Annotated in this window: 59 protein-coding genes (2 of these 59 running past the window's edge); 35 read left to right on the top strand and 24 right to left on the bottom strand. The window is 30.9% G+C overall.

Features of this window, described 5'->3' with window-relative positions:
• A protein-coding gene (locus ABNT61_RS05440) for an ABC transporter permease (RefSeq protein ID WP_348745154.1) crosses the window boundary here: on the bottom strand, positions 1-801 show its 5' portion. Its footprint begins 432 nt before the window's first position; 801 of the gene's 1,233 nt are visible here — the first part of the coding sequence; the start codon lies at positions 799-801; its stop codon lies beyond the left edge, outside the window.
• A 6-nt stretch (positions 802-807) separates the two neighbouring features.
• On the opposite strand from ABNT61_RS05440, the gene ABNT61_RS05445 reads away from it, so the two are divergent.
• Positions 808-2,067, top strand: a complete 1,260-nt coding sequence (locus ABNT61_RS05445) for a DUF1343 domain-containing protein (protein WP_348745155.1) — start codon at positions 808-810, stop codon at positions 2,065-2,067.
• 176 nt (positions 2,068-2,243) lie between these two features.
• Here ABNT61_RS05445 and ABNT61_RS05450 read toward each other — a convergent pair whose 3' ends face one another.
• A complete protein-coding gene (locus tag ABNT61_RS05450; RefSeq protein WP_348745156.1) occupies positions 2,244-3,242 on the bottom strand; it encodes a cysteine synthase family protein in 999 nt (332 codons plus the stop codon).
• 68 nt (positions 3,243-3,310) lie between these two features.
• Positions 3,311-5,473 carry a S9 family peptidase gene (locus tag ABNT61_RS05455; protein ID WP_348745157.1) on the bottom strand — a complete coding sequence of 721 codons (2,163 nt, stop codon included), beginning with the start codon at positions 5,471-5,473 and terminating at the stop codon, positions 3,311-3,313.
• Positions 5,474-5,539: 66 nt separating this feature from the next.
• Here ABNT61_RS05455 and ABNT61_RS05460 point away from each other — a divergent pair, with 66 nt between their 5' ends.
• From ABNT61_RS05460 to ABNT61_RS05480, 5 genes are all read left to right on the top strand, one after another.
• A complete protein-coding gene (locus ABNT61_RS05460) occupies positions 5,540-5,863 on the top strand; it encodes a YbaB/EbfC family nucleoid-associated protein (protein ID WP_348713318.1) in 324 nt (107 codons plus the stop codon).
• 8 nt (positions 5,864-5,871) lie between these two features.
• Positions 5,872-6,246 carry a VOC family protein gene (locus tag ABNT61_RS05465; protein WP_348745158.1) on the top strand — a complete coding sequence of 125 codons (375 nt, stop codon included), beginning with the start codon at positions 5,872-5,874 and terminating at the stop codon, positions 6,244-6,246.
• Positions 6,247-6,254: 8 nt separating this feature from the next.
• The gene (locus ABNT61_RS05470) at positions 6,255-6,563 is read left to right on the top strand and encodes a DUF2752 domain-containing protein (protein WP_348713316.1); all 309 of its coding nucleotides are present in this window, start codon (positions 6,255-6,257) and stop codon (positions 6,561-6,563) included.
• 15 nt (positions 6,564-6,578) lie between these two features.
• The gene (locus ABNT61_RS05475) at positions 6,579-6,914 is read left to right on the top strand and encodes a CCC motif membrane protein (protein ID WP_348724494.1); all 336 of its coding nucleotides are present in this window, start codon (positions 6,579-6,581) and stop codon (positions 6,912-6,914) included.
• A 195-nt stretch (positions 6,915-7,109) separates the two neighbouring features.
• Positions 7,110-10,085: a DEAD/DEAH box helicase gene (locus tag ABNT61_RS05480; RefSeq protein WP_348745159.1), complete on the top strand. Its 2,976-nt coding sequence runs from the start codon at positions 7,110-7,112 to the stop codon at positions 10,083-10,085.
• A 53-nt stretch (positions 10,086-10,138) separates the two neighbouring features.
• Here ABNT61_RS05480 and rocD read toward each other — a convergent pair whose 3' ends face one another.
• The 3 genes from rocD to ABNT61_RS05495 all read right to left on the bottom strand — a co-directional run bounded on the left by rocD (position 10,139) and on the right by ABNT61_RS05495 (position 12,496).
• Positions 10,139-11,419, bottom strand: a complete 1,281-nt coding sequence (rocD, locus tag ABNT61_RS05485) for an ornithine--oxo-acid transaminase (RefSeq protein ID WP_348745160.1) — start codon at positions 11,417-11,419, stop codon at positions 10,139-10,141.
• 143 nt (positions 11,420-11,562) lie between these two features.
• The gene (locus ABNT61_RS05490; protein WP_348713312.1) at positions 11,563-11,946 is read right to left on the bottom strand and encodes a DUF6768 family protein; all 384 of its coding nucleotides are present in this window, start codon (positions 11,944-11,946) and stop codon (positions 11,563-11,565) included.
• Positions 11,933-12,496, bottom strand: a complete 564-nt coding sequence (locus tag ABNT61_RS05495) for an RNA polymerase sigma factor (protein ID WP_348745161.1) — start codon at positions 12,494-12,496, stop codon at positions 11,933-11,935. The genes ABNT61_RS05490 and ABNT61_RS05495 overlap by 14 nt, the downstream gene beginning before the upstream one ends.
• A 134-nt stretch (positions 12,497-12,630) precedes the next feature.
• Between ABNT61_RS05495 and rlmD the strand changes: the two genes are divergently transcribed.
• The 10 genes from rlmD to ABNT61_RS05545 all read left to right on the top strand — a co-directional run bounded on the left by rlmD (position 12,631) and on the right by ABNT61_RS05545 (position 20,430).
• Positions 12,631-14,082, top strand: a complete 1,452-nt coding sequence (gene rlmD, locus ABNT61_RS05500; protein WP_348745162.1) for a 23S rRNA (uracil(1939)-C(5))-methyltransferase RlmD — start codon at positions 12,631-12,633, stop codon at positions 14,080-14,082.
• Between the two features lie 6 nt (positions 14,083-14,088).
• Positions 14,089-14,574 (top strand): DUF6452 family protein, encoded by a 486-nt coding sequence (locus ABNT61_RS05505; RefSeq protein WP_348745163.1) that lies wholly within the window; start codon positions 14,089-14,091, stop codon positions 14,572-14,574.
• Positions 14,549-15,274, top strand: coding sequence for a DUF6048 family protein (locus ABNT61_RS05510; RefSeq protein ID WP_348745164.1), 726 nt, complete (start codon positions 14,549-14,551; stop codon positions 15,272-15,274). Before ABNT61_RS05505 ends, ABNT61_RS05510 begins: the two co-directional genes overlap by 26 nt.
• 61 nt (positions 15,275-15,335) lie before the next feature.
• Positions 15,336-16,283 (top strand): isopenicillin N synthase family dioxygenase, encoded by a 948-nt coding sequence (locus ABNT61_RS05515; RefSeq protein WP_348724483.1) that lies wholly within the window; start codon positions 15,336-15,338, stop codon positions 16,281-16,283.
• Positions 16,284-16,285: 2 nt separating this feature from the next.
• Positions 16,286-16,609, top strand: a complete 324-nt coding sequence (locus ABNT61_RS05520; RefSeq protein WP_348745165.1) for a translation initiation factor — start codon at positions 16,286-16,288, stop codon at positions 16,607-16,609.
• Between the two features lie 173 nt (positions 16,610-16,782).
• Entirely contained in the window at positions 16,783-17,721 is a 939-nt protein-coding gene (locus ABNT61_RS05525) for a DUF1835 domain-containing protein (RefSeq protein ID WP_348724481.1), read from the top strand.
• The gene (locus ABNT61_RS05530) at positions 17,721-18,590 is read left to right on the top strand and encodes a nucleoside phosphorylase (RefSeq protein ID WP_348745166.1); all 870 of its coding nucleotides are present in this window, start codon (positions 17,721-17,723) and stop codon (positions 18,588-18,590) included. Before ABNT61_RS05525 ends, ABNT61_RS05530 begins: the two co-directional genes overlap by 1 nt.
• Complete coding sequence (locus ABNT61_RS05535) at positions 18,591-19,445, top strand: substrate-binding domain-containing protein (RefSeq protein WP_348745167.1); 855 nt, start codon at positions 18,591-18,593, stop codon at positions 19,443-19,445.
• Between the two features lie 24 nt (positions 19,446-19,469).
• Positions 19,470-19,631, top strand: coding sequence for a hypothetical protein (locus ABNT61_RS05540; RefSeq protein WP_348745168.1), 162 nt, complete (start codon positions 19,470-19,472; stop codon positions 19,629-19,631).
• 70 nt (positions 19,632-19,701) lie between these two features.
• Positions 19,702-20,430, top strand: a complete 729-nt coding sequence (locus ABNT61_RS05545; RefSeq protein ID WP_348745169.1) for a hypothetical protein — start codon at positions 19,702-19,704, stop codon at positions 20,428-20,430.
• Here ABNT61_RS05545 and ABNT61_RS05550 read toward each other — a convergent pair.
• Positions 20,427-21,068: a protein-L-isoaspartate(D-aspartate) O-methyltransferase gene (locus ABNT61_RS05550; protein WP_348724476.1), complete on the bottom strand. Its 642-nt coding sequence runs from the start codon at positions 21,066-21,068 to the stop codon at positions 20,427-20,429. The two genes, ABNT61_RS05545 and ABNT61_RS05550, sit on opposite strands and share 4 nt — an antisense overlap.
• A gap of 119 nt (positions 21,069-21,187) precedes the next feature.
• Here ABNT61_RS05550 and ABNT61_RS05555 point away from each other — a divergent pair, with 119 nt between their 5' ends.
• Both ABNT61_RS05555 and ABNT61_RS05560 read left to right on the top strand, forming a co-directional pair.
• Complete coding sequence (locus tag ABNT61_RS05555; RefSeq protein ID WP_348713299.1) at positions 21,188-22,153, top strand: Gfo/Idh/MocA family oxidoreductase; 966 nt, start codon at positions 21,188-21,190, stop codon at positions 22,151-22,153.
• Positions 22,154-22,176: 23 nt separating this feature from the next.
• On the top strand, positions 22,177-23,064 hold the full coding sequence (locus tag ABNT61_RS05560; RefSeq protein WP_348713298.1) for a 3-hydroxybutyryl-CoA dehydrogenase: 888 nt from the start codon (positions 22,177-22,179) through the stop codon (positions 23,062-23,064).
• Positions 23,065-23,204: 140 nt separating this feature from the next.
• Here the strand turns inward: ABNT61_RS05560 and ABNT61_RS05565 are convergent, their stop codons facing one another.
• From ABNT61_RS05565 to ABNT61_RS05590, 6 genes are all read right to left on the bottom strand, one after another.
• Entirely contained in the window at positions 23,205-23,327 is a 123-nt protein-coding gene (locus ABNT61_RS05565) for a hypothetical protein (RefSeq protein ID WP_348713297.1), read from the bottom strand.
• 182 nt (positions 23,328-23,509) lie between these two features.
• Positions 23,510-26,101 carry a DUF6923 family protein gene (locus tag ABNT61_RS05570; protein WP_348745170.1) on the bottom strand — a complete coding sequence of 864 codons (2,592 nt, stop codon included), beginning with the start codon at positions 26,099-26,101 and terminating at the stop codon, positions 23,510-23,512.
• A 190-nt stretch (positions 26,102-26,291) separates the two neighbouring features.
• The gene (locus ABNT61_RS05575; RefSeq protein ID WP_348745171.1) at positions 26,292-27,410 is read right to left on the bottom strand and encodes an efflux RND transporter periplasmic adaptor subunit; all 1,119 of its coding nucleotides are present in this window, start codon (positions 27,408-27,410) and stop codon (positions 26,292-26,294) included.
• 32 nt (positions 27,411-27,442) lie between these two features.
• Positions 27,443-28,684 carry an ABC transporter permease gene (locus ABNT61_RS05580; RefSeq protein WP_348745172.1) on the bottom strand — a complete coding sequence of 414 codons (1,242 nt, stop codon included), beginning with the start codon at positions 28,682-28,684 and terminating at the stop codon, positions 27,443-27,445.
• Position 28,685: 1 nt separating this feature from the next.
• Complete coding sequence (locus tag ABNT61_RS05585; RefSeq protein ID WP_348745173.1) at positions 28,686-29,915, bottom strand: ABC transporter permease; 1,230 nt, start codon at positions 29,913-29,915, stop codon at positions 28,686-28,688.
• A gap of 10 nt (positions 29,916-29,925) precedes the next feature.
• Positions 29,926-30,627, bottom strand: coding sequence for an ABC transporter ATP-binding protein (locus tag ABNT61_RS05590; protein ID WP_348724470.1), 702 nt, complete (start codon positions 30,625-30,627; stop codon positions 29,926-29,928).
• A 130-nt stretch (positions 30,628-30,757) separates the two neighbouring features.
• On the opposite strand from ABNT61_RS05590, the gene ABNT61_RS05595 reads away from it, so the two are divergent.
• From ABNT61_RS05595 to ABNT61_RS05605, 3 genes are read left to right on the top strand one after another with little or no spacing between them, the layout of a single operon-like run.
• Positions 30,758-31,174 carry a thiol-disulfide oxidoreductase DCC family protein gene (locus ABNT61_RS05595; RefSeq protein WP_348713291.1) on the top strand — a complete coding sequence of 139 codons (417 nt, stop codon included), beginning with the start codon at positions 30,758-30,760 and terminating at the stop codon, positions 31,172-31,174.
• Entirely contained in the window at positions 31,175-31,825 is a 651-nt protein-coding gene (locus tag ABNT61_RS05600; RefSeq protein ID WP_348745174.1) for an HAD family phosphatase, read from the top strand. It abuts the gene before it with no gap.
• Complete coding sequence (locus tag ABNT61_RS05605) at positions 31,825-32,532, top strand: SMI1/KNR4 family protein (RefSeq protein WP_348745175.1); 708 nt, start codon at positions 31,825-31,827, stop codon at positions 32,530-32,532. The genes ABNT61_RS05600 and ABNT61_RS05605 overlap by 1 nt, the downstream gene beginning before the upstream one ends.
• On the opposite strand, the gene ABNT61_RS05610 is transcribed toward ABNT61_RS05605, so the two are convergent.
• From ABNT61_RS05610 to ABNT61_RS05635, 6 genes are all read right to left on the bottom strand, one after another.
• Positions 32,524-33,684 carry a flavohemoglobin expression-modulating QEGLA motif protein gene (locus ABNT61_RS05610; RefSeq protein WP_348745176.1) on the bottom strand — a complete coding sequence of 387 codons (1,161 nt, stop codon included), beginning with the start codon at positions 33,682-33,684 and terminating at the stop codon, positions 32,524-32,526. The genes ABNT61_RS05605 and ABNT61_RS05610 overlap by 9 nt on opposite strands.
• 24 nt (positions 33,685-33,708) lie before the next feature.
• Positions 33,709-34,539, bottom strand: a complete 831-nt coding sequence (locus ABNT61_RS05615) for an N-formylglutamate amidohydrolase (protein ID WP_348745177.1) — start codon at positions 34,537-34,539, stop codon at positions 33,709-33,711.
• On the bottom strand, positions 34,540-34,866 hold the full coding sequence (locus ABNT61_RS05620; protein WP_348713286.1) for a hypothetical protein: 327 nt from the start codon (positions 34,864-34,866) through the stop codon (positions 34,540-34,542).
• 2 nt (positions 34,867-34,868) lie between these two features.
• Positions 34,869-35,708: a sulfurtransferase gene (locus ABNT61_RS05625; RefSeq protein WP_348745178.1), complete on the bottom strand. Its 840-nt coding sequence runs from the start codon at positions 35,706-35,708 to the stop codon at positions 34,869-34,871.
• The gene (gene gshB / locus ABNT61_RS05630) at positions 35,698-36,729 is read right to left on the bottom strand and encodes a glutathione synthase (protein WP_348713284.1); all 1,032 of its coding nucleotides are present in this window, start codon (positions 36,727-36,729) and stop codon (positions 35,698-35,700) included. The genes ABNT61_RS05625 and gshB overlap by 11 nt, the downstream gene beginning before the upstream one ends.
• Positions 36,730-36,851: 122 nt before the next feature.
• Positions 36,852-38,177: a dicarboxylate/amino acid:cation symporter gene (locus ABNT61_RS05635; RefSeq protein WP_348745179.1), complete on the bottom strand. Its 1,326-nt coding sequence runs from the start codon at positions 38,175-38,177 to the stop codon at positions 36,852-36,854.
• A gap of 164 nt (positions 38,178-38,341) precedes the next feature.
• Here ABNT61_RS05635 and ABNT61_RS05640 point away from each other — a divergent pair, with 164 nt between their 5' ends.
• Positions 38,342-38,983 carry a DUF937 domain-containing protein gene (locus tag ABNT61_RS05640; protein ID WP_348745180.1) on the top strand — a complete coding sequence of 214 codons (642 nt, stop codon included), beginning with the start codon at positions 38,342-38,344 and terminating at the stop codon, positions 38,981-38,983.
• Between the two features lie 95 nt (positions 38,984-39,078).
• Entirely contained in the window at positions 39,079-39,390 is a 312-nt protein-coding gene (locus ABNT61_RS05645; protein WP_348713281.1) for a DUF6787 family protein, read from the top strand.
• On the opposite strand, the gene ABNT61_RS05650 is transcribed toward ABNT61_RS05645, so the two are convergent.
• Positions 39,387-39,686 (bottom strand): hypothetical protein, encoded by a 300-nt coding sequence (locus ABNT61_RS05650; RefSeq protein WP_348745181.1) that lies wholly within the window; start codon positions 39,684-39,686, stop codon positions 39,387-39,389. The genes ABNT61_RS05645 and ABNT61_RS05650 overlap by 4 nt on opposite strands.
• A gap of 82 nt (positions 39,687-39,768) precedes the next feature.
• Between ABNT61_RS05650 and ABNT61_RS05655 the strand changes: the two genes are divergently transcribed.
• The 9 genes from ABNT61_RS05655 (at position 39,769) to ABNT61_RS05695 (ending at position 48,228) form a co-directional block, all read left to right on the top strand.
• Positions 39,769-40,404, top strand: coding sequence for a CoA pyrophosphatase (locus ABNT61_RS05655; protein WP_348724456.1), 636 nt, complete (start codon positions 39,769-39,771; stop codon positions 40,402-40,404).
• A 38-nt stretch (positions 40,405-40,442) separates the two neighbouring features.
• A complete protein-coding gene (locus ABNT61_RS05660) occupies positions 40,443-41,288 on the top strand; it encodes a lysophospholipid acyltransferase family protein (RefSeq protein ID WP_348724454.1) in 846 nt (281 codons plus the stop codon).
• Positions 41,289-41,297: 9 nt separating this feature from the next.
• A complete protein-coding gene (locus tag ABNT61_RS05665) occupies positions 41,298-42,389 on the top strand; it encodes a M42 family metallopeptidase (protein ID WP_348745182.1) in 1,092 nt (363 codons plus the stop codon).
• 73 nt (positions 42,390-42,462) lie between these two features.
• Entirely contained in the window at positions 42,463-43,659 is a 1,197-nt protein-coding gene (locus ABNT61_RS05670; protein ID WP_348745183.1) for an aminotransferase class V-fold PLP-dependent enzyme, read from the top strand.
• 2 nt (positions 43,660-43,661) lie between these two features.
• A complete protein-coding gene (locus tag ABNT61_RS05675; RefSeq protein WP_348745184.1) occupies positions 43,662-44,207 on the top strand; it encodes an NUDIX hydrolase in 546 nt (181 codons plus the stop codon).
• Positions 44,208-44,253: 46 nt separating this feature from the next.
• The gene (locus ABNT61_RS05680) at positions 44,254-45,015 is read left to right on the top strand and encodes a hypothetical protein (protein WP_348713272.1); all 762 of its coding nucleotides are present in this window, start codon (positions 44,254-44,256) and stop codon (positions 45,013-45,015) included.
• Positions 45,016-45,246: 231 nt separating this feature from the next.
• Positions 45,247-45,732, top strand: coding sequence for a hypothetical protein (locus ABNT61_RS05685; protein WP_348745185.1), 486 nt, complete (start codon positions 45,247-45,249; stop codon positions 45,730-45,732).
• A complete protein-coding gene (locus tag ABNT61_RS05690; RefSeq protein WP_348745186.1) occupies positions 45,719-46,474 on the top strand; it encodes a hypothetical protein in 756 nt (251 codons plus the stop codon). Before ABNT61_RS05685 ends, ABNT61_RS05690 begins: the two co-directional genes overlap by 14 nt.
• A 134-nt stretch (positions 46,475-46,608) precedes the next feature.
• Positions 46,609-48,228: a class I SAM-dependent methyltransferase gene (locus ABNT61_RS05695; RefSeq protein ID WP_348745187.1), complete on the top strand. Its 1,620-nt coding sequence runs from the start codon at positions 46,609-46,611 to the stop codon at positions 48,226-48,228.
• A gap of 73 nt (positions 48,229-48,301) precedes the next feature.
• On the opposite strand, the gene ABNT61_RS05700 is transcribed toward ABNT61_RS05695, so the two are convergent.
• Entirely contained in the window at positions 48,302-50,020 is a 1,719-nt protein-coding gene (locus ABNT61_RS05700) for a T9SS type A sorting domain-containing protein (protein ID WP_348745188.1), read from the bottom strand.
• A gap of 100 nt (positions 50,021-50,120) precedes the next feature.
• Complete coding sequence (locus ABNT61_RS05705; protein WP_348745189.1) at positions 50,121-51,104, bottom strand: alpha/beta hydrolase; 984 nt, start codon at positions 51,102-51,104, stop codon at positions 50,121-50,123.
• A gap of 211 nt (positions 51,105-51,315) precedes the next feature.
• Between ABNT61_RS05705 and ABNT61_RS05710 the strand changes: the two genes are divergently transcribed.
• Both ABNT61_RS05710 and ABNT61_RS05715 read left to right on the top strand, forming a co-directional pair.
• Positions 51,316-52,440: a sensor histidine kinase gene (locus ABNT61_RS05710; RefSeq protein ID WP_348745190.1), complete on the top strand. Its 1,125-nt coding sequence runs from the start codon at positions 51,316-51,318 to the stop codon at positions 52,438-52,440.
• Positions 52,437-53,144, top strand: a complete 708-nt coding sequence (locus ABNT61_RS05715; protein WP_348745191.1) for a response regulator transcription factor — start codon at positions 52,437-52,439, stop codon at positions 53,142-53,144. Before ABNT61_RS05710 ends, ABNT61_RS05715 begins: the two co-directional genes overlap by 4 nt.
• Positions 53,145-53,197: 53 nt before the next feature.
• Here ABNT61_RS05715 and ABNT61_RS05720 read toward each other — a convergent pair whose 3' ends face one another.
• Complete coding sequence (locus ABNT61_RS05720) at positions 53,198-55,696, bottom strand: PIG-L family deacetylase (RefSeq protein ID WP_348745192.1); 2,499 nt, start codon at positions 55,694-55,696, stop codon at positions 53,198-53,200.
• A 77-nt stretch (positions 55,697-55,773) separates the two neighbouring features.
• Positions 55,774-57,201: an ATP-dependent DNA helicase gene (locus ABNT61_RS05725; protein WP_348745193.1), complete on the bottom strand. Its 1,428-nt coding sequence runs from the start codon at positions 57,199-57,201 to the stop codon at positions 55,774-55,776.
• A gap of 105 nt (positions 57,202-57,306) precedes the next feature.
• Here ABNT61_RS05725 and ABNT61_RS05730 point away from each other — a divergent pair, with 105 nt between their 5' ends.
• A protein-coding gene (locus ABNT61_RS05730; protein WP_348724440.1) for a hypothetical protein crosses the window boundary here: on the top strand, positions 57,307-57,671 show its beginning. Its footprint extends 373 nt past the window's final position; 365 of the gene's 738 nt are visible here — the first part of the coding sequence; its start codon is at positions 57,307-57,309; the stop codon falls past the right edge of the window.

Consider the following 57,671-nt stretch of genomic DNA (forward strand, 5'->3'; position numbering starts at 1 on the left):
TTCAAAAATTGCTGGATAATTATCAATGATGGTATTAGAATTTAAGGTTGCTCCAATATTACTATATACTTGATCTCCTTTTTCTTTTAAGGTGTCGAAATCATCAAGCAAAACCTCAAACCCTCCTACTTCATTTTCTTTCCACTTATTAATTCGTTGTACTTCTTTTAAATCTCCAACAATAATAGCATTATCAAACTCTTCAAATCCTGTGTCATAAATTCCTGCTATTACAGGTTTTCTCATTTTAAATCCAGTTGATGTAGCACTTTCAAACCAAGCTTGTAAAGTATCATTTAATTTCAACTGTAACCTATCTACAATTGTTTTTGAAATCAACACTTCTCGATTTCTAGGTTGATCATAATTCGGCAACTTCCCTTCTACTAAAAACTCTTTGAAAAATGAAAAATCGTAATCTGAGTTTACTCCTTTAAATACAATTCCTTGAAAATCATTGGGAGTTCTTAAAATCCCTCCTTTATTAATATAAGGTTGAACTTTTTGTATTCCTTCTATACCTTTAAAAGTTGGATAAAAATCTTGATTTAAAAGAATTGGTACCGTTGAAACATCAGAATTATTATTGTCGTAATTCGTAATTTGAATATGACCTTTGAAACCGGCAATTTTAGCACGTATCTTTTGTTGAAATCCAGAACTTACTGCAACAGCTATTAACATAATGGCAATTCCCAAAGTAATAGCTACAATAGCTATTTTTATAATTGGAGATGATATACTATTTTTATGCTCTTTACCTGCAATAATTCGCTTGGCAATAAATAATTCGTAATTCAAAAATTCATGATTTATAACACCATCAAAAGTACATATTTATTCTTGTTTATTCTGAGTATTTTTTGTGATGTATCTTGTAAACAACCAACAGTTAAAACTTCAGAAGAAAAAGAAGCTGAAACGAGTAACCAAGAAGTAAAGTCAGAAAAAACATTACGAACAGCCGCAGACAGAACCGCTGAATATATTCCGCTTTTAAAAGGAAAAAAAATAGCAATTGTTGCCAACCAAACTTCTGTCATTCAAAAAAAATCAAAATACAACCCAGATGTTTCTTCTTTTCATTTGGTAGATTACATACATAATTCAAAAGATATAGATGTTGTAAAAGTATTGGCTCCTGAACACGGTTTTAGAGGAAAAGCCGATGCAGGAGAAGTTATTAAAGATGGAATTGACACCAAAACAGGGTTACCAATTATTTCATTATATGGTAGAAATAAAAAGCCTTCTGGTGAACAACTAAAAGATATAGACGCTGTTGTTTTTGATATTCAAGATGTTGGCGTTCGTTTTTACACCTATATTTCTACACTGCATTATGTTATGGAAGCTTGCGCAGAAAATAACATTCCTGTTATTTTATTAGATAGACCAAATCCAAACGCTCATTATATTGATGGACCATTGCTAGAACTAGAACATCAAAGTTTTGTTGGAATGCATCCTGTTCCTGTAGTTTATGGAATGACGATTGGAGAATACGGTAAAATGATAAACGGAGAAAAATGGTTAAAGAATGGTATTCAATGTGATTTAACAGTAATTACAAATGAAAATTACACACATAATACAACATATGAATTACCAATAAAACCTTCTCCAAACTTACCTAATGCAACTTCAATAAACCTCTACCCTAGCCTTTGTTTTTTTGAAGGAACTAATGTTTCAGCTGGAAGAGGAACTAATTCACAATTTCAGATTTATGGATCTCCTTTTCTTAAAGGATTGGATTACAGCTTTACGCCAGAACCAAATGAAGGCGCTAAGTATCCTAAACATAAAAATAAATTATGTTATGGTGAAGATCTAAGAAAGACGAATTACTTATCTAAAATGGATTTAAGTTGGTTATTAAAAGCTTATTCAAACACCACGAACAAAAGTAAATTCTTTAATGATTTCTTTGTAAAACTTGCTGGAACGCAAAAATTACAACAACAAATAGAAGCAGGTGCAACTGTAAGTAAAATTGAACAATCGTGGAAGGCAGACTTGGAAAACTTTAAAAAGACGAGAAGTAAGTATCTACTTTATAAATAAACTATAGATTTTCTAAAAACATAACATCGATTTGTCAATACGAGGAGATCACGACGAAGTAATCTCACTGTAGGTTAAATATTATGTTTTATTTTGAATAAAACTTAAGATATATAGATTACTTCATTTCATTCGTAATGACGGTTGCAAGAATATAAAACACTTATCAAAAAACTTTACATAAATCCTTGTTGCTTCATCCAATCGTCAGAATATACTTTATCCATATATCTGATTCCATGATCTGGTAAAACCATTACCACAACACTATTTTCGTCAAACATATCTTTATCAGCATATTGTTTAGTTGCTTGAACAACAGCTCCAGATGTATAACCGCAAAACATACCTTCTTGCTTCACTAAATCTCTACATGCAAATGCAGCATCTTTATCAGTGATCTTTTCGTAAACATCAACAATGTCAAAATCCGTTGCTGTTGGTATTAGGTTTTTCCCTAAACCTTCAATTTTATAAGGTGAAATTTCTTTTGGATCAAACTCTTTAGTTTCATGAAACTTTTTAATTACAGATCCAACCGCATCAACTCCCAAGATTTTAATATCTGGATTTTGTTCTTTTAAATATCTACCTGTTCCTGAAATTGTTCCTCCAGTACCACTTGCAGCAATAAAATGTGTGATTTTACCTTTCGTTTGTTCCCAAATCTCAGGTCCAGTTGTAGTATAATGAGCTTCTATATTTAACTCATTAAAATACTGATTGATATAAATAGATTTTGGTGTTTCTTTATGCAGCCTTTTTGCTGTTTCGTAATATGATCTAGGATCATCAGCAGGTACATTTGCAGGACAAACATGAACTTCTGCTCCCATTGTCTTTAAAACTTCTATTTTGTCCTTTGAAGATTTATCAGAAACGGCTAGAATACATCTGTATCCTTTAATTAAGCTAATCATCGCTAAACTAAATCCTGTATTACCAGAAGTAGTTTCAACAATTGTGCTAATTCCAGGTTTTAAAATTCCCTTTTTTTCAGCACTTTCTACAATATGTAAAGCAATTCTATCTTTAGCAGAATGACCAGGATTAAAGGCTTCTACCTTGGCATAATATGTCCCCGGCAAATCTTTTGTAATGCGCTGAAGTTTCACAACGGGGGTTTGACCTATTAAGTCTAGTACAGAATCTACAATCGCTTTATTTCTTTCCATCAAAAATTGCTTCATAAAAAAACCTGATAGTGATTACCATCAGGTTTAAAATCGGTGCAAAAATATAATTATTTTTCTAACTTATCCTCCAAAGCTAAAAAGAAGCTATATTCTCTAGCAGTTTCTTTAAGAGAATTAAATCTTCCAGAAGCTCCTCCGTGCCCTGCTTCCATATTTGTATGCAGGAATAATAAATTTTTATCCGTTTTCAATTCACGTAATTTAGCAACCCACTTTGCAGGTTCCCAATATTGTACTTGACTATCGTGTAAACCAGTAGTAACTAACATGTTTGGATATTCTTTAGCTTCCACTTGATCATATGGTGAATACGATTTGATGTAATCGTAATATTCTTTATCGTTAGGATTTCCCCATTCGTCATATTCTCCAGTAGTTAAAGGAATACTATCATCTAACATTGTAGAAATAACGTCTACAAAAGGAACAGCTGCAATAACTCCGTTATATAATTCTGGATTCATATTAACTATAGCTCCCATTAATAATCCTCCCGCAGAACCTCCCATTGCATATAAATGCTCTGGAGAAGTGTATCCGTTATCAATTAAATATTTAGAACAATCGATAAAATCAGTAAATGTGTTTTTCTTATTTAACATTTTACCGTCTTCGTACCATTCTCTTCCTAAGTATTGACTTCCACGAATATGTGCAAGAGCGAAAATAAATCCACGATCTAATAAGCTTAAACGCGTTGTTGAGAATCCATCAGGAATAGTATATCCGTAAGAACCATATGCGTATTGTAATACAGGAGTATTTTTATCAATCTTAGTATCTTTTCTATACACAATTGATAAAGCTACTTTTTTACCATCTCTAGCAGTAACCCAAATTCTCTTACTTACATAATTTTCTTTCTTAAACTTTCCTCCTAAAACTTCTTGCTCTTTTTTAATTTCTTTAGACTGATCTTTCATATTGAAATCAATCACAGAGCTTGGAGTTGTCATAGAGTTGTATGAATATCTAATCACATCCGTATCGAAATCAGGATTAGAATATACTCCTGCAGAATATGTTTCCTCGTCAAACGGTAAATAATAATCTTCTTTACCGTCCCAACGCTTGATTCTAATTTTGAATAAACCGTTATCTCTTTCTTCTAAAACTAAGTAATCTTTAAATATTGAAAAGTCTTCAAAGAACACATTTTCTCTATGAGGAATAACGTCAACCCAGTTCTCTTTGGTTGTTTTGTCCTCAGGAGTTTTCATTAACTTAAAGTTAGTCGCTCCGTCTTTATTCGTTTTAATATAGAAATGATCTCCATAATGAGCAATATCATATTCTAAATCACGCTCACGAGGTTGAATCACTCTAAATGTTCCAGTAGGATTATCTGCTTCTAATACTTGGTATTCACTTGAAACAGTACTGTAAGATCCCATTACTAAGTACTTTTTAGATTTTGTTTTCGTAACAAAAACCCCAAAAGTTTCATCTTTTTCTTCAAATACTAACACATCTTCAGATTCATCTGTTCCTAAAATATGTCTGTAAATTTGAGAACTACGTAATGTTACAGGATCTTTTTTCGTGTAGAATAACGTTTTATTATCGTTAGCCCAAACACTTCCCCCTGTTGTATTGTTGATTCTATCTTTATAGATTTCACCAGTTTCTAAATTCTTTATTTGAATAAAATACTGACGACGACTCACAGTATCTGTTGCAAAGGCTAGTAATTTATTATCAGGAGAAACATTTAATCCTCCTAATTGAAAATAATCATGTCCTTCAGCTTCTTTATTCACATCGAACATAATTTCTTCAGCAGCTTCTAAATTCTCTTTCTTTCTAGAGTAAATAGGATACTGTTGTCCTTTCTCATATCGAGTAATATAGAAGTAACCATTTCTTTTATAAGGTACAGATTCATCATCCTCCTTAATTCGACCTTTCATTTCTTGAAATAAGTTTTCTTGGAAGTCTTTGGTATACCCCATAACATCCTCAAAATATTTATTTTCAGAATTTAAATAATCGTAAACTTTTTGAGTTTGTTCGTCCTTCTTTTCTGCGTTTTTTTGATCGTCTGTTAAACGCATCCAGAAATAGTTATCCGTACGAACATCTCCGTGTTTTTCTAGTTGTTTTGGTTGTTTCTCAGCTACTGGCGGAGTGGTATTGTTTGTCATCTTCTCTTTTTTGCAGGAAGCAAAAATAACACTTATACCAATACTGAATAAAAGAATTTTTTTCATTTGATTAATTTTGGTTTAGTAATGTAGTAATTTTGTAACGCAATTTTTTATTAAATCATATAATTTATGTTTGGAGATTTATCAGGAATGATGGATAAGCTGAAGCAAGCGCAGCAAAAAGTTGAAGAAACAAAACAACGTTTAAATACAGTACTAATTGATGAAGCTAGTGCTGACGGAAATATTAAAGTAACTGTAACTGCAAATAGAGAAATTAAAGCGATTTCTGTAAATGAAAATTTACTTTCTGATGCAGAAGAGTTAGAAGATTATTTGATCTTAACTTTAAATAAAGCTTTAAAAAGAGCTGGAGAAATAAATGAACAGGAAATGGCTGTTGCTGCAAAAAGCGGAATGCCAAATATTCCAGGAATGGATATGTTTAAATAGGTTTAAAAATGAATTTAAATCAAATTACAGTTCCATCATTAGATTTAACCAAATCTATACCTTTTTATGAAAAATTAGGCTTACAACTCATTGTTAAAGCCTTACCACATTATGCTCGTTTTGTTTGTCCAGATGGCAATTCAACATTTTCTATTCATTTAGTTGAAAAACTTCCTACAGGAAATGGCGTTAATGTATATTTCGAATGTGATAATTTAGATGAGCATGTAAATAATTTAAAGAAGAAAGGAATTGAATTTGACCACGAGCCTAAAGATCAAACTTGGCTTTGGAGAGAAGCCAGATTAAAAGATGTAGACGGAAATCAATTGATACTTTTCTTTGGAGGCGAAAACAGATTAAATCCACCTTGGAAAATATAGAGATCTAAATGAGTACGCCTACGACCAAAAAGACAGAAGATTACATGTTACCATGTCTAAACAAAAAAATGTTTGGATTTGACTGTCCGGGTTGTGGTTTACAAAGATCAACTGTAATGGTTACCAAAGGAGAGTTTAAAGCAGCTTTTCATATGTTTCCAGCCATTTACACTACAATTCTATTTGTAATTGCAGTTGTCTTTCATTTTGTCTTAAAGAAAAAAATCACCTCTAGAATTTTGATTATTTTGGCTATTATAAATGTGGTTGTCATTTTAACTGCATATATTATAAAAATGAATAAATTATTAAGTTAAATAAAACCTTAATTTATGTTTGAATTTGAACAAAGAAAATTACCCAATGCAACTCCTGTTTTAGTTTTAGGAATATTATCAATACTAACGTGTTGTTGTTATGGTGTTTTAGGAATTATAATCGGAGTTATTGCTTTAGTTTTGTTTAAACAAGACAAACAGTTATATGATAAAAACCCGAGTGTTTACGAAAATTACAATAACTTAAATACTGGAAGAATTTTAGCAATTATCGGAATTGTTTTAAGCGTACTATTTTTAGTCTATGTTCTTTGGATCATATCACTTTTCGGATTAGATGCTTTACAAGATCCAGAATTAATGCAAGAAAGAATAAACGAATTACAATAAAATAGGTCGTGAGTAAAATGTTATTCACTACTTCTTTGAAAAATTCAAAGAGTAAATTACTCTTTTTCAATACTACTCAAAAAGCAGACTTTTTATAGTCTGCTTTTTCGTTAATAAAAAGTAACAAAAAAATAAATTCTTCTTTATCAAATATCCTATTTTCGTCACCTTGTATTAAAGTTGGGGGATTTTATAATGGGAGAAAAAAACTGGTTACATTACTATAAAAATAGCTTAGTAGATAGCGAAAATCTTGCTGTAGATATTGCCAAGATTAAAAACTTATATTATCAAAACAATTCAGATTTAAGCAATGCTTTTATTAATCCAAAGCAAGCTGTTCAATTAATTGACGCAGAAGAAAGGAGAATAAACAGATTACGTGGAGTTTTAAAAAAAGACAGTAATCAATGGCATGATATTGATGAAACCAGAATTTTAATTGCTCCTTTTCACTTAGAGTACCAAACAGACAATACTAAATTTAAACAACGTACAATCCATCCTTTTTGGATTAATGCCAAAGTAAACAGACTAGGGCAATTGTCAGCTCCAAAAGATTTATTTCCACTGATCGTTAGAAATTACATGACGCCAATGGCAGATGTAAAAAACGATTTCATTTTCACTTCTTTTGATACAGTTTTAGATGCTAGAGAAATTGAACCTCCTATGACAGAAGAGGAAGATGAAATTGTTCCTTGGGATGAATATTGGGATTATATCAATCAAGTTTTTTACGCCATAACGTTTAAAAACATGCCCTATTACAGAGCGGAAAGATATACTACCAAATTTCAATTGACCTATTTCGCAGTAAGTTCAAAAATATCAACTGCGAAAAGTATTTTATTCCTCTATGAAAATATTCTTCAGCATGAGGATGAGTTACCTTTATTATCTAAAATTATAAATCCATCTCAAATTGAAAAAAGAGATGCGATAACCGATATTGATTATTTAAAGTTTAACCATTTACATTTGGGGCAAATGTCAGATCATTTTCCTCTATCTGTAACACAACGTAAAACTTTACTATCCTATTTATCCGCAGAAGAAAGTTCTGTTACTGCCGTTAATGGACCTCCAGGAACTGGAAAAACAACATTACTCCAAAGTTTAGTAGCTACAGAAGTTGTAAGAAGTGCAATAATTGGAGATGAAGCTCCTATTGTGTTGGCTTGTTCTAATAATAACCAAGCAGTTACCAATATTATAGATAGTTTCATTAATTCAAAAAGTAGTTTAGAAGATTTATCAGAAAGATGGATTCCTGATTTTAAAGGTTATGCCACTTATTTACCTTCTAATGGTAAAAATGAAAAGTATTTAACGGATATAAATTACTTAAAGGGTAATTTATTTAAGCATGAAGGTACTTTATGTAATCTTGAAAATGAAGAATATTTAAACGAAGCAGAATATTACTTTCTAACGAAGTTCAATGAATACTTCAACTCACCGGCACATTCTATAGAAGATGCTATTGAGCATATTCAGGATGAAATTGTAGTTATAGAAGAACTTTTAATAGATAGTGTTTCATTCCCAGACAACTATATAAGATCTATTGATTTTATAAATAAAAGACTGGTAAACAAGGAAAATTATATTGATCGTAATGATTTCAACATCGTTAAACTTAACGAATGGAGAACAATTTTAAGTACGCTAAAAGCTGCTGTTAAGAAACCAGATTTCCTTTCATTAGTTCAAAAACATTTTATTGCTATTGAAAATCAATCAGTAGATAATGAAAATTATATTTTTAAAACTAATGAATCCATTCTTAACGATAAGACTAAAGCGAATCATCTAATTAAAGAGCTTATCAAAAATTTAAATACAGCTTTACAGGCGAATTTAAAACTAAAAGATTGGCGCAAAAAAGTAAACATCAATAGTTTCCCAATTCTTAAAGAAGAAGAATTATGGAGTTCTGAGTTTGAAAAATTAGAAACTAAAAATCTTACTCCTCGCTTTTATTATGATGAAATAGATGTCACTCTACGTCATAAAGCATTTTTATTAGCCACACATTATTGGGAAGGAAGATGGTTAATTGCTACAAGAGAGGCTTTAGAAGAAAATACAGAAAGAGGAACTGGCGAGCAAGCTATAATGTTAAAATGGAAACGCAGAGCTATGTTAACTCCATGTTTTGTAGCTACATTTTATACTGCTCCAAGTCATTTTTTATATAGTCAGTTTCAAGGTGAAAATGAAAACGGTAAACCTATTTTCGAATATTTCCCATTATATAACTTTTTGGATTTACTTATAATTGATGAGGCCGGTCAGGTTACTCCTGAAGTAAGTATCCCTGTTTTTGCTATTGCCAAAAAAGCTTTTGTTATTGGCGATCTAAAACAAATTGAACCTATTTGGTCTATTCCTTCAAGAATAGATAGAGGGAATTTATCCAGTTTAAATATTATCCAGCAAGATCAAGATATTCGTTACTTAGAAGAATCAGGATTTTTAGCTTCAAATGGATGTATCATGAAAATGGCGCAAAACTCCTGTGAGTTTGAAACTCCAATTGATGATAAAAGAGAACAAGGTTTAATATTATTGGAACACAGAAGATGTAATGACGAAATTATTAACTTTTGTAATGAACTGGCATACGGAGGAATTTTAAAGCCAATGAAAGGTAAAGCTCGAGAAGGACAAGCTTTTCCTTCTATGATGGCATATCATATTGAAGGTTATAGTGAACGAAAGTACAATAGCCGCCAAAACATGCAAGAAGTAAAAGCAATTATTACTTGGTTGCAACAGAACAAAGAAAAAATACAAGACGCATACAATGTTGATCGTATTGAAGAAGTTCTTGGAATTATTACTCCATTTGCTAGTCAAAAAGGTGAACTTTCAAAAGCGCTTATGGAAGCTGGTTTTAAAGTAAATGATATTAAACTAGGAACAGTACACGCGTTACAAGGTGCAGAACGAAATATAATTTTATTTAGCTCTGTTTATACGAATGATGACGAAGGAACAATGTTTTTTGAAAAAGATAATAAACCGAATATGTTGAATGTATCAGTTTCTAGAGCTAAGGACAGTTTTATTTTATTTGGTGATACTCGAATTTTCGACGAAACTAAAAATACTCCTTCTGGCGTTTTAAAGAAGCACCTAAACATTTATGAAATGGCTAGGTAATAGCATAAAAAAGCCTCACAAATTGTGAGGCTTTTATTTTATATGTGATTCTTTTATTTATCGAATTCCATAATTGTTTTCTTGATAATAGAAATACAATCTCTTAACTCCTCTTCATTCATTACTAATGGTGGAGCAAATCTGATGATATTACCATGAGTAGGTTTAGCTAATAAACCATTATCGCGTAACTTCATACAAATGTTCCATGCTGTATCACTATCTTCAGAATCGTTAATTACAATTGCATTTAACAATCCTTTTCCTCTAACTAAAGTTACTAACTCAGTCTCGTCAACTAATTTCCCTATTTCTTCACGGAAGATTTTCCCTAAACGATCTGCATTCTCAGCTAAATTCTCATCTCTTACAACTTCTAAAGCAGCAATTGCAACTGCAGCTGCAATAGGATTTCCTCCAAAAGTTGAACCATGATTTCCAGGACGAATTACATTCATAATTTCATCATTTGCTAATACAGCAGATACTGGATAAGCTCCTCCACTTAATGCTTTACCTAAAATTAAAATATCTGGTTTTACATCTGGCGTTCCAGAACAGTTTTTGTTATCACAAGAACAATTTCCACAAGTAGCTAATAAACGACCAGTTCTAGCAATTCCTGTTTGAACCTCATCCGCAATAAATAATACATTATACTTTTCACATAATGCTTTTGCTGCCGCTAAATATCCTTCAGATGGAACATAAACTCCAGCTTCACCTTGAATTGGCTCTGCCATGAAACCAGCTACATTCTTATTATTCGCTAATGCTTCTTCTAATGCTTGTAGATTATCATATTCAATTTTGATAAACCCATTAGTAAAAGGTCCGAAATTTTTACGTGCTACAGGATCATTTGAAAACGAAATAATTGTTGTTGTTCTTCCGTGGAAGTTATTCTTACACACAATAATTTCTGCTTCATTCTCATCAATTCCTTTCACTTCGTAAGCCCACTTTCTACAAATTTTCAAAGCAGTTTCAACAGCTTCTGCACCTGTATTCATTGGTAATAACTTATCAAAACCAAAATACTCAGTTGCAAACTTTTCGTACTGACCTAACATATCATTATAAAATGCACGAGATGTTAAGGTTAAAGTTTTTGCTTGATTTACCATTGCATCCACAATTTTTGGGTGACAATGTCCTTGATTTACTGCAGAGTATGCCGATAGGAAATCATAATACTTTTTTCCTTCTACATCCCAAACATAAACTCCTTCACCTTTGCTTAATACCACTGGTAACGGATGGTAGTTATGGGCACCATACTTGTTTTCTAAATCGATTGCTTGCTGTGACGTTAATTTTTCTAAAACAGCCATTTCCTTAATTTTTTTAAAAATTCATAAAATAACCATTCCTACTGTACCTTTATTCTTTCGAAAAGCTTCGAAAAAGCAGCGTGGGAGAGAAATCATCCCTAAGAGATGCGCAATTTATTAAATATTAACTCCGCTGTAAAATGTTACTTCGATAATTTTCCTGATAAAGAAGAAACTTGTAGTTCTAAACGTTTTATCTCTCTTAATAATGCCTTTTTATCCATTTGCATCCACGTATAAAACTTCAGCATTGAAGAAGCCATTATACTTAAAGAACCAAATACTCCCCAACGAATTAAATCATTGGTCTCTGTCGCGTTAAAAAACTGAATTGCACAGTATACAAATACTCCAAACCAAAGTAGCTGAACAATTGCTATTAATATAGTAACCCAACTATTTTTTCCTTTAAATATACCAAACATCATTTGCCACATATTTTGCTCATCAAGTTCATCATAAAACTTTGCTTCTTCTTTAGTTAATGTTTCTTTTATTAACTCATCTAAATCTTTAAATTCTTCCATTTTTTCTATATTTTAATATTACTTTTTTCAACTGTTCTCTTGCATGAAATAATCTTGACTTTGTTGTTCCAACAGATATTCCTATTGTATTTCCTATTTCTTTCAAAGAATAACTTTCAACATAAAACAACTGCAATACTTGCTGATGATCGCTACTTAACTTTTGTATTTCTTGAAGAAGAACTCGTTTTATTTCTTCTCTATCATCTTCTGTTTCATCTTGATTATTCGATACAATTGCTTTGTACTCAGTTTTTCTTTGTTGCTCACGTTGTTGAGCTCTTAAAAAATCTATTGCTCTTCTGTTTACAATACTAATTGCCCAACTTTTAAACTTCATTGGATCTTTCAAACCGTTAAGTTTACTGTAAATAATCGTCCAACTTTCCTGAGCAATATCTTTAGCTATATCTCTATCCTTCACATAAAAATAAGCCAGTTTACAAAACCGAACATGCCAACGTTTTACTAATACAATAAATGCTGAAGACTTACCGGACTGATAGTCTAAAATCAATTTTGCATCTATTTCTTTATCCTTGTTTTTCATTAATTAGAATTCATAGTATGGACGATGAAAAAATAAAAAGGTTCAAATCTTTTTAAAATTACTTTTTAAATTTCAAAATAAACGATTCAAACTGCTAAGTTTTACTAATTTTGCAGTCCTTAAAATTATTATAGATGCCAAGAAGAGAACGCAATAAATTTGTAAAACGAGGAGAAGTAATTGAGTTACTAATTGAAGATTATGCTTTTGGTGGAAAAGGTATCGGGAAAATAAGATCAGAACTAGGAGAGTTTGTAGTTTTTGTTCCTAATACGTTACCAGGTCAATTAGTAAAAGCCAGAGTTGCAAAATCTCAAAAGAAATATGCAGAATGCAAATTAATTGAAGTTCTTAAACCTTCTGAAGATGAAGTTGCCATGGATTATCAAGAAATTCCTGGGGCACCGTATATAAAACTTCCAGTAGAAAAACAGCATAACTACAAATACACAAGCACTTTAGACTTATTTAAAAGAATTGGTAAAGTTGCTAATATTGAAGATTTATTTGATGAGTTTGTAAGTTCTCCAAACCTATTTCATTATAGAAATAAAATGGAGTATAGTTTCTCAGCAATTGGCTTTGATCATGAAAAAAACACCGATGTAGATGAATTTACACTTGGTTTTAAAAAACGTGGTGTTTGGTGGATGGGCGTGAATCTTGAAAAAGATTCTGGTTTATTTGATAAAGCTGTTGAAGACAATATCAAAAATATAAAAACCTACTGTGAGGAAACAGGATTAGCTCCTTGGCATGGACCTAGAAAAGAAGGTTTTTTCAGATACTTTGTAGTTAGAAAATCATACAAAACAAATGAATTACTATTCAATTTAGTTACCACCTCAGGAGATTTAGACAAATTTAACTTAGATAAGTTCGCCAATTATTTAGTTGAACTATTTGGTGATCGTGTGGCTGGATTATTACATACTATAAATGATGAAACTGGAGATAGAACTATTGCTACTTCTGGAAGTATTCAATTAGTATATGGTAAAGATAAAATCGTTGAAGAATTATTGGGATTGAATTTTGAAATCAGCATGAAAAGCTTCTTTCAAACTAATCCTAAATCTGCAGAAAAACTATACTCTAAAGTAATTGATTATGCTTTAGAAAATAAAGACGCAATTGATAATACTGTTGTCATGGATTTATTCTGTGGAACAGGAACTATTGGTCAAATATTAGCTTCAAAAGGAAGTAACACAAAAATTATTGGAGTTGATATTGTAGCTTCTGCTATTGCTGACGCAAAGAAAAACGCAAAAAGAAACAACATAGAAGGTGTTGAGTTTTATGCTGCTGATGTTGGTAAATTCTTATTCGAACATCCTGAATTTAAGAATAAAATTAGAACCATAATTTTAGATCCAGCCAGAGCTGGAATTGCTCCAAAAACACTTAAAAAAATCATAAATCTAAATGCAGATAGAATGGTTTATGTATCTTGTAACCCAGCAACTCAAGCAAGAGATACAGAGCAATTGATTGAAGCGGGATATAACTTGAAAAAGATTAGTTTGGTAGATCAATTCCCACACACTTCTCATATTGAAACTGTTGTATTGTTTGAAAAATAAGTATACATGAAAATCTTAAAAAAGTTAATTGTTTGTGCAGTCCTTATTTCTATGGCTATATCTTGTGAAAAGGATGATTTTTGTGAGTTTAGTTCTCCTACTCCAAATTTAGTGCTAAGATTTTACGATAAAGATGTGAATGACGATCTGAAATCAGTTCAACGATTATCAATTATTGCTCAAGGAAAAACTGATAGTTTATATATGAACAGAACGGTTGATAGTATTGCTATTCCATTAAATACAAATGCTACGGAAACGATTTACACCATAAAGAGAAACGAAGCTACTGGTAATATTGCAGATAATGAAACAGCAACATTAACAATAAGATATACACCAGAAGAACAGTACCTGTCAAGATCGTGTGGTTTTAGATTTATATTTAATAACATTACTTTAGAAAAAACAGGTTGGATCGACAGCTTATCAATAACTACTTTAGAAACTATAAACTCACAAGAGAATGCGCACGTTAACATTTTTCATTAATCTTAGCTTATTTCTTTCTATACTTTCTGTTAGTGCTCAAAATATTGGAATTAACAAAGAGCAACCAAAAGATACTGTTATATATAAAACAGGTTATGGTTTACGCGTAGGTGTTGACTTAAGTAAAGCAGGATTAAGCTTTTTCGATAAAAGCTACACTGGTTTTGAAATCGTTGGTGATTATCGTGTTTCTTCACGTTGGTATATTGCTGCGGAAATTGGTCATGAAGAAGAAATTACTTTTGAAGATTTCACAACTTCAACTGCAAAGGGAAATTATATAAGAGTTGGTGCTAATTACAACACCTATAATAATTGGCTAGATATGAATAATGAAATTTATGTTGGTGGTAGATATGGTGTGGCTATATTCGATCATACTCTTAATAGTTATACGCCAAATGTTACTACTGGAGATACAAGTGTTCCAATTTATTTCCCATCTACTCCTATTACAACTCCTGTAACTGAAACGGGATTAAACGCTCAATGGTTAGAGTTTGTATTTGGAATTAAAGCAGAAACATTTAAGAATTTATTTATTGGATTTAGCGGATCTTTTAAAATCGCAACGGTAATTGAAGATCAAACAGGATTTAAAACGTTATACGCTCCTGGATTCAATGAAGTATTAAATAGTAGTACTGGATTTGGTTTTAATTATACTTTGACCTACTTAATTCCTTTTGTTAATAAATAATTTTAGAGCTTACCTCCTATTTTACTACCTTTACATTAAGTAATAAACAAACTTATTAACAATGGATAGAATACCTAGCGTTGATTTGAGAGACTTTTTGTCTGGAGATGAAAGTAGAAAGCAAAAATTTATTAATGAAATTGGTCATGCCTACGAAACTATTGGGTTCGTTGCTCTAAAAGGACACTTTTTAGATAATGAACTAGTAGATAACTTGTATGAACAGATAAAAAGATTTTTTGAACTACCTGTAGAAACTAAACAGAAATATGAAATTCCTGGGATTGGTGGACAACGTGGTTATGTTTCTTTCGGTAAAGAAAGTGCAAAAGGAAAGAAAGAAGGTGATTTAAAAGAATTTTGGCACTTTGGTCAATATGTAGAAAATAATCCTGCATTAGAAGAAGAATATCCTAATAATGTTGATGTTGCAGAACTTCCAGAATTTAATGAAGTTGGAAAACAGACGTATAAAATGTTAGAGAAAACTGCAAAGTTTGTACTACGCTCTTTAGCATTACATTTAGGTTTAGACGAAACTTATTTCGATCAATATATATTTAATGGTAATAGTATTTTAAGACCAATTCATTACCCTCCAATTCATGAAGAACCAAAAGGAGCTGTAAGAGCTGCTGCCCATGGTGATATTAATTTAATCACACTTTTAATGGGAGCCCATGGTAAAGGATTACAAGTTCAAAACCATGAAGGAGAATGGATTGATGCCATTGCAGAACCAGATGAATTAATGATTAATGTTGGTGATATGTTATCGAGACATAGTAACAATAAATTAAAGTCAACTATTCATAGAGTAGTAAATCCACCAAAAGAATTATGGGGAACTTCTCGTTATTCAATTCCTTTCTTTATGCATCCTGTTTCTGAAATGAAATTAGATGTTTTAGAAAACTGTATCGACGATAAAAATCCTAAACAATTTGAAGATATTACAGCTGGAGATTTCCTAAACGAACGTTTAAGAGAACTTGGTTTAATTAAGTAATTATGGATTTACAAGATCAACTTAAAAACCTTTTTCCTGATCATCAATTTGAAGAACCTACTCCAGAGGAAAAACCTGATGTTTGGTTGCAAGATGAACCATTGCTTTGCAAATACGAAAAACGTAAAGGAAAACCAACAACGGTTATTGATGGTTATAACGGAGCAACTTCAGATTTTAAGAAACTAGCGAAGGAAATTAAAACAAAACTTTCAGTTGGTGGTAGTTTTAAAGATGATACAATAATTATCCAAGGAGATTATCGAGATAAAATCATGGATATTTTAAAAGAAAAAGGATTTAAAGTAAAGAGAGTTGGTGGATAAATTTTTAAAGTGTTTAATACTTTAAAGAAAACGCCTTATCTACATTTTTTAAAAATCACTTTTTTAACATAAAGTTTATCAATACAATAAAAATAAAACACAAACAAAACAATATTCTTAAGAGTATTGTTTTTTTTATTAATATTGATGAATTATTTTTTAAGTCCCTAAAGATGAGTTCTTTTTTACATATTACAAACGGTGACGTTACAACTGAAATTTTAAACAACCTTAACATCGAAGGCGAAATTATTACTTGGCGTGAAATGTTATGTGAAGGTAAAACTACTACCGATGTAGGTAGTGAAGATTTTTGGAAAACACGATATGATTTCTTTAGTAATGCTTATCAAGTAACTAAAAAAACTTTCATTGATTTTACTTTAAAAGAGTATAGAAAACTATGTAAACAAAATCAAGATGAAATCATTCTTTGGTTTGATTACGATCTATTTTGTCAAGTGAATATGCTAGCCGTAGTAAGTTGGCTGAAGAAGTTCAGAAAGGGAAGAAAAATAACAATTGTCCAAGCGGGAAATTCAGAAAACTATGACAAGCTAGTTGGGTTTGGTCATTTATCCAAAGAAGAACTTTTAAACCTTTACAATAACAGAATTCAACTAACACAGGATGACATAGAATATGCCGATTATATTTGGCAACTATATTGCTCTGATAGTCCATTACGATTAGAAACCGTACATAAATTCAATCCTTCCTCTCCATTTATTTATTTAAGTGATGCTATAAGTGCTCATTTAAAGCGTTTTCCTTCAGTTGAAAACGGTTTAAATCAAATTGAGAACACCATTATTAAAGCTGCGAATCAGTCTGAATTAAAAACTGAAAATGATTTAATTCGAAAATTATTGACCGAACAAGAGACTTATGGATTTGGAGATATTCAATATAAAAACAAAATAAAAGAATTGAAAAGTCTTTTTACTTCGCTTAGTCCTGTTAAACTTAGTGAAGACGGAATTAGCCTTCTTAATAACCAAATTAACTACTATAGAGAATTACGTTCTGATTTTTCGTATCTTGGCGGGGCAAAAAAATACAGCTACTTGTATTTAAACGCTAATGACAAGTTGCTGAAATTAACATCTTAATGAACATTCAAAATTCTGAACTTATTTTAAATCAAGATGGAAGTATATATCATCTTAATTTAAGACCTGAACATATAGCCAACGATATCATTTTTGTTGGAGATCAAAATCGTGTAGATAAAGTTACCAAACACTTTGATAAAATTGAATTTTCAACTCAAAAAAGAGAATTCAAAACCACAACAGGATATTACAAAGGCAAAAGATTATCTGTTATTTCTACAGGAATTGGGCCAGATAATATTGATATTGTAATCAACGAATTAGACGCATTGGTTAACATAGATCTTGAAACTAGAGCTTTAAAAGAAGAGCATACTGCTTTAAATATTGTTAGAATCGGTACTTCTGGTTCTTTACAAAAAGATATACCAGTTGATAGTTTTCTTATTAGCACACATTCTTTAGATATCAATGGAATGCTTCATGCGTATCAAATTGATGAAATTTCCCACCCAGATATCGAAGAAGCGTTCACGAAACATACGAACTGGTCAAGTAAAAAAGCAGATCCAATTATTATTGCAAATTCTCAGGAATTAGAAGATAAATTATCTTCAAATGAAACATTCAAAGGAATTACTGCTACTGCAGGTGGATTTTATGGACCTCAAGGACGTGTTTTGAGACTACCATTACAAGATCCTGATATTAATAAAAAGATAGATAGCTTTAATTTTAATGGCAATAGAATAACCAATTTAGAAATGGAAACTTCTGCTATTTACGGACTTTCTAAATTACTAGGTCATAATGCACTTTCAATGAATGCAATTTTGGCTAATAGAGCTAATGGTACATTTAGTGCTGAACCGGGTAAAATAGTAGCAGAATTAATAGAATATACTTTAGACAAATTAGTTGAATAAATGCTGAATTTAAAAGTAGGTGGTGTCCCTGAACATTTTAACTATCCTTGGTACATTACGTTAAAAAATAAAGAATACACCCAGAACGGAATCAATTTACGATGGCAAGATTTCCCTGGTGGAACTGGTGCCATGTGTAAATCTTTGCGAGAAGGTGAAATTGATATTGCCATTGTATTGACCGAAGGAATTATTAAAGATATTATTGATGGTAATCCCGCTAAAATTATTCAAACTTTTGTAAAAAGTCCATTAATATGGGGAATTCATGTTGGTACAAAATCGAAATTCAAAACTATTGATGATTTAGAGAATGCTACCGTGGCTATTAGTAGATATGGATCTGGTTCTCATTTAATGGCCATTGTAAATGCCTACAATAATGGTTGGGATATTGACAAACTCAAATTCAAAGTAGTCAAAAACCTACAAGGTGGAATAGATGCTTTAACCAATGGTGACGCAGACTATTTTATGTGGGAACATTTTACTACAAAACCTCTTGTAGATAATGGAACTTTTAGACGATTAGGAGATTGTCCTACACCATGGCCATGTTTTGTTGTAGCCATTAGAGATGAGGTATTAGAAAAAAATCCTGAAGAAATTAAAACAGTTTTAAATATTATTAATAACTGTACTAAAGATTTTAAAAAGATTGTTGACATCGATAAAACACTGTCTGTCAGATACGAACAACAACTAGAAGATATTCAAGAATGGCTTTCTATTACTGAATGGAACGATGGAAAACCAATCACAAAAAATTTATTGACTCGTATTCAAAATAAAATGGTTGGATTCAACGTTATATCGGAGAAGATTAATTCTGATAGATTAATTAAAAATTTGTAAATTTAGCATCTAAATAAGATAATAATGAAAAGAGTAGTATTTATTGCAATTTGTATTGTTGGTTCTTTAGGATTAATTTCTTGCGGGAGCACGGCTCCTTGTGGCTTATCACAAAACACAAAAACTAAGCAAACTCAACAAAACTATCAACAAAAGATTGTTGTTGCAGATGCAACAGCAGAATAAGTTGATTGTTCTTTTTTCAAATTCAATAAATCCGCTTTTTTAGGCGGATTTTTTTGTTATTTTTAATTCTATGAAAAAATTTGTAAAAATTGTTATTTACGTTACAATTCTTGTAATTTCACTTATACTGAGTGATTTATATATCCTTAGAGGTAAATTTTCGCATATTTATCTATTTCCTTTTTCAAACAAACCTATTGCTTCAAAGGAGGTTCAATCAAAGGATTTAGCATTGGAAATTTTAAAAAAATCTGACAAGTATCTTTTTAATTTCAGAAACAAATCGATAAAGCCATTTTTCGTTTGGACTTATAGAAATGATAAAACCATCTTTGAAGTAAACGATTCAGTTCTTAGGTACCATTATAGGTTAATCCCTGATCTTCCTGAGTTCAAAAATAAATATGAATATGGTTTAGATTGTGGGACCGGGGCTGGTTCATTTACAATTAATCCATTTGAAAAATTCTCCTCAGAAGTAACACATAACCAAGTTTTAAATCCTTATTACTGGGGAGCTTATCATCAAAACAATAAAAGTGGAGATACAATTAATGATTTACTATATAACAAACCCTTATTGATTGTGTATCATAGAAAAAATACTTTTAAAGTTTTTGATAGACAAGATATTACTAGTAAAGACAGTTTAAGAGTTCAACTCTACCTCCCTGTCTTTTCTTTTGATCACAATGAGTTATCCTATATAAAATCCAATTATATTAAACTATCGTATAAAAAAATTATAGAGAGAATGATAATTGAAGAGAGCGATGTTTTCAAACAAGTTTATGATTAATTCCTCTTTTGCAACATAGGAACAAATTTGAAATCACCTAATTCGTGTTTTTCAAATTCCTTTGCTGATTTTCTAATAAGCAATGTCATGATTTGAGTTTTGTCTCCCACAGGAATCAATAACTTCCCTCCTACTTTTAACTGACTTAATAACGGATTCGGAATATATGGAGCACCAGCCGTAACAATAATTTTATCAAATGGAGCCTGATCAGGTAATCCTTTATATCCATCTCCAAAGATGAATTTCTTCGGTCTGTATCCTATTTTAGGTAAAAACAAAGAAGTTCGTTTAAATAATTCGTGCTGACGTTCAATAGTATAAACCTCTGCTCGTAACTCTAATAAAACAGCAGTTTGATAACCAGAGCCTGTTCCAATTTCTAGAACTTTATCTCCCTCCTTTATTTCTAAAACTTCTGATTGAAAAGCTACAGTATAAGGATGAGAAATAGTTTGATCTGCAGCAATGGGAAAAGCTTTATCTTGATATGCATGATCCTCAAAACTACTATCTATAAATAGATGTCTTGGAATTTTCCGCACTGCATTTAAAACTTTTTCATCTGTAATTCCCTTTCCAGATAAAACGTTAGCCAATTGATTTCTAAGCCCTTGATGTTTGGTAGTATCTCTCAAAAAAAGTTGAATTTTGGGATTTTAAAAGTAGTAATTATTCACTAAAAAAAATCTATAAAAGTGTATCTTTGTTAGCGCTGATTTGAAAAAATTAGCAATCATTTAAAACTTAATTACATATGCTAAAAGCCGGAGTTTTAGGAGCGGGTCATTTAGGAAAAATCCATCTTCGTTTATTACAAGAATCAGACAAGTATGAATTGGTAGGGTTTTACGATCCAAATGAAGATTATGCTCAAAAAGTAGCTCAAGAATTCGGATATCATTTATTTGAATCTATTGATAGCTTAATTGAAGCTGTTGATGTTGTTGACATTGTTACTCCGACATTATCTCATTTTGATTGTGCTAAAAAGGCTATAGAAAAAGGGAAGCATATTTTTATTGAAAAACCAATCACTAATACGTTACAGGAAGCTGAAGCAATTAAAACTCTAGCAAGTCAAAACCATGTTCGTGGTCAGGTTGGTCATGTTGAACGATTCAATCCAGCATTTACAGCGGTAAAAGACATTATTGACACACCAATGTTTATTGAAACGCATCGTTTAGCTGAATTTAATCCAAGAGGTACAGATGTGCCTGTTGTATTGGATTTAATGATTCACGATATTGATATTATTCTTTCTGTTGTAAAGTCAAAAGTGAAAAATATCTCAGCTAGTGGTGTATCGGTTATCTCAGAAACTCCAGACATTGCTAATGCAAGAATTGAGTTTGAAAATGGATGCGTAGCAAATTTAACTTCAAGTAGAATTTCTATGAAGAACATGAGAAAAACACGCTTCTTCCAAAAAGACGCATATATTTCTGTTGATTTTCTTGAGAAGAAATCTGAAGTAGTGAAAATGAAAGATGCTCCAGAAACTCCAGATGATTTTGCAATGATCCTACAAAATGCAGAAGGAGTAAAAAAACAGATATACTTTGAAAATCCTAAAATAGAACAAAACAATGCAATTTTAGATGAATTAAATTCATTTGCAGATGCAATTCATCAAAATATTACTCCTGTAGTTTCTTTAACTCAAGGAACAGAAGCTCTACGAGTAGCACAAAAAATAATTGATTGTTTTTCTAAATAACACATAACTAAAATTTAATTTTCATGAAGAATATTGCAGTAATTGGTGCAGGAACAATGGGAAACGGAATTGCCCATACATTTGCTCAATTTGGATTTAATGTACAGTTAATTGATATTTCTCAAGCGGCTTTAGATAAAGGTGTAGCTACTATTTCTAAAAACTTAGATAGAATGGTTGCTAAAGAAAAAATATCTGAAGACGACAAAACCAATACATTAAACAACATTACAACATATACTAGTATTAAAGACGGTGTTCAATATGCTAGTTTAGTAGTTGAAGCTGCTACTGAAAATATAGACTTAAAGCTTAAAATTTTTAAAGAGTTGGATGAGGTTTGTCCAGAAGATACAATTTTGGCAACAAATACATCTTCTATCTCTATTACTCAGATTGCTGCAGTTACTTCAAGACCTGAAAAGGTTATAGGAATGCACTTTATGAATCCTGTGCCAATTATGAAATTAGTTGAAATTATTAGAGGTTATAATACTTCTGATGAGGTTAACGATTTTATTGTTGACTTAACAACCCAAATCAAAAAAGTTCCTGTTGAAGTTAACGATTACCCAGGATTTGTTGCTAATAGAATTTTAATGCCAATGATTAATGAGTCTATCGAGACCTTATATAATGGTGTTGCTGGTGTTAAAGAAATCGACACCGTAATGAAATTAGGAATGGCTCATCCTATGGGACCATTACAATTAGCAGATTTTATTGGTTTAGATGTTTGTTTATCTATTCTTAATGTAATGTATGAAGGATTTAAAAATCCTAAGTATGCTCCTTGTCCACTACTAGTAAATATGGTAACTGCTGGAAAGTTAGGAGTAAAATCTGGAGAAGGATTCTATGATTATTCAGAAAGTAGAAAAGCTGAAAACGTAGCAAAAATGTTTAGCTAATACTTTTCAACTTTATATATAGACAAAAAAAAAGGAACTCATTTGAGTTCTTTTTTTAATTGGGGATTATATTTGTTTAGTTCCTATAAGTGTGATTTAAGGGGAAACACTTGAGAATTTCGGGGAACTAAGGGGGAATGTTATTTATGGAAAGGGCTTCTATTATTCTTTACGTAAACTGGTACCTTTTCTACTTTTAATCCTGAATTTGCTAATCCGAATAAAGCTTTTACTAACTGGTTTAAAGATTCTAAAATATTCATATTAAAAGTTTTTTTTAGGGGTTAATACTTTTGTTTCACACTGCTAAATTACAACAGACTTACTCTTTAAATTTTAATTTTTAGACTTGTAGTAGTCGTTTGGTCGACAAATGGTATTAATTTATCGATAAGTAAAAATAAATCATCAATTCAAAGAGCAAGCTGAATAATTTCAACACTTTTTACTTAAGAATAAGCTTTCCTTTCCACTCACTATTCCCTGAGTATATTTTAAAGAAATACATTCCCGAAGCCAAGTTATTTCTATTAAATACGATGGTATTGTTACCTGAATTAGAGTTATATTCCTCTTGATGAACTCTTTTACCAAATACATTGTACACTTCAAAATTGAATTTACTTGTGATATCAGTAGTAAAAGATAATCTTGTTGAATTTACTACAGGGTTTGGACTTACTTTAACTATATTTTCATTCGTTATATCATCTACAGATAATGCAGCTCCTTTTGTGAACTTAATATCTGCGATCTCAAGAGCTTTATTCTCTGTCAAGCCAGTTTCAGATACTAGTGTAAAGAATAATGTTTTAACATCATTTAAATCCGTACTGCCATTTGAACTACTATTTGACTGTAATTCATCAAGAGATAATTGATAGTCTTTATTGTTCTCAGTTAAATCCACCATTACATAAGGTTGGTTTTCCCAAGATGACACGCTCTCTCTTACAAAAGTTAATTTTAATTTTCCTGTTCCCTTAGCTGTAAACGATAATGTCTTATAATCTGTTAAATCAACTTTCTCAAATCTTGGTGTAAGAGACCTATATATTGATACATCTTGACTAGTTAAAAATCCTGCGACAATATTACGTTCAACTCCGTACTCTTCATCTGAAACAGACATTGTACCTTGTTCTACTTTAAAATCACTTACAAAAGACTCTGAACTATAATCAACTCCCCAAGTTCCATCAGATAAGAATAAATCATCAGGAGTGGTATCATATTCATTTGATAATCTAAAACCAAAGTCATATAAGTTTTGCGTATCTAATGTTATTTGATTTAATGAGTTTTCTAAATCTATATCAAATTTTAAGCTTTCACTCTCTGAAGTTTCTGTTGCTCTTTTATATCCGTCAATAGATATTTTTGTTGCTCCTATTGTGCTCACCACTTCCATATCAATCTTACCATTATTATAGGCAGCCTTTCTTATAAAAACTGGTGGAGCTTCAGAACTCACATAAGAAGTAATTTCTTTTTGAACACCAATAAGGTTTATTACTTCAGAAGAAAGTTTATATAAATCATCGATAGTACTCGCCCAAATTTGGAAATTATAAAATCCTTTATCAGAATACTTATCTAAATTCCAGTGAGACTCAACAACAAACGAAGAATTATCATCTGATTCAGCTACTGCAAAACTTGCAACATACTCAATTCCTCCGTCAGGTCTCTTAACAATTGATTTTATAAATATCTCATCGTTAATTTCCATATTAGATACCGATAATAATTCAGAACCGCTAAAACGATCACAAATATGCTTTGTATGTTCATATACTGATTCCTCAGTCTCTAAAATCAAAATAGTCCCTACTCCTTCATTATTACTAGTTATGTAATCCACAGATAAAACGTCTACCGCATTGGTAATATCGGCTAAGTCTCCAGGAGAACTCTCTACAACATTAGTATTTTGGATGATATCCATTGGAACAAAATCCCAAAGTGTAACCGCACTACTTGACTTCTTACCATAGTTAGCGTTTTTGAATACTCTTTTAGCTGTGCTTAAATCAAACTTATAATTTGCTTTTACTCTATTTAAATTTCTTTGATTTATTTGTTGTGATAAACGATTATTACTTTCTAATCCTCCGTCATTACCCGATGAAGTTCTTGATCTTTCTGGACACGCTGCAACCCCAGAGCATGAAGGATCATCACAATCTACTAAGCCATCACCATCATCATCAATACCATTTGTACAATCTTCTTGCGGTACTGGTGCTGTTGGACATCTCGCTCCATCATTCTGTGAACTTGATGGTCCGTATGCAAAAAGATTCGAAACCATATCTGCGCTACTTGCAACATTCTGTACAGCATATACTACATATACGGTTCCTGTTTGATTAGCTGAGATGTAAAAATTCCCATCTACATCAAAATAAACTGCTCCATAAGTATAATTTAAACCAGCAAGAATTGGAACTTCACCTAGAGTAGTTACATTTCCTGTATCTGGATCAATTTTATACAAAACGTTTGAATGCTTTTCAACTGTATACAACATATTATCTACTGAATTAAAAGCCCAATCGTGATTTGTTATGGCTTGAGACAAACTCATAGATCCGATGTTAGTTAAATAATTCGGAGAAGCTGGATCTAAATCTATTTTATATAACGACGAACTTCCATTTTTCAAAAAGTAAATTCCATCTTGGTTTACATCTCCAACGTAAGAATATGGAGCATTCGCAAGTGTATAAGTTGTCATTTCATAATTGTTCCCTATTCTAACAATAGAATTTCCAGGAGACTTTAACGATCCCCAGATATATCCATCTTTTGGGTTATATCCTACACCATTAATTACTGAAGGGGTTAAATCAATCCCATCTAAAAGTGCATTACCAGAAGCTAAGTTCTGTGCATATACATCGTTGGCTTGAAATAAATAGGCTTCAGTTACACAATTAAACGGCTGAGTAGTTTGAGAAACTAATACTTGACAATAAAAACTTATTAATATTATAAATAAGGATTTTTTGATTTGAGGATAATTTTTTTTCATGGTAATATGGTAATATCGGGGTTAATAATAATGTTATCAGCAATTTACGATTAAGAACCCTAAAAATCACAGGAAAAATACCGTTTTGCACTTAAGTATTGCTAAAAAAACATTTTCGTATGCTGAATGACATAAAAAAAGAAAAGGCACCTCAATGAGATGCCTTTATATCTTATTAAACCGTAGTTTATTATTCTTCGTCCTTATCTTTTTCCTTCTTAGATGCTTTATTCCAAATTTTGATTTCATCACTAGAAGAAATACCCGATTTTACCTCAATATTTACACCATCAGAAATACCTAACTCTAACTCTTTCTTTTCAAAAGAATCTTCTCCTGTTTTAATTTCTACGTAAGGCTTTTCAGTTTTCTTGTCAAAACGTAATAATGCTTCCTTGATAGCTAATACACTGTCCTTTTTCTCTAATACAATGTCAGCATTTGCAGAATAACCTGCTCTAATGAAATAATTTTCATCTAAAGAAACATCCGCTTTAATTTTAAACTGAACTGCACCACCTTCTTCTGTTCCTTTTGGAGCAATGAAATTTAATAATGCTGGAAATTTTTTATCCTCAATAGCTCCTAAAGAAACTTCTAATTCAGTTCCTTTAACTAATTTACCTACTTCAGATTCATCTACTTTTCCTTCAAATATCATTTTATTCATATCTGCAATAGTTGCAATTGTAGTTCCCGCATTAAAACTATTACTTTGAATTACTTGATATCCTTTTTTAACAGGAATTTCAACGATCATTCCTGAAGAAGTAGCTCTAATATTAGTATTTGCAGCACTTCCTAAACCTGCAGTAGTTCCTCTCTTCACAATATCCATGTTTGAACGAGCATTTGCTAATCGTTGCTTAGAATTGTTGAATGATAACTGAGAGTTTTCAAATTCTTGACGTGCAATAACTCCTTTTTCGAATAAGCTCTTGTTACGATCGAATTGTGTTTTCGCATTATCAAAAGCCAATTGTGCATTTTTAATTTCGTTATTAGCAGAGTTTAATGCTTCAACATTTGGCACAACTCTAACTGTTGCTAATAAATCACCTGCTTTTACTACTTGTCCTTCTTCAACAACTATCTTATCAACAATACCTGCTATTTGAGGCTTAATTTCAACCTCTTCTAAAGGAACTACTTTTCCTGTTGCAACAGTCTTTTTAACAATAGTAGTTTTAAATGCTTTTTCTGTTTCGAATTGCACAATACTTTTCTTGTTCTTTTTAGCTAACCAAATCAATACGGTTGCAAATAACACTGCTACAAATATTAATATAATTTTTGCTCTTTTACTCATGGTATTTATTTATATAGTCTGATTATTATTTTTTACTCTTCTCTTAAAGCTTCAATAGGTTTTACTAAAGTTGCCATATATGCTGGAATTAATCCAATTAATGTACCTAATACTACTAGAATGAAAAATGCAAATAGTATAATTGGTATGTTTACTGTTGGGTTTAATAAGGTCGGATCTGGTCCTGAACCAACTGTAGTATCTAGAATGTAGAGAATAAATCCTCCAAATACTATTCCTAACATACCCGCAACTGTTGTTAAGAATACTGATTCTAATACTACTTGCTGTCTAATCTCTATTGGAGTTGCTCCAAGAGCACGCCTAATTCCAATTTCTTTAGTTCTTTCTTTCACTGTAATTAAAAGGATATTTCCAATCGCAAAAACACCAGCGATAAGTGTTGCTATTCCTACAAACCAAGTTAAGAATTGCATTCCTGTTAAAAACCCTGTCACTTTATTAATTCGTACAGCTAGATTGAAACTACCAAAAGCTCTATTATCTTCTGGATCAACCTTGTGTAGATTTTTAAGTGTTAATTTAATATCACTCTCTAATTGTTTAATGTCAACACCGGTATCACCAGTAACCATCATCCAATCGATATTGTTTCCTCTATTGTAAACTTGTTGGAATGTTGTAAAAGGAATGTAAGCAGCTTCTCCATCAATACCAATATTTCCTCTTTTGTAAACCCCAACTACTTTGTAATTTATATTATCAACAATTACATATTGACCAATTGGAAACTCGTCCTTTTCGTATAATTGCTTATAAGCCGTTTCTTCAATTACAATTACTTTTGATTTATTAGTGATGTCGTTATTATTAATAAATCTTCCGTAGATTAAATCTTTCTTTTGAACTTTATCTAATACAGGATAATCTCCACTTATGTTAAACTCTCCCGATTTAAACCCATTTATAATGTTCGTATTAGTTTGACTCCTTGGAGCTAAATACTTAATATCTTGGTGTTCTCTTTTTAAAATTTCTATATCAGAAGTAGTTAAACGAATTCTTCGTCCTTTTTGAAATCCTTTAAAAGGTTTTTCTGTTCTTTGAGCCCACATAAAAACACTGTTTGTAGCAAAATCTCCGAACAAGTTTTTAAAATTGTTTTCCATTCCTCTGGCAGCTCCTAAAAGTACCACTAACAAGAATATTCCCCATAAAACTCCAATAATTGTAATTACTGTACGCGTTTTATTCTTACGGATTCCTCCATAAATCTCTTGCCAAGTATCTGAATCAAATAAAAATTTAAACATATTAATCTGCTCTTAAGGCTACAATTGGTTTAATTTGAGCTGCTTTCTTTGCAGGTAAATATCCTGCAATTAATCCTGCAATTACTAATGTAACTGTTGCTCCTACTACAATTCCTGTGTTTACTCCAGGATTCTTTATAAAGTATTCTTCTAAACTGTCTCCAATTTGATTAAGAATATAAGTTCCTAATAATAATCCCAGATATCCAGCTAAGGCGGTAATTAATAGCGATTCCTTTACAACCATTGCAATAATAGAAGAAGGCTTTGCTCCTAACGCTTTACGAATCCCGAACTCTTTGGTTCTTTCTTTAATTGAGAAAATCATAATGTTACTAATTCCAATGATGCCTGCAATTAAGGTTCCTGATCCCACAAAAACTACAATAAAGTAAAGTGCCAACATAAATTGATTTACTCCTTTATTAGCTTCTGCCATATTTCTAACAGATAACGCACTTTGGTCGTCTGGGTGAATATCTAACTTTTCTCTTAAATCTCTTTCTAAACTATTTCCGAAAGCGATAGCCTGATTCAAATTCAATTTTGGATCGTATCCAATATTAATTTGACTGATATAATCATTATTACCATAAAGTTTCTGAGCTGTTGTAACTGGCATATATGTTAATCGTTCTTCATTATCACCTCCATCATCAGTAAATACCCCAATAACTTTATACGATAATCCATTTACATTTACTTGTTTTCCTAAAGCTGGACGCTCACCAAATAAATCTTGTTTAACTAGTCTTCCAATTACAATAACTTTAGACGCTTGTCGTAAATCTAACTCATTAATATATCGTCCATCAGTAATAATTGTTTTTTCTAAAAATTGATGGTCTGGATGAACAGCTCTTAAACTATAAGCATCTTGTTTATTCTTATAAGATATACTTACGTTTTTATATATTCTTGCTGTTAAATATTGAATTTTGTTATTGTATTTATCAGCTACATAATTGTAGTCTTTATTCTTTAGCTGAATTCTTCTTCCTGATTGTAATCCTTTATAAGGTTTTGAAGTTTTCCATACTCTTACAAACATCGAGTTAGCAGCATCATCAACAAAAGCATCAGCAAATGTATTTTTCAAACCACTTACAATACCAAAAAGTAATGTAAACAGTAAAATTGCAAAGGCAACCGTAAAACCAGAAAGTACAGCTCGAAGCTTGTTCTTACTTATACTCTGGAATATTTCTCGCCAAGAATCTAAATCAAACATAGCTTAGCTTTTAGTTTACTTGTTTAAGTTTACCTGTAGGCGTTAACTCATCACTAATAATTACACCATCTTTTAATCTTACGATTCTATTTGTTTGCTCTGCAACATCTTCCTCATGTGTAATTACGAATACCGTCATTCCTTCGTCATTAATTCCTTTTAATAAATCCATTACAGAATCTGTTGTTTTAGAATCTAATGCTCCAGTTGGCTCGTCAGCTAAAATCACTTTTGGATTTGTTACTAAGGCTCTTGCTATTGCAACACGCTGCTTTTGTCCACCAGAAAGTTCATTTGGTAAATGGTTTGCCCAAGGTCCTAACTCTACTTTTTCTAAATATTCTTGTGCAATTTTTAATCTTTCTTTTCTTCCCATTCCTTTATAATATAAAGGTAAAGCAACATTTTCTAATGCTGTTTTATATGATATTAAATTGAAAGATTGAAAAACAAAACCTAAGAACTTATTTCTAAGTATTGCAGCTTTCTTTTCGTTTAAGTCTTGAATTATTTGTCCGTTTAAAAAGTAATTACCTTCATCATGAGAATCTAAAAGTCCAACAATATTTAGCAAAGTAGATTTTCCAGATCCAGAAGATCCCATAATAGATACAAATTCACCTTCCTTAATATGTAGATCAAGTCCTTTTAAAACATGAAGAGAATCTTTACCAATTGGGTAAGATTTGTGTAGTCCTTCTATTTTTATCATATAGTTAGTTAATTTTTCTAAGAAGCAGATTAAAAAAGCATAAGCTTTAACTACTTACACACACTAGACGCTCATTTTTAAAATATGTTACAGAAAGTTATTGTAATTTTGAAAAAAAAAATATCAAGCCATGATTGAGCTTCCTAAAAACAAAAAAATTATTTTATTTGATGGGGTTTGTAACCTTTGTAACCAAACGGTTTTACGAGTAATTAAGCTAGATAAAAAAGATAAATTCAGATTTACTTCTCTTCAATCTGAAACTGGAAAAGCGATAATAAATCATCTCGGAATTGATACTTCTAAGGTAGATTCAATCATTTTATATGAGCCAAATCAAGCATATTACATAAAATCTTCTGCTGCTTTAAAAATAATTGGTAACTTTGGAGGAATTTGGGAGGTTAGTAAGTTTCTATTGTTTTTTCCCCCTCTTATCAGAGACTTTGTATACGATATCATTGCAAAAAATCGATACAAGTGGTTTGGTAAAAAAGATCAATGCATGATTCCTACTCCTGATTTACTATCAAAATTTTTAGATTAAATGATACAAAACTTAAAGTGTGTAATCTTTGATATGGATGGTGTAATCATAGATTCGGAAGAGTTACACAGAAAAGCATATTATGAAGTATTTGAATCTCTAGATTTAAATGTAACAGAAGAGTTATATAAATCTATGACGGGTTCATCTACCTTAAATGCTTTTCAAAAATTAGTCACGCACTTTAATTTAAACGAAAACCCAGAAGAGCTTGTCTTAAATAAAAGAAAGAGATACGTAAACTTTTTTGAGAATGACCCAAACCTAAGCTTAATTAACGGAGTGGAGAATATAATAAAGTATTTCTTTGATAAAGGATATACTTTAGTTCTTGCTTCTTCTTCGGCAATGGTTAACATTAATAGGGTTTTCGATCGTTTTAATTTACATCAATACTTTACAGCTAAAATTAGTGGTGCTGATTTAAAAGCCTCTAAACCTCATCCTGAAATTTTTGAGAAAGCGGCAGTTATGGGTGGCCATGACAGAAATAATTGTATTGTAATTGAAGATTCTGATAATGGAATTAAAGCTGCAAATGATGCAGGTATTTTTGCTATAGGATATAAAAATCCTTTAGTTACGAATCAAACTTTAGAAAACGCCAACATGGTAATTTCTAACTATGAAGAACTAATTGAAATGTGCTAATGGGGAAATTTACACTTAAAGCTTTTATTGTTTCTACACTGCTTATAGCGGTTATGGGATTTATGTATTTAAAAAGTAAGGATACATCAAAAAGTTTAGAGGATAATGTTTCTGATAAAATGCTGATTAAAAAAGCAAAAGAACAAATTGATTCTATCAAACAATCTTCAAAAATTGAAGATTCAATGATGGAGTTAATCATAAGTTTAGCTGACGATCATTCTAAACATAAAAATGTTGGAGCTAAACTATCTGATGAAGAAATCTCACAAACGGAAGAAAAATTAAACAAACAACTACCAGAATCATATAAGTTGTTTCTAAAGTACTTTGGTGATGGTGCAGATTTAGTGTATAACACTCCTATTTACAATAGTAAAAAAGTAGACTTTTTATCAAATCAATTTGATGATATCAAAGAAGAACTTCAGTTAGATTCGATAACCTTTCAGAGTAAAAACTTACTTTCTTTTACTAAAAGGAATAATGATAATGGAGCTTGGTATTGGGTAACAGACAGAGCAGATAATAAAGGTGAATGGTCTTTAGTTTACTATAATTATGATGATAAAATCATCAAACATATGGTGAAAACTTTACCTGAATGGATGGCTTTATTGGTTTCTAGTAAAAACACGGTGGTTAGTAAATTACAGAATCATAGTTCTACAAGTGCGTCATCTAGTAGTCGAATCGCTTTATTTTAAATTATCTAGAATAAAATTTATCGTTTTATTCGTATTGTTATTTACAGCATAAGAATCTGTTATAAACTTTGAAGAAACTGCATAACCTTCTTTTATTAGATATTCTATATCATCAGAAAACTCCAAAGTAACTTTTCCCGTCAATAAATTACTTAAATCTTTGCCTTCAGTGTAATAATTGTATATCTTCTTTAAGCCTGTTAAGTACAAGTAATCTTTTGTAAATCCACCTCCACGATAAGCTCTTGCTGTAATATAAAACGCATCTTCTCTGTTCAAATCAAAAGTGTTGTGTAAAGACCTAAATGTTTTTGAAAAAGAATATCCTTTTGCTAAACCATTTACTGCTAATACACGATACGCCAATTCCTTTAATCGTTTTAGAGTCAAGTTTCCTGACATATATTCACTAAATACTGCTAATCCTTCTTGAGTTTCAACATTATTAGGAAAACCATGAGAAAATATTTTTAATGGATGTTCTAACGCGTTCATTGTTGTGACCATATGAACACCAATTTCATGGTTAGTTAAAATTCCCATCTCATTATCTGAATAGGTATAATTTTCATTTAGCACTAACGATCTTGTGCTGTTTAAAACCATGGCAATAGCACTCATTTTTTTCGAATGCTTTACGTTAAAATCAAAATCGTAATTTTTACCGTAATCTATAAATAATTGCTCTGCTTGTTTTGAAGTATATCGAGGTTCAAATGAACTGTCTAAAACATCTTCATCTTCAAAATGAAGTATAAACTTTGCATTTTCAACATCTGCTTCTGTGGGTGAACCAAAAGATCTTAAACTATTGTAATAAAACTTTTTTCCTTCTCCAATGGTTTCAATACATTGAATTAAACCTGAATAGAAATAGATGATTTCTTCATATAAATTACGAATTTTTTCATCCTCAATATCTTCTAAAGGCAATGCAAAAAACTCACTATGTAATTTGAATTTATCAAAGTCTCGTTCGGGATATAAAAAGTTTGGGTCTGTTAGATATTTAGAAGCAAAAAACTTTTGTTTTTCCTCTTCAATATTAACAGGATTTACATATCTAAGAAGTTCTATCTCTTTTACAAGCTTATCAATTCGCTTGTCAATTTCGAATAACTTTTGTGTTTTTACAGAAGAATCAATCATCATTTTCAAAAAATCAACACTGCAAATTTATGATTTATGTCTAGTATAAAAATCTTTTGCGTGTTCTTTTAACATTCTATCTAAATAAACCTTTACAGCTTTTACTACTTCTGGATAAATAACTTGTTCCAATTCATCACAATAAACTTTTGCTATTTCAGTAGCTAACACTAAAGTATGATCAAACTTTTCAGTGATGAATTTTAAAAAATATCCGTTTCCTTCAAAAGTATCATTAATTTTTGAAGTGGATTTAATTTCGTTTGGTAATGGCATTTGTTCTAATAGCAATCGCCAATTTTCTATATCCTCTTTAAATCTATCATTATCAACATTTGCTGTACCTAAATTCCAAGTTGGCACTTCTCTATCCCAACGTTTCCAATTATAGCTATGCATATCGTAAACAATGCAACGATTATGCTTTTCTTCTATTTTAGAAATTAAAGCTTCAACCACTCTGTAAAATGCTTGGTGTTTTGCCAAACTTTTCTCTTTCATTGTTTCTGGTAAAAAAGTCTTCCATAATTGTTTACCCCATGCATCATCGTAAATAGCAGATTCTGGAGCTCTATTTAAATCGTATTCGAAACGAGAATCTAGACCAGCAATAACAATTGGGTTTGAGTCTACCATTTCCTTCGTGCAAGGATCTTCCTCGTACCAACGTTCATATTCTGAGTGTAAACAATTATCCCAAAGTTCTTTTCTGAATTGATGACCATCATGAACCGCAGCACATACGAAAGGAACATATTCTTCAATTTTTATTGTAAAAGAATAATTAGAAGCAACAGCCTCAAATAACTCTTCAGCATTAATTTTTTGAATAATTTCCTTTACCGATAACTTCTCCATTTACTTCAGAATTTTTTGAAGTGCAGCAAAGATTTGCTTTTCCATTTTATCAACAGTACCATCGGCAAAAAACACTTCTTTGATATCGTTAATTAAACTTCTTTTCTCTTGGTCAGAATATTTATTCATTAATAAATACTCTTTAATATTTTCAATAATATCTTCTTCCTTATCAAAAACTATTTGAGTATGTACTTTATTAAATGTTTTCTCATCCACTTTCGAAAGAATATACTTTCTCTCCTCCTCTGTTTCTAAAAAGTTACATTGTGCTGCATATAGTAAAACATATGCTTCGAACTCAGTTCTTGTCCATTCTATTATCATAATTACTGTTCGATAGGTAAATTTGGTATACTTGCCCATTCTGTCCATGAACCATCATATACCGAGTAGTTAGTGTTTCCTGTAATTTCAAGAGCTAACGCTAATATACAAGCTGTTATTCCCGACCCACAGGTAAATATATAATTTTTACTGTTTGTATTAATTGAATTAAAAATTTGTTGGAGTTCATCCTGACTTTTCATTTCGCCATTATGCTGTACTTCCGTATAAGGTAAACTTAAAGAATTCGGAATATGACCACCTTTCAAATCCTTTCTTGGTTCAGGTACTTTTGCTAAAAATCGATCATTGGATCTAGCATCAGCCACACAAAATTCTTGAGAATTAATATTTTCCAAAACCACATTAAAATCTACGACTTTGCCTGAAGTTTCTTTAATTTCAAAGTTCCCTTTATTTAAATTCATTTCATTTGGTTGAACAACTTTGTAACCATTTCCTTTCCATTTCGGTAATCCTCCATTAAGAACAGCAACATTTGTAAAACCAAATAACCTGAACAAAAACCAAGCTCTTGGAGATGAATACACTCCCAAATCATCATAAATAATAACACAAGAATCATTATTAATTCCTAATCTCTGTACTTCTTTCTCAAAATGTTCCGAAGTTGGGACTGTATTAGGAAACTCGCCTTCTTTATTTAAGAATACACCTTTTAAATCAAAGTTAATCGCACCAGAAATCTGAACTTTTTCAGAAGATTCCTCAAATGATCCCACTTTTTTAATAGTTGCATCTAAAAGAACTAAATTCTCAGCATCTATATTCTTGTGTAACCATTCAACGGTTACAACTGGTGAAGAAATATTAAGCTTCATTCACTTGTTTCTTTAAATCAGTCATTCTTCTAAAAGCTGCATTCTTCTCTAAAATTTTGCTTTCTAGAAAATCAACAACTTTTTCTTGAAGTTTAACTTTTGAAACTTTATTGATATATGTTATTCCTCCAGGACTCATTACATTTACTTCTACCAACTTTCCATTGATAACATCAATACCAACAAAATAAAGTCCGTCTTTAACCAGTTTTGGTCCAATTTTCTTACACAAAATTTTCTCTGCTTGAGTTAATCTGTGTTTTTCCACTCTACCTCCGGCTGTAACATTAGATCGATGATCTTTTTCTCCTGGAATCCTTTTCATTGCGCCAATTGGCAGACCGTTCAACATTAATATTCTTACATCTCCTTTTTCTGCTCCTTCAATATACTCTTGTAAGATTACATAATCTGATGATCCATCACTTTTACTGATGTAAAAATCTAACAATGAGTTAATATTTCCCATTGCTGATTTCTCAATTAAAATAACTCCTGAACCTCCATAACCATTCAGTGGTTTCAAAATCATTTTATCCGCTGTAGATTCCTCAATAGTTCTAATCAAGTAATTCTTATTTTTAGATACGTGAGTTATAGGTATGATTTCATTATTTGGATCTTCAAAAACTGCCGTATACAATTTATTATTTGCTTCCCTTAATCCTTGAACAGAATTGATAATAAAAACATCATCTTTAACCGAATCAAGAAAATTCAACATTAATGGATCTAATGGTGGATTTGCTCTCATAAAAATTGCATCAAAACCAGCTAGAGGAAGCATCTCTTCTCTTGTTGTGGCTTTTTTATAATACGATTTATGAGAAGAAGGAACTTTTTCCATTCTGTTTATAATCGTACAAAATGCATTGGTAACACTATTTCTAATAGTCAAATTAGAAGGCGTACATATTGCTACTCCATGCCCTCTTTTTGCACATTCATGAATTAACGTTAAAGAAGAATCATTCTCTGGTTCAATTTCTTCCCAAGGATACATTAAAAAACAAATATTCATCTGCAATACAAAGTTTTAGTTAGTTTACTTTTTAAGCTAATTTGCTAAAAAAACACCAAATGCTTTTTCAGCATTGGTGTTCATAAAAATAATCTTTTTTTAAATATGTAAAAGAAATAAAATTACTTTACTTTATCATAGTTATCATCCCAATTCTGAGGCTTTGGATCACCAAGTTTACCAACAGATTTTGCAACTAAAGTTGCTACTGTTGCATCACCTGTTACATTAATAACTGTTCTACACATATCAAGAGGTCTATCCACTGCAAAAATTAGTGCTAATCCTATTGCTAATTTATCAGCTGGAAAACCTACAGCTTCCAGTACAATAACCAACATTACCATTCCTGCTCCAGGAACTGCAGCAGAACCAATTGAAGCTAATAATGCTGTTAATATAATGGTTAATTGATCTGCAAATGATAAATCAAAACTTAATGCTTGAGCAATAAACACCGCTGCAACAGCTTGATATAAACTTGTTCCATCCATATTAATAGTTGCTCCAACAGGCAATACAAAACTTGAAACTTCCTTATCAACTCCTACATGCTCCTCTACTCTTTCCATAGTAACAGGTAACGTTGCCGCACTTGAACTTGTTGAAAACGCTAATAATTGAGCTGGACTGATTTGTTTTAAGAACCAAAATGGATTTTTCTTTACAAAGATGCTCATAATAACCGTATAGAAAACAACCATTAATAACAATCCTGACACTACGGTTAATCCATATTTTAACAACGCAAATAATAAATCTGGATCATTTGAAGAAACCACAACATTTGCTAATAATGCAAAAACTGCATAAGGTGCAAATAACATGATTAAATCAACCATTTTTAGTACTACTTCATTTAAAGAATCAAAGAAGTTTTTCAACGGTTGTGATTTTTTTTCTCCAATCAATAACATAGAAATACCAAAGAAAATAGTAAAGAAAATTACTTGTAGCATTGCTTTGTTATTGCTCATTGCCTTCATAGCATTGTCTGGCACCATATCTACTAAAAACTGTAATGGACCACTATTCTTTTGACGCGATGCTTCAGCTATTTTAGCTTGTACACCATCACTATTTGCATAAGTTTGAGTTAGTTTATTTATTGTTTCTTCAGAAATACCTTCTCCTGGCTTAACAATATTAACTAGTAATAATCCGATAGTAATAGCAATTACGGTTGTTCCAATGTAAATTCCGATAGTTCTTAATCCGATATTTTTAAACTTTGAAATATCTTTTAAATCGGAAATACCTTTGATTAAGGAAGCGATAATTAACGGTACGGCAATTAGTTTTAATAATTTTACGAATATAGATCCGAAAGGTTTTATCCAGTTTCCAACAAAACCTGCTCCGCCTTCAATTGAAGTCATTACAACTCCAAAGACAATACCAAGCACCATTCCTATTAATATTTTCCAGTGTAATGCTAATTTCTTCATTTGATTATTTTGGTTTGAGTAATGTGTGTAAAAATATAAAATTGATCACAATTAAAAATATACCTTGTTTACAAAGAAAATTCAAAAAAATTGTGACTTTGTTTTTGTATCTTGTGTCAATATAACTGTATGAGTATTAATAAAAATCAAAAAAACATTAGAAAATGGAAGGAATCTTAGACTTATTAAACAGCCCAATGGGAAAAACTATTATTAGCGGTGTTGCTGGATCTACTGGACAAGACAGTGGAAAAACAGGAAGCGTTTTAACAATGGCTTTACCTGTATTAATGAAAGCAATGCAACGTAACGCTGCTACTCCTCAAGGTGCAGAAGGTTTAATGGGTGCTTTAAACAAACATGATGGAGGAATTTTAGATAATCTTGGAGATTTATTCAATGGTGGAGTAAATCAAGATGTTATTTCTGACGGAAGTAAAATCTTAGGTCATGTTTTAGGTTCTAAACAACAAGGTGTTGAGCAAGTAATTGGACAAAAAACAGGAATGGATATTGGTGCTGTTGGAAATATTCTTAAAACGGCTGCTCCAATTTTAATGGGAGTTTTAGGAAAACAATCTAGACAAAGTGGATTAAGCAATTCAGGAGGAATTGGTGACTTACTAGGCGGAATGTTAGGTGGTAACAGTTCTCAACAAGAGCAAAGTTTCCTTGAGAAAATTTTAGATGCAGATGGTGACGGAAGCGTTATCGATGATGTAGCTGGTATGGTTTTAGGTGGAAGCCAAAAGAAATCTGGAGGTTTACTTGGTGGACTTTTAGGTGGATTATTCGGAAAGAAATAAGATTCAATCTACATAATAACAAAAGGGTAAACACACTTGTTTACCCTTTTTCTTTTATATACTTTTGCGCCCGTAAAGTTTAAATTAATGTTTTCGTGGAAAAACTAAAAGCACGTTGGGGTTTAAAAACAAACTGGGATGTTATTGCAGTATTTATTGTATTTGCAATTAATGGATCTTTGTCTGCTTACATAGCAAAACCTGTTACTCATTTTTTAGGATTATCTCCAGAAACATTAAATCCTTGGATTTATTATCCACTTCGAATTCTTTTAATTTTCCCTATTTATCAAACTACTTTACCAATTATTGGTTGGTTATTCGGGCAGTTTAGTTTTTTCTGGGAATTTGAAAAGAAGTTTTTAAGCCGATTAGGATTTGGATTCTTATTCAACAAAAAAAGCTAAACTTCTATAGTTTTCTTTACATCATTATTTTCTGAAGAAATCACATAAGTATAAATCCACATTAATGTAAATGTTGGAATGATATCAAGCCATGGAAGTGCCTCCTCTACGAAGGACACTACAGCTGCTACTTTTCCTTTTTTTCCTTTATACATTCTAGTCATTAAATAAGCAGAAACTGGTGCCCAGATAACATCTGTAATTTCAGCAAACCATGGAATTATAAATGATACATAACCTATGAGATCGAATACAATTCCTAATAGTAATTTTAAATATTTATTTTCTTTATTCATATTCTGTATTAGTTCGTAAATTGCTTAAATCAATTTTCAAGCCACTTATTAGACACAAAATTCGATAAAAGTAACAGTATCAATGGAGTTTTCTTATTTCAAAAATCAAATTAATCAATTAAAAAGCAATTCTTTAGGAGGTTTAAAATCGCAATTCAAATTAGTTCCAGAATTACGAATTAAAATTTCTGAAGAAAAAATAAGGAAAAGTAATCCTAGAAAAGCAGCTGTTATGGCACTCTTTTATCCAGATGAAAGTGGAGATACTCAATTCTTATTGACAAAACGTGCAAGTTATAATGGCACACATTCGGCTCAAATTAGCTTTCCTGGCGGTAAATACGACGAAGTAGATGATTCTATGATGGAGACCGCTTTGAGAGAATTGGAAGAAGAAGTTGGTGTTTTACAAAACTCTGTAGAAATTATTCGTCAATTATCAGACACCTATATTCCTCCAAGTAATTTTTTAGTAACTCCATTCATGGGTTTTCTTGAAAAAAAACCTGAATTCATACCAAATGAGGAAGTTGCCGAACTTCTTGAAATTGGAGCTAAAGACTTGTTAGACAATTCAAATGTATCATCAATAGTATTAGAAACTTCATATATGAAAGAAATAGAAGTTCCTTGTTTCAAGTTTTCCGATCATATTGTTTGGGGAGCAACTGCAATGATGTTATCTGAAATAAAAGATTTATTGAAAGAAATTGAATGAAAATGTTTTTTTAAATTTGTTTAACTAAAATAGTTTTTATGCCCTTATTTAAGAGGAATCCTTTTGGACATATTTTATTTATTAAACGTTTTCTAATTCAAATTTTAGGAGCAATATCTCATAGTAGATATAGAAGTTTTAACAATTTACAAATTGAAGGATCAGAAGTACTTAGACAATTACCCGATAAAAATGTTCTCTTCATTTCTAATCATCAAACATACTTTGCAGATGTAGCAGCAATGTTTCATGTATTCAATGCTTCTTTAAAAGGTAGAGATGATAATATTAAGAATGTTGGGTATTTATGGAAACCTAAGTTAAACTTATATTATGTTGCTGCGGGAGAAACAATGAAATCGGGGTTATTACCTCGAATTTTTGCCTATGTAGGTTCTGTTTCTGTTGAAAGAACATGGAGAAGCTCTGGTAAAGATGTAAACAGACAAGTAAAAATGTCGGATATTTCAAATATCGGAACAGCTTTAAAAGACGGTTGGGTAATCACATTCCCACAAGGAACAACTACACCTTTTAAACCAATTCGTAGAGGAACAGCGCACATTATAAAAACTTTCAAGCCGACAGTAGTTCCTATTGTTATTGATGGTTTTAGAAGATCTTTCGATAAAAAAGGATTGATGATAAAGAAACGTAATGTTTTACAATCAATGGTAATTAAAGAGCCTTTGGAAATTGATTACGAAAATGAAGACGTTAGTAGTATTGTGGAGAAAATTGAATTTGCTATTGAACAACACCCTTCTTTCTTAAAAGTATTAACTCCTCAACAGTTAAAAGAACAAGAAGAGTTTATTGAAAGTAGAAGTTTTTGGGGCGTAGATAACAAAAAGAAAGATAAAGAAAACACAGAAGAATATTAAGAATAAATTATGTCAGAAAATAAAACCATATTAACTAAAGATTCAATTGATTTTTTAGAGAAATATTTAAATAATGCAGCTCCAACAGGTTATGAGTGGGAAGGTCAAAAAATTTGGATGGACTACTTAAAACCGTATGTTGATGAATTTATTACAGATACTTATGGTAGTGCAGTTGGAGTTATCAATCCAGATGCAAAATATAAAGTAGTAATTGAAGGTCATGCTGATGAAATTTCTTGGTATGTAAATTATATTTCTGATAAAGGACTTATTTATGTGGTAAGAAACGGTGGTAGTGATCATCAAATTGCTCCAAGTAAAGTGGTTAATATTCATACTAAAAACGGAATTGTAAAAGGAGTTTTTGGATGGCCAGCTATTCACACGAGAGATAAAGGAAAAGAAACTCCACCAAAACCAGACAACATTTTTATTGATGTAGGATGTTCAAACAAAGAAGAAGTTGAAGCTCTTGGAGTTCATGTAGGTTGCGTTATTACGTATCCGGATGAGTTTCATATTTTAAATGAAAACAAATTTGTTTGTCGTGCTTTAGACAATAGAATGGGTGGATTTATGATTGCAGAAGTTGCTCGTTTATTACACGAAAACAAAAAGAAACTTCCATTTGGATTGTACATTACAAATTCTGTTCAAGAAGAAATTGGATTACGTGGTGCCGAAATGATTACAGAAACAATTCAGCCAAATGTAGCTATTGTAACTGATGTAACTCATGATACTACTACGCCAATGATTGACATGAAAAAGCAAGGTCATCAAGAAATTGGTAAAGGTCCAGTAATTGCATATGCACCAGCAGTTCAACAAAAGTTAAGAGATTTAATTATTGAAGGAGCTGAAGAAAATGATATTCCATTCCAACGTTCTGCATTATCAAGATCTACTGGAACAGACACAGATGCTTTCGCTTACAGTAATGGTGGTGTTGCCTCTGCATTAATTTCTTTACCACTTCGTTATATGCATACAACTGTAGAAATGGTACACAGAGAAGATGTTGAAAACGTTATTAAAATGATTTATCACGCGTTATTAAAAATTGAAAACGGAGAAGATTTCTCTTACTTCAAATAAATAACAACAAACATAGTATTGTGTCATTTTGAACAAGTTCGAAAATCTAGGAAAGATTTAACAACTGTTCAGAATGACATTTTTTATTTTTATGGAAAATACATCTAATATGAGCTTAAGCAACCAAAAGCATTTATTCGATATTCCTGAAGAAATAACCTATCTTAATATAGCGAGTCAATCTCCATCATTTAAATCAAGTGAAACTGCAGGAATAAAAGCAGTAAAAGAGAAAACTCGACCTTACTTAATTACTACTTCTCGTTATTTTGATCCTATAATACAACTGAAAAAACTTTTTGCTGAAATAGTTGAAGTCGAAGATTATAACCGTATTGCTTGTATTCCTTCAGTGTCTTACGGCCTTTCAACAGTTGCTAATAATATTCAATTTCAGGAAGGAGATGAAATAGTTTTAGTTGAAGAACAATTCCCTAGCAACTATTATGTTTGGGAGAAACTAGCGCAACGATATAAAGCTGTTATTAAAATTGCAAAACAACCAGATGCTATTCAAGGCAAAGGAAAACAATGGAACGAAAATATTTTAAACGCAATTTCTGATAAAACAGCAGTCGTAGCAATGGGAAATATTCATTGGGCGAATGGAACATTATTCGATGTAAAAGCTATTAGAAAAAAGACTTTAGAACACAATTCTTTATTAATTATAGACGGAAGTCAATCTGTTGGAGCTTTACCTTTTTCCGTGAAAGAAATTCAGCCCGATGCTTTAATTTGTGCTGGATACAAATGGTTATTTGGACCATATGGATGTGCTTATGCCTATTTTGGTTCTTATTTTGATAATGGAAATCCAATTGAAGAGAACTGGACAAACAGGTTAGATAGCGAAAATTTAAGTGGTTTAACCAATTATCAATCGGAATACAAACCACTTGCTAATCGATATTCGGTAGGTGAACATGGAAGTTTTATTTATGTTGAAATGCAAATTGCTGCTTTAACAGAATTATTGCGATGGAAGCAAATGGATATTCAAAACTACTGTGAAATAATTACTTCATCAAGTGTCTCCAAATTAAAAGAAGCTGGTTGCTTTATTGAAGATTCAGACTTTAGAGCCAAACATTTATTCGGCGTTGAAATGCCTATTTCAATAAACCTTGTTTCTTTGAAAAAGAGATTAGCGAAAGAAAACATCTTTGTTTCCTTTAGAGGAAATTATATTCGTATATCATGTCACGTATTCAATACTGAAAAAGACATAGAAAAACTAACTAATTGTATTATTACTGAATTAGCTTAATTATGGATGAATTAATTGATATTGTTGATGAACAAGGAAATTATACCGGTAAAACCTGTTTAAAATCTGAAGCTCATAAATTTGGCTACTTCCACCCTACGGTTCATATTTGGTTGTTTACGAAAGAAGGAAAAATATTACTTCAGAAAAGAGCTTTAACTAAAAAAGTGTTTCCTGGTTTATGGGATATTTCCGTTGCCGGACATATAGCTGCCGGAGAGGTTATAGAAACAGCTGCTCTTCGTGAAGTTGACGAAGAAATCGGATTTAATATTCTTCCCGAGAACCTAATTAAAATAGGAACACGAAAACATCAAGTAAATCATGCTAATGGGATTATAGATAATGAATTCCATCATGTATTTATTTCTGAGTTAACCGTTCCTGTTTCAGCTCTTAGGATTCAAGAAAGTGAAGTAGCGGAATTGAAACTTTTTGATTTAGATATTTTAAATAACACTTCTCAATATGAGAATGTACTTTTACCAGAGTATAGTGCATATTATAATTCGGTTTTTAATGCAATTAATTCTTTGTTAAACAGATAGTTTAATTACTTTTGCGGCATAATTTAAAAACTAAACTATTAACACCATGAAAATCAGTAAGCTATTACTTTTATTCATATGTACTTTACCACTTTTCAATTGTACAGGAAGAAGTCACGAATTCCCTGTTGAAAAACAATACTGGGATATCAATGATTACAATCAAATTATTAGAGAATTACGTTATGGTTATCAAGACAATGAAACCAAACCAACTTTAGATAATTTAGAGAAAGGAATTATCGTTCAAAAGCTAATTGATAAGCAAAATTATAAAGTAATTTTAGACGATACTACAATCAACATTAGACAAAGAAATAAGTTTGCGCATGATTTCTTTGATCAATGGAAAAACATGACTGGTATTTACAACCAAAAAGATGTTAATGACAAGTATGTTTATGGGAAAGAATTACTTTCTGTTTGGCATTTTGGTTTACAATTTCATATGGATTACTTTACTGTGGGGGATAATGCAATCCGTACTTTTTCTGCAAATGCAAATGATGAAAAAGTGATTAATAGAATTAATCATAACATGAATGAATTAGTGAAAAACTTTAGTAATTACATGGATTTAATTCGTGATGAAGATGCTTTTTATGAAAACGAAAAGGAGTTTTTCATTAAAGGAATTGACACGTATTTCACAGAATTAATCATGCAACATCCTGAAGCTGATTACGCTCGTGTTGAAAAGAAAGCAAATGCAGTTTTGAAGAAAATTAAATCAAAAGAAATTAAAACTTCTTTAACTGCCTTATTAGAATCAATCAACTTTATCAAGTTGAAGCAAACGAATGCATAGTAAAACTTTACTCATTTGAATGAAAATTTAGTCGCTGCTTTAATTCTTTTAATTTACTTCTCTCCTATTTTTTATCAACTTACGATTGTAATAAGAGAAAGTAAAAAAGGGAATAAACTACCCTTAAAAAAGTTATATCGTTTTTTAAAAATTAGTATGCTTGTGCTAATACCTTCATTGGTTTTCTTTATTATAATTAGTCATACTAATTATTTAAATTATCAAAAACCAATGAAATTTAGTGAATACGATAAAATTACTTTTGAAAATTTTAAAGGATTAAATTTCTTTAAAAAGTCTTTATACGGAAATACAAGGTTTGCATATATAGTTACTAGTATTGATTCAGATATAGAGGAAGATTCAGTTTCTATAGATGCACTTTTTCATCCTTCGAGATCATTCGTTTATAATAAAAAGACTTATAGTAAAGACCTTTTAAGTCATGAAAAATATCACTTCAAGATTACCGAGCTTTTTGTAAGAAAAGCCAAAGAAAGAATTTCTAAATTGAAGACTAAAAATAAAAGTAATATAGATTATATTCTCAATTCTATTGAAAAAGAAGAAAGTAAATATCAACAAGAATATGACTATAACACGTTTCACAGTTATGTACATAGCGAACAAAAACGATATGAAAGAGAAATAGATAGTTTATTAACTTTGCTGAATCATTTTAAAAAATCAAAAATTACATTACATGAAAAAAAATAAAGTAATACTAATACTTTTAATTGCTATTGGATTTGCAAATTGTGCAGAAGAAAAACACAAATTTCCAATTGAAAAAAGATTCTGGGATTTAAATGATTATGACAAAGCTATTCTTGATTTAAGATTTGGATATTTAAACGATGAAAAGAAACCAACATTTGACGATCCCGAACAACGAATAATTGTTCAAAAACTAACTGACGAACAAAACTTCCAAGTAGTTCTTGACGATACTGAATTAGGTTTAAAACATAAAAACAAAGTTGCTACTGAATTCTTTTCCCACTGGAAAGATATGTCATCAATCTATCAAGAGAGAGATAGAAAAGACATGTATGTCTATGGAAAGGAAATGTTAGCTGTTTGGCAGTTTGGACTAGGGTTACAGCTGAGATATTTCAAACTAGGTAATGATGAAATTATAGAAGGTTCGGATGATCCTAATTCTAAAGAGATAAGAAATCTTGTAAACTCTAATGTGAATACACTTACTACAAATTATACATATTACTTGAGTTTAGTAAATGAAGAAAAATCTTTGACAAAAAAGGAACAAGATATTTATGCTAATGGAATTTCAAAATATTTCACAGATTTAGTAGAACTTTATCCTAATGCAAAATACGATTCTCTTAAGGAAAAAGCGAGTTTAATGCTAAATAAGACAGAATCAAATTCTATTAAAAGTGCTTTAACTAAACTAATAGCTTTAATAGATTCTAAGAAAGTAAAAAAGGAGTAATTCAATCCTTCTATTTTCAATAAAAAATCAAAACTCATCTTTTTAAGGTGAGTTTTTTTATGATTAAATATCTAATTATTCAGGTTATTTTTTTAATTTAATACACAACAACCTAACCCATAAACTTTTAATAAATGCTTTCAAAACAAGAGAAATCTGAACTAAGAGGAAAATTATTTCGCCACTTAGATGGTATTGTAACCTGCCCTGCAGCTTATGAATTACATCACAAAGGAATTACAACACATTTATTAAAAGAAAAAACATGCGACTTAACTGATCTTTCTAAAGCTTTTAAAGCGAATGAAGGATATTTAAATGTTGCACTACGAACTTTTGCTTCTCAAGGTTGGTTAGCATATAAAGTAGATAATAATTCAAACTCTGTAACAATTTCTACTAATGAATTATCTGAAATTGCATTCTCTCACTTTCACATGTATAAAGAGGCTTCAGAATTATTAAAATTCTCTGAGAAATATAGTTCTCGTAAGTTTGAAATTGAACCTTTTAGAAAACTAGAAAGTTTATTCAACAATTATAAAAACAATTTTGGTGTTGCCATTTCTGAGGATGAAAAGACTTCTAATATTCAACATCAAATTTTATCGCATATTGAAGGAATTATCGTTGGTCCGACTTTAGTTCTATTGGGAATGAAAGGAATGTTTCATAAATACTTTATGCAAACAAAATTCAAAGCAGAAGAGTTTCATAAAGATCCAGAAAACTTTGGTCGATTGCTTGACATATTAACGTATTTAGGATGGTTTTCAAAAACAGGAGAATCGTATGAATTCACGGATAAAGGTTTATTTTTTGCAAGAAGAGCAAGTGCTTATGGTGTAACAGTATCTTACATTCCAACCTTAAGAAAACTCGATAAATTCATTTTTGGTGATCCTACAATTTTTAGATCAGAAGGAATTGGTAATGAAGAAATTCATGTAGATAGAGAAATGAATGTTTGGGGAAGTGGTGGTGCCCATGCTTCATATTTTAAGGTAATTGATGAAATTATTATAAAACTATTCAACAAACCAATCCAAGAACAACCCAAAGGAATTTTAGATGTGGGTTGTGGTAATGGAGCATTTTTAAAACACTTATTCAATGTAATTGAAAATCAAACCGAACGTGGAAAAGTCTTAGAAGATTATCCATTATTATTGATTGGAGTTGATTATAACGAAGCTGCTCTAAAAATTACAAGAAAGAATTTAGTTCAAGCAGATATTTGGGCAAAAGTAATTTGGGGTGATATTGGAAATCCAGCTGCAATGTCGAAAGATTTAAACGAAAAATACGGAATCGATTTATCAGATTTACTGAATGTAAGAACATTTTTAGATCATAACCGAATTTGGGAAGAACCGAAATTGAATGGAAAAATTGCTTCTACCGATTGTTCTGGAGCTTATGCTTATCGTGGAGTTCGTATTAACAACAACCTAGTTATTGAATCTTTGAAACAACACTTTAACAAATGGAAACCGTTTGTTAGTAAATTCGGTTTATTACTGATTGAATTACATACTTCAAAACCAGAGCTGGTAAAGGAAAATATCGGTAAAACTGCGGCCACGGCTTACGATGCAACACATGGATATTCTGATCAATATATTATTGAAATTGACGAATACATGAAGGCAATGGAAGAAATCGGTTTGACTTCGGATGATTCATCCTTTAGAAAATTTCCAAATTCAGATTTAGCAACCGTTTCTATTAATTTGTTCTTTAATAGAAGTTAGTCTACTGTTTTAAATATTTATTAAACTATATTTTTATCATCCTATGGGGTAACTGCATATTTTTAAATAAACATCATCTATTTATTAAAACTTTTTTTGTGCTAGTCCCATTATTCGTCTTAATATTAAAGAAATATAAACCGTTTGATAAATCAGAAATATTAATGTTGATATCATTACTATTGGCGATATTTGTTTGAACTAAACTTCCTGTAATAGAATAAACTTTCACATATTTAATGAAATCATTAGGATTAGTTATAATAACATTATGTTTTGCTGGATTTGGGTATATTTTAAATTTAGACAAAGTAACATTCTCATTAATAGACAATGTATTACTCAAGTTAATTTTTGAAATTAAAATGTCTGAATCATTATTACCACTATTATTTACTATAGTTGTATCAAAAACGTTGATTGGACTACATTCAAAAAAAGCAGATAAATATATGTTATTGTCTTCTAAGATAATCTTAAATGGATTATCAATTGAAGGTCCATTTTCATAGACACGATCACCGTAAAATTTCTCAATAAATTCGGAGTTAAAATTTTCCTTATTTACCTTCATTAGGAATAAATTCTCATCCCAAATCTTCTCATTATATTGACTTATTACGTAAGTAGATTCAAATTGACCATTATCGAACTCCATACTACCATGAATACTAGATAATATAATTAAACTATCTTCTACTTCAACAATACCGGCCTTATTTGTCGTAATTCTTTCATAAGTACCCCCAACCTGCCATACACTATTTGATGTGCAGTTTGCAAAATGACGATACTTAATAAACTTACCTTCATTCACAGTAAACTCCATTAAATTTGCTCCTGCTCCAACTCCACTGCTATAAGAAGAACATGGAGACGCTGGAATTTGATATTCATCATGAATAACACCTAATAAATTATATCCCCATAAGTATAACTTATTTGATAATTTTGAATAATAAATATTCGAAGGATAAATTAGTTGAGAATTATTTTCTTCTTTACTTATGACTTTTTCCCATTGTAGCTCTAAATCCGAATTATACTTGGTAATATGAGTATATCTTGTTGTACAAGTATGAAATTCTGATCCTCCTGTAAAATATATATTAGAATTTTCATCAATTGTAGCACTTGCTACATAATCATGATACTCTGATCCAAAACTAACTACTTTTGATAAGTTTCCTTCAATATCGAATTTAGCGAGATAATAATCCATACCATAGCGATAAATTCTGGAATAACAATCCCAATATTGCTTACTCGTTAAAGTAATTTTATCATTTATATTCGCAGTTTTCAAAAAATTCCCTAACAGATATACATTGCCATTACTATACATTAAACTCATATCTGTTACACTAATCTGATCTGCAATTTTTTGAGACCATAGAACATTTCCTTCAGAACTAATTTTTAATAAAGACACTCCATAATTAATTGTAATATCGCCTATTTCTGTTGTACTCTCATTGAAATTTAAAATCACATATATGTTATCGTTCTCATCAACTTCACTCTCAATGAATTCATAATCAGAATACTCTCCTTTTGGTAGACTCTCAAAAAGATCAAACTGCCAAACTAAATTCCCCTCCGAATCATATTTATGTAGTCCTTTAATTCTATTATTCGTTGTTGTTGTCAATAGAACACCATTCGAAGTTTTATCTAAATCTATAGGCATATCACTTGTGTGACCGCCAATACTTTCTCCCCAAATTATTGATTGTGCACATAAATTAAAACACAGCAATAAGACAATAAATAAAATAATTGATTTTTTCATAACACAGAAATTAAAGTTATTTGATTCTAATTCTTACATAACAAAATTAATATTTTTTTGGGTAATCTAAGTGGCATTAAAATCAACATTTATACTATTATTATTTTATTAATTTTAATATTTCCTCACAAATAATATCAGCATTCTCTTTCAGTGTAAAAATGGTTTGGTGGTTTCCATTAATCAAGATTTGTTTTCCATCTGATGACCATTCGGTGTATTCTTTATGAGCCGCAATTATCTTTTTAAGATGATTATTTAACTCTATTTTTTGCTCTCCAATAGCAGTAATAACACGAATTGGCATATTTCCAAAATCCACTGGTTGCTGTACTCTTTTTAAAGTGGAATGATAATTATTAATTTCATTTCTGTAGCCTCTCAAACTTTTACCATTCAACAAAAAATCTTTAGTTCTTTCATTTAATTCATCTGGTAAACCTTTAGCAGAAAAAACAGGATCTGTAAAACTTTGTAATAACCCTAACACACCAACATCTGCAAAAAATATGGCTACATTAATTCCCCAGACAGCAGATTTAAAACGAAAAGAATCCTTTGGTGCTGCATTAAATCGTTCAACTTGTTCTGGATGTGTGGCATCCATAAAAACTAATCCCTTTACTTCATCTGGATATAACTCAGTGAACACTCTCATATATGGTCCTCCTAAAGAATGCCCAGCAATAATGTATGGTGGAGATTCGCCAGACTGTTCTAATAACTCATGTAATTCTTTGGCAATAGTTTCAGGATTTCGTGGTGTTGTATTCAAATCACTATAACCTACTCCTGCTCTATCATAACGAAAAACTCTTAAACTGTCTTTCAATCCTTCATTTAACCAATGAAAGTATTCTGTTGATACTCCTCCTCCACCTTCAATAATTACTGTTGGCTTCTTACTTTTCTTTCCTGTAGTGTGAACATGGAAGTTTACTCCGTTCACCTCGATCAATTCTCCTAAAGGTTTATTAGGGTTTGGGCCAAACATTCGAAAAAGTAATCCAGAGAAAATTATGATTGCAAATAGAATCCCTAAATACTTAAAAAGTTTCTTGATAATCGTTTTAATTATTTTCATATAAATTGTTTTGAGCAAACATATTCCACGATATCTCATTGAACTATTTTAGTTGATAAACTGACTGATATTTTCAATAAACACAATACTTATAGAAGGAAAATCAATTCATTAATAAAATTTAGGTATTGGGTTAAAAAAACTCCGTGTTCATCAAGATAATTTGTAAGATCTACTTCAATTAGTACTTTTATATCATTAAAATCTATTCATGATAAAAACTCAAGGAATTCAACTCTCAACAAATACTATTAAATCTATAATTATAGCTGGTTTTCTTTCTGTAGTTATATTTTTAATAGTTGGATTTTCTGGAGGTTTTATTATCAATCCAGAATCAGTTATACCTGAAGTTTATATAGCAATCAATAGTGTTTGTTTTGTGTTATGCTGGTTAACTCTTCATGTTTTAGTATCTAAATTTTCCATTTATAAAATTTTAGGAGTTTTAGGTTTACTTTGCTTAAGCGCAATTGCAGAATATTATTTTCAAATACCGAATAACCCAATAAGTATTCCAGCATTAATTCTGTTTTGGATGGGAATTAGCTATTTCATAATTCCGCAATTTTTTAAAAAGTATCAAATTCTTATACTATTATCTTACGGAGGAGTTATCACTTACTTCTTTATTTTCAGAGGAAAACCAAATTATGCTGAAGATTATAGTTTTGTGGTTACTGGTTATTTTATTCTTTCTATTTCTATGATGATTTTACTCTGGGGTTATTATCAATGGAAATGGTATATGAATTTAAAAGTAAATCAAACTAAAAACGAATTGATATTACTGAAGAGCCAAATCAATCCGCACTTCTTTTTCAACACCTTAAATAATCTTTATGGTTTGGTTATTGAAAAATCCGACCATGCTCCAGAAATGATTTTGAAGTTATCAGATATTATGAGATATACGATTTATGAAGGGAAATCTGATTTTGTTGACTTAGAAGAAGAAATCAAATATATTGAAGACTACATTGAATTATCTAAAATTAGATATAATAAAAAAGTAGACATTTCATTCAAAAAGGAAATTGAAATCCCTCAAAAAATAGCGCCAATATTACTGGTAATTCCTCTAGAAAATGCTTTTAAACATGGAATTGATAGTTTAACAGAAAATGCTTTTTTAGAAATTGAAATTAAAACAGGAAAATCTCATATATTTTTTAGTGTGAAGAATAATTATGCATCAACAAATGCTAATCATAAAGGAATTGGTTTAGATAATTTCAAACAACGATTAGCTATTATGTATCCGAATAAACACAAATTAAACATCAATATAACCGACAACGAGTACGAGTTAAGTTTATATATTGAAACCCTATGAATTATGTAATTATTGATGATGAGCCAATTGCGCATCGCATATTAGAGAATTATTGTAATGAACTTCCTTTACTACACAAAGTTGGGAATGCATATAATGCTCTTGAAGCTTCAGAAATTATTATCAAGCAAAAAGTCGATTTAATATTTCTGGATATTCAAATGCCAAAAATTACAGGTTTCGAATTTCTGAAATCATTGGCTCAACCTCCAAAAGTTATTGTAACTACTGCTTATAAAGATTTTGCTTTAGAAGGATATGAACTTAACGTAGTTGATTATTTACTTAAACCTTTCTCTTTATCTCGATTTTTAAAAGCTGTTAATAAAGTAAACGAAAACAACAAGATGAACTCGACTATTTCAGAAACCGTAAGTGAAGTTAAAAATGGAAGTATATTTTTGAAAGGAGATAAAGTTCATCATCAAATTCAAATTAAGGATATTTTATTTGTTGAAGCTTATGGTAATTATGTAAAAGTATATTCTAAGGAGAAAATGATTGTTATTCATGAAAAAATCTCAACTTTAGAAACTATTCTATCTAAGCATAATGTACTAAGAGTTCATAAATCATTTCTAGTTACAATTGAACATATAACAAGTATTCAAGGAAATCGAATTCATATTCAAGATTATAAAATTCCGATTGGCCAAACCTATAAAAACAGTATTAACCAATTAATAAATAATATAAATTCTTAGAAACAAAAAATGCCCGAATTGATTCGGGCATTTTTATGAAATATGATAAACTTTTATTTTATTTCATTTTCTTTTAAGGAAAGTAAATTAGCGAATAATTTATATGCTCCAGGAACACCCGCAGGTAATTCTCTAAAGAAACTTAATCCTGTATAGATATAATTTCCTTTACCATATTTTGCTACTAACAAACTTCCTTTTTTAGCCGATTCACCTTTATCATTCATTGCTAAAATAGGTTCGTATTCTGAACTCCAGTTGTTCGGGAAATACAATCCTCTTTCTTGAACCCAACCTTCAAAATCGTTAGCTTCAATCTTATTCGGATAGTTTAAAACTCCATGATCCTTTGCTAACATGGTTACTTTAGCATGTTCATCAGTAACTCTATCTCTAGATAATTTTAAGGTATAAGGAGCTTTTACATCAACTCTCCTATTCGTATTGTACTGAACAATTACATTACCACCATTTTTCACATATTCTAGCAAGTGTTTTTGCTTAAACTGTAAAACTTTCTTTGTATTGTATGCTCTAATCCCAACAACTACTGCATCAAAACCTCCTAAAGAGTTTTCATTAATACTTTCCGGCGAAACTTCCGTTACTGTATAACCAATTTGACGTAAACTTTCTGGAACAGCATCTCCTGAACCTTGAATATAACCAATAGATTTCCCTTCTTTTCTGATATCCAAACGAACAATTTTCGCCTTAGATGGCATTAAAACAGATTGTTTTGGAATATGATTGTAGTTAATCTCTATTAATTCTTTATCAAAAGTAGCGTTGTCAATTGTAGCTACAGCTTTAATATATCCTTCTGATTGTCCTTTTGGAGGAGAAACTGTGAAATCTACAACTCTTTTATCTCCTTTTTGCTCAATTGTAAACGAAGCTTGGTTTGGAGTAACTGTCCATCCTTCTGGTACTTCTAAAGCAACATTCCCTTGAATATTTGCTTCTCCTGATCTTACTTCAACCGCAATTTTCTTAGTATTATCGTCTGAGAAGATGATTACTTTATCCTTTAATTTTGTTGTTACTTTCGGTAACACTTCAAAAGGCTCGTAAATTTCTCCTTTATCACGTTGAGAATATCTTCTCACCACATTTTTCGTGAATGAAATAGGTGTGTCTTCAATCATTAAATTGAATTTCACTTGAACAGGTCTTGGCGTTTCTGGCTTACCAATTAATTCTTGGTTTTTCACAGTATACATTCCTAATCCCCACTTATCTTTTAACCAATATGGATCAGAATATCCAATTCCTGCTAAAGAAAGATCTTCTGTGAAGTTTTGTCTTTTATTCGCAAGTAAATCAATGTCTTTCGCAACAGTCTTATTAGCTGGCAACCATTCTATAGAAGTTAAATCCATTGAAACACTACTTCTATTTAACACTTCAAAATCTACTTTTACTGAAGCATTTGGAGTTGAACTAGAAGTTTTTGCTGAAGCTTCTAAATATAAACCAGAACACGCTTCAATAATTTCTTTGATCTCTGCAGACTTAATGGCTTTCCAATGTTTGTCTTTTAACTTATCTATTAAAGCATAAGCCTTTAATAAACTTGGTAAATGTTTTGAAGGATTTACAAAGTCAAAGTTTTTCTCAACATCATATAAAATATCTCCAATTTCTCCTCCACCTTTTACTCTATTCCATGTGGTATTAATTCCTGAGAACAAGTCTTTTTTATCTTTAGGAAATTCCCCTTTTAAAAACTCAACCCATTCGGTTTGACTTCCTCTAGTTGTTAATCTACCAAAACCTTGACATAAATGTTGGCTACTTGCAATTGAAGCAAGTTCATTATTTGAAACTCCTTTTAGTGGATAATAAACCCCGATATCAAAGTTTAACATTTTGCTTTTATCAGCTTTTTCGAAGTTTTCTCTACTTCCATAAAACCACCAAGAAGTATTAAAAAATAAACGGTTTGGTTGCCAAGTTTCAGTATACTTTAATTGTTCTGGATATTTTGTTTTATCTGCTGCTAAATCAAAAGCATCAACACTCAACATCGCCGAAGCTGTATGGTGTCCATGAGTAGTTCCTGGTGTTCTATGATTAAAACGATTGATAATCACATCTGGCTTAAATTTTCTTATTGCCCAAACTACATCTGATAACACTTTATCCTTATCCCAAATATTAAACGTTTCTTCTGGGTGTTTAGAATATCCAAAATCGTTTGCTCTAGAAAATCGTTGTTCTCCACCATCTACTCCTCTGGCCGCTAATAATTCCTGTGTACGAATAACACCTAATAATTCTCGAATTTCTGGACCAATTAAATTTTGACCTCCATCACCTCTAGTTAAAGATAAATACGCTGTTCTTGCTTTAACGTTATTTGCTAAATATGCAATTAAACGTGTGTTTTCATCATCTGGATGCGCAGCCACATATAATGCAGAACCTAAAAAATTAAGTTTCTGTACTTTTTCGTAAATCTGATTTGTAGTTAACTTTTGGGGCTTTTGTGCAATCGCTGAAGAAAAAATCAGCAAAAATGAAATAAAAATAAGTGCCTTTTTGTTCATTTTTAATAGTTAATGTTGACTAACAAATGTACTCTTTTTAATAATGAACTAATCGAGTTTAACAAAATGCTAACACTTTATTCTATAAAATAATCGTCTTTAAATCCTATTAAATATAATTTCTCCTGAGCACGAGTAACCGCAGTATATAACCAACGTAAATATTCTACGCTACTACCATCAGGTAAATAAGGTTGTTCAATAAATACTGTTTTCCATTGACCTCCTTGAGATTTATGGCAAGTCATAGCATAAGAAAACTTTACCTGTAAAGCGTTGAAGAATTTGTTCTTTTTAACACCCATGAATTGTTTGTATTTCGATTTTTCATGGGCAAAATCCTCCTTTACAGCTTCATATAACTTATTAGATTCTTCATAGGTTAAAGATGGACTTTCGCTTGTTAAAGTATCTAACAATAAAACTGTTTCGAATGGTTTCATATCAGGATAATCAATCATTCTAATTTCAACTTCTGCAAAATTAAAACCGTACAACTCTTTAATCTGAATGATTCGCATTACTTCACAAGTATCACCATTTGCAATAAAACCAGCCGATGAAGAATCTTTTAACCAGAAGTAATTATTTTTAACTACCATTACATAATCACCAACTGAAATTTCATTTTCCTGTCCACGAATTTTAGTTCGTATTTGCTGATTATATTGGTTTGCTCTTTTATTCGAACGAACAATAATGGCAGTATCTTCTACACCGATTTCACCATCATAAGCTTGTGTAATTGCATCTTGAATATCATATCCATCTTGCAATCTAATAATATCAGGATAGTTCACATCAAACTTAAACTCAACTCCTTCGTTTTGTATGAGCAATCGTAAATCTGTTGCATTTGCAAGAATCCCCGAATCTTGTTGCTGACGAACGACTTCATCTAATTCAATCTCAGAAATATCTTTATTATAATTAAGTGATAATTTATCTCCGTCAAGGGCCGGACTCATATCTAACTTTACTGGAGGCAACTGAGCAGTATCTCCGATAAATAGAAGTTTGCAATTCTTTCCTGAATAAACGTATGAAATCAAATCATCTAAAACAGAACCGTTTTCAAATAGCTTAGCATTTTGAACTTGATCCGAAATCATAGAGGCTTCATCTACAATAAAAATTGTATTGTTATGCTTGTTAGGTTGCATCACAAAACTAACCCCTCCATTACTCTGTTTTTTAGGAAAATATATCTTCTTGTGAATGGTAAATGCCTGACGTTTAGAGTATCCTGAAATTACTTTTGCAGCTCTACCAGTTGGAGCTAATAAAACTGCCTTTTTTCCAACCTTCCATAAACTATGAACTATCGTACTAATCACCGTAGTTTTTCCTGTACCTGCATATCCCTTCAACAAGAATAAAGACTGGTTATTCTTATCAAAAACAAAGTTTGACAAGTCATTAATTAGTTCTAATTGTTTTTCTGTTGGATCGTAGGAAAATTTCTGAAGTAACTCTTTGTAAAAATCGGCAGGATTCTTGATCATATTTCAAATAAAAAATCAAAGATAAGTGTATTTCTAAATATTTGTTTTCATGATTGAAAAAAAATTGTAGATTTGCGTACATATCATAAAAAAAATCTAGATACAATGAATTTATTAGTAACGATTGTAGTAGCTATAGTAGTCGCAGTCCTTTTAGCTTTTGTAATAGTAAAGTTTGTACCATTAAAATTAAGAGGTTTAATTTCTGTATTATTATTGTTAGCTGCAGGTTATTTGGTTTATTTGATCTATAACGGAATAATGGAACCAATTAAGTTTAATAAAGAAAAGAAGGTTCGTTACGCTAAAGTTATTGATCAGTTAAAAATAATTAGAGATGCGCAAATCAAATATAAAGATGCAAAAGGCGCATATGCAAAAGATAAAAATAGCTTAATTAACTTCATTGAAACTGATTCTTTAGTAATTACCGAAACTGTAAACGTTGAAAAAGAACTTGTATTAGGTGG

It is taken from the genome of Tenacibaculum sp. 190524A05c (assembly GCF_964036595.1).
Taxonomy (GTDB): Bacteria; Bacteroidota; Bacteroidia; order Flavobacteriales; family Flavobacteriaceae; genus Polaribacter; species Polaribacter platacis.

What these genes read in the sequence shown, in the direction of transcription:
- ABNT61_RS05445 (WP_348745155.1), top strand. Translation starts at nt 808, where the DNA reads ATGATTTATAACACCATCAAAAGTACATATTTATTCTTGTTTATTCTG.
- ABNT61_RS05450 (WP_348745156.1), bottom strand. Translation starts at nt 3,242, where the DNA reads ATGGAAAGAAATAAAGCGATTGTAGATTCTGTACTAGACTTAATAGGT.
- ABNT61_RS05455 (WP_348745157.1), bottom strand. Translation starts at nt 5,473, where the DNA reads ATGAAAAAAATTCTTTTATTCAGTATTGGTATAAGTGTTATTTTTGCT.
- ABNT61_RS05460 (WP_348713318.1), top strand. Translation starts at nt 5,540, where the DNA reads ATGTTTGGAGATTTATCAGGAATGATGGATAAGCTGAAGCAAGCGCAG.
- ABNT61_RS05465 (WP_348745158.1), top strand. Translation starts at nt 5,872, where the DNA reads ATGAATTTAAATCAAATTACAGTTCCATCATTAGATTTAACCAAATCT.
- ABNT61_RS05470 (WP_348713316.1), top strand. Translation starts at nt 6,255, where the DNA reads ATGAGTACGCCTACGACCAAAAAGACAGAAGATTACATGTTACCATGT.
- ABNT61_RS05475 (WP_348724494.1), top strand. Translation starts at nt 6,579, where the DNA reads ATGTTTGAATTTGAACAAAGAAAATTACCCAATGCAACTCCTGTTTTA.
- ABNT61_RS05480 (WP_348745159.1), top strand. Translation starts at nt 7,110, where the DNA reads ATGGGAGAAAAAAACTGGTTACATTACTATAAAAATAGCTTAGTAGAT.
- rocD (WP_348745160.1), bottom strand. Translation starts at nt 11,419, where the DNA reads ATGGCTGTTTTAGAAAAATTAACGTCACAGCAAGCAATCGATTTAGAA.
- ABNT61_RS05490 (WP_348713312.1), bottom strand. Translation starts at nt 11,946, where the DNA reads ATGGAAGAATTTAAAGATTTAGATGAGTTAATAAAAGAAACATTAACT.
- ABNT61_RS05495 (WP_348745161.1), bottom strand. Translation starts at nt 12,496, where the DNA reads ATGAAAAACAAGGATAAAGAAATAGATGCAAAATTGATTTTAGACTAT.
- rlmD (WP_348745162.1), top strand. Translation starts at nt 12,631, where the DNA reads ATGCCAAGAAGAGAACGCAATAAATTTGTAAAACGAGGAGAAGTAATT.
- ABNT61_RS05505 (WP_348745163.1), top strand. Translation starts at nt 14,089, where the DNA reads ATGAAAATCTTAAAAAAGTTAATTGTTTGTGCAGTCCTTATTTCTATG.
- ABNT61_RS05510 (WP_348745164.1), top strand. Translation starts at nt 14,549, where the DNA reads ATGCGCACGTTAACATTTTTCATTAATCTTAGCTTATTTCTTTCTATA.
- ABNT61_RS05515 (WP_348724483.1), top strand. Translation starts at nt 15,336, where the DNA reads ATGGATAGAATACCTAGCGTTGATTTGAGAGACTTTTTGTCTGGAGAT.
- ABNT61_RS05520 (WP_348745165.1), top strand. Translation starts at nt 16,286, where the DNA reads ATGGATTTACAAGATCAACTTAAAAACCTTTTTCCTGATCATCAATTT.
- ABNT61_RS05525 (WP_348724481.1), top strand. Translation starts at nt 16,783, where the DNA reads ATGAGTTCTTTTTTACATATTACAAACGGTGACGTTACAACTGAAATT.
- ABNT61_RS05530 (WP_348745166.1), top strand. Translation starts at nt 17,721, where the DNA reads ATGAACATTCAAAATTCTGAACTTATTTTAAATCAAGATGGAAGTATA.
- ABNT61_RS05535 (WP_348745167.1), top strand. Translation starts at nt 18,591, where the DNA reads ATGCTGAATTTAAAAGTAGGTGGTGTCCCTGAACATTTTAACTATCCT.
- ABNT61_RS05540 (WP_348745168.1), top strand. Translation starts at nt 19,470, where the DNA reads ATGAAAAGAGTAGTATTTATTGCAATTTGTATTGTTGGTTCTTTAGGA.
- ABNT61_RS05545 (WP_348745169.1), top strand. Translation starts at nt 19,702, where the DNA reads ATGAAAAAATTTGTAAAAATTGTTATTTACGTTACAATTCTTGTAATT.
- ABNT61_RS05555 (WP_348713299.1), top strand. Translation starts at nt 21,188, where the DNA reads ATGCTAAAAGCCGGAGTTTTAGGAGCGGGTCATTTAGGAAAAATCCAT.
- ABNT61_RS05560 (WP_348713298.1), top strand. Translation starts at nt 22,177, where the DNA reads ATGAAGAATATTGCAGTAATTGGTGCAGGAACAATGGGAAACGGAATT.
- ABNT61_RS05565 (WP_348713297.1), bottom strand. Translation starts at nt 23,327, where the DNA reads ATGAATATTTTAGAATCTTTAAACCAGTTAGTAAAAGCTTTATTCGGA.
- ABNT61_RS05570 (WP_348745170.1), bottom strand. Translation starts at nt 26,101, where the DNA reads ATGAAAAAAAATTATCCTCAAATCAAAAAATCCTTATTTATAATATTA.
- ABNT61_RS05575 (WP_348745171.1), bottom strand. Translation starts at nt 27,410, where the DNA reads ATGAGTAAAAGAGCAAAAATTATATTAATATTTGTAGCAGTGTTATTT.
- ABNT61_RS05580 (WP_348745172.1), bottom strand. Translation starts at nt 28,684, where the DNA reads ATGTTTAAATTTTTATTTGATTCAGATACTTGGCAAGAGATTTATGGA.
- ABNT61_RS05585 (WP_348745173.1), bottom strand. Translation starts at nt 29,915, where the DNA reads ATGTTTGATTTAGATTCTTGGCGAGAAATATTCCAGAGTATAAGTAAG.
- ABNT61_RS05590 (WP_348724470.1), bottom strand. Translation starts at nt 30,627, where the DNA reads ATGATAAAAATAGAAGGACTACACAAATCTTACCCAATTGGTAAAGAT.
- ABNT61_RS05595 (WP_348713291.1), top strand. Translation starts at nt 30,758, where the DNA reads ATGATTGAGCTTCCTAAAAACAAAAAAATTATTTTATTTGATGGGGTT.
- ABNT61_RS05600 (WP_348745174.1), top strand. Translation starts at nt 31,175, where the DNA reads ATGATACAAAACTTAAAGTGTGTAATCTTTGATATGGATGGTGTAATC.
- ABNT61_RS05605 (WP_348745175.1), top strand. Translation starts at nt 31,825, where the DNA reads ATGGGGAAATTTACACTTAAAGCTTTTATTGTTTCTACACTGCTTATA.
- ABNT61_RS05610 (WP_348745176.1), bottom strand. Translation starts at nt 33,684, where the DNA reads ATGATGATTGATTCTTCTGTAAAAACACAAAAGTTATTCGAAATTGAC.
- ABNT61_RS05615 (WP_348745177.1), bottom strand. Translation starts at nt 34,539, where the DNA reads ATGGAGAAGTTATCGGTAAAGGAAATTATTCAAAAAATTAATGCTGAA.
- ABNT61_RS05620 (WP_348713286.1), bottom strand. Translation starts at nt 34,866, where the DNA reads ATGATAATAGAATGGACAAGAACTGAGTTCGAAGCATATGTTTTACTA.
- ABNT61_RS05625 (WP_348745178.1), bottom strand. Translation starts at nt 35,708, where the DNA reads ATGAAGCTTAATATTTCTTCACCAGTTGTAACCGTTGAATGGTTACAC.
- gshB (WP_348713284.1), bottom strand. Translation starts at nt 36,729, where the DNA reads ATGAATATTTGTTTTTTAATGTATCCTTGGGAAGAAATTGAACCAGAG.
- ABNT61_RS05635 (WP_348745179.1), bottom strand. Translation starts at nt 38,177, where the DNA reads ATGAAGAAATTAGCATTACACTGGAAAATATTAATAGGAATGGTGCTT.
- ABNT61_RS05640 (WP_348745180.1), top strand. Translation starts at nt 38,342, where the DNA reads ATGGAAGGAATCTTAGACTTATTAAACAGCCCAATGGGAAAAACTATT.
- ABNT61_RS05650 (WP_348745181.1), bottom strand. Translation starts at nt 39,686, where the DNA reads ATGAATAAAGAAAATAAATATTTAAAATTACTATTAGGAATTGTATTC.
- ABNT61_RS05655 (WP_348724456.1), top strand. Translation starts at nt 39,769, where the DNA reads ATGGAGTTTTCTTATTTCAAAAATCAAATTAATCAATTAAAAAGCAAT.
- ABNT61_RS05660 (WP_348724454.1), top strand. Translation starts at nt 40,443, where the DNA reads ATGCCCTTATTTAAGAGGAATCCTTTTGGACATATTTTATTTATTAAA.
- ABNT61_RS05665 (WP_348745182.1), top strand. Translation starts at nt 41,298, where the DNA reads ATGTCAGAAAATAAAACCATATTAACTAAAGATTCAATTGATTTTTTA.
- ABNT61_RS05670 (WP_348745183.1), top strand. Translation starts at nt 42,463, where the DNA reads ATGACATTTTTTATTTTTATGGAAAATACATCTAATATGAGCTTAAGC.
- ABNT61_RS05675 (WP_348745184.1), top strand. Translation starts at nt 43,662, where the DNA reads ATGGATGAATTAATTGATATTGTTGATGAACAAGGAAATTATACCGGT.
- ABNT61_RS05680 (WP_348713272.1), top strand. Translation starts at nt 44,254, where the DNA reads ATGAAAATCAGTAAGCTATTACTTTTATTCATATGTACTTTACCACTT.
- ABNT61_RS05685 (WP_348745185.1), top strand. Translation starts at nt 45,247, where the DNA reads ATGAAATTTAGTGAATACGATAAAATTACTTTTGAAAATTTTAAAGGA.
- ABNT61_RS05690 (WP_348745186.1), top strand. Translation starts at nt 45,719, where the DNA reads ATGAAAAAAAATAAAGTAATACTAATACTTTTAATTGCTATTGGATTT.
- ABNT61_RS05695 (WP_348745187.1), top strand. Translation starts at nt 46,609, where the DNA reads ATGCTTTCAAAACAAGAGAAATCTGAACTAAGAGGAAAATTATTTCGC.
- ABNT61_RS05700 (WP_348745188.1), bottom strand. Translation starts at nt 50,020, where the DNA reads ATGAAAAAATCAATTATTTTATTTATTGTCTTATTGCTGTGTTTTAAT.
- ABNT61_RS05705 (WP_348745189.1), bottom strand. Translation starts at nt 51,104, where the DNA reads ATGAAAATAATTAAAACGATTATCAAGAAACTTTTTAAGTATTTAGGG.
- ABNT61_RS05710 (WP_348745190.1), top strand. Translation starts at nt 51,316, where the DNA reads ATGATAAAAACTCAAGGAATTCAACTCTCAACAAATACTATTAAATCT.
- ABNT61_RS05715 (WP_348745191.1), top strand. Translation starts at nt 52,437, where the DNA reads ATGAATTATGTAATTATTGATGATGAGCCAATTGCGCATCGCATATTA.
- ABNT61_RS05720 (WP_348745192.1), bottom strand. Translation starts at nt 55,696, where the DNA reads ATGAACAAAAAGGCACTTATTTTTATTTCATTTTTGCTGATTTTTTCT.
- ABNT61_RS05725 (WP_348745193.1), bottom strand. Translation starts at nt 57,201, where the DNA reads ATGATCAAGAATCCTGCCGATTTTTACAAAGAGTTACTTCAGAAATTT.